The 42,416-nt window shown below is 63.2% G+C and carries 28 protein-coding genes and 1 pseudogene (1 of these 29 only partly in view); 21 read left to right on the forward strand and 8 right to left on the reverse strand.

What is annotated here, in order from left to right:
- On the forward strand, positions 1 to 5,882 hold the 3' portion of the coding sequence (gene uvrA, locus P3T23_RS35830) for an excinuclease ABC subunit UvrA (protein ID WP_429320794.1). It extends 1 nt beyond the left edge of the window; 5,882 of the gene's 5,883 nt are visible here — the last part of the coding sequence; only part of the start codon is in view: it crosses the left edge, with 2 bases visible at positions 1 to 2; its stop codon occupies positions 5,880 to 5,882.
- Positions 5,883 to 5,946: 64 nt separating this feature from the next.
- Here uvrA and P3T23_RS35835 read toward each other — a convergent pair whose 3' ends face one another.
- The 3 genes from P3T23_RS35835 to P3T23_RS35845 form a co-directional block, all read right to left on the reverse strand.
- Complete coding sequence (locus P3T23_RS35835) at positions 5,947 to 7,362, reverse strand: virulence factor family protein (protein WP_429320795.1); 1,416 nt, start codon at positions 7,360 to 7,362, stop codon at positions 5,947 to 5,949.
- Positions 7,359 to 9,953, reverse strand: coding sequence for a bifunctional lysylphosphatidylglycerol flippase/synthetase MprF (mprF, locus tag P3T23_RS35840; RefSeq protein WP_429320796.1), 2,595 nt, complete (start codon positions 9,951 to 9,953; stop codon positions 7,359 to 7,361). Before mprF ends, P3T23_RS35835 begins: the two co-directional genes overlap by 4 nt.
- 181 nt (positions 9,954 to 10,134) lie before the next feature.
- On the reverse strand, positions 10,135 to 10,560 hold the full coding sequence (locus P3T23_RS35845) for a host attachment protein (RefSeq protein ID WP_429320797.1): 426 nt from the start codon (positions 10,558 to 10,560) through the stop codon (positions 10,135 to 10,137).
- A gap of 231 nt (positions 10,561 to 10,791) precedes the next feature.
- On the opposite strand from P3T23_RS35845, the gene P3T23_RS35850 reads away from it, so the two are divergent.
- Entirely contained in the window at positions 10,792 to 11,772 is a 981-nt protein-coding gene (locus tag P3T23_RS35850; RefSeq protein ID WP_429320798.1) for an aldo/keto reductase, read from the forward strand.
- Between the two features lie 52 nt (positions 11,773 to 11,824).
- Here the strand turns inward: P3T23_RS35850 and P3T23_RS35855 are convergent, their stop codons facing one another.
- Positions 11,825 to 13,216 carry a PLP-dependent aminotransferase family protein gene (locus tag P3T23_RS35855; protein WP_429320799.1) on the reverse strand — a complete coding sequence of 464 codons (1,392 nt, stop codon included), beginning with the start codon at positions 13,214 to 13,216 and terminating at the stop codon, positions 11,825 to 11,827.
- Positions 13,217 to 13,591: 375 nt separating this feature from the next.
- On the opposite strand from P3T23_RS35855, the gene P3T23_RS35860 reads away from it, so the two are divergent.
- The 8 genes from P3T23_RS35860 to P3T23_RS35895 all read left to right on the forward strand — a co-directional run bounded on the left by P3T23_RS35860 (position 13,592) and on the right by P3T23_RS35895 (position 20,593).
- Entirely contained in the window at positions 13,592 to 14,074 is a 483-nt protein-coding gene (locus P3T23_RS35860; protein WP_133662595.1) for an MSMEG_0572/Sll0783 family nitrogen starvation response protein, read from the forward strand.
- A gap of 21 nt (positions 14,075 to 14,095) precedes the next feature.
- On the forward strand, positions 14,096 to 15,142 hold the full coding sequence (locus tag P3T23_RS35865) for a Nit6803 family nitrilase (protein WP_429320800.1): 1,047 nt from the start codon (positions 14,096 to 14,098) through the stop codon (positions 15,140 to 15,142).
- Positions 15,135 to 16,205, forward strand: coding sequence for an MSMEG_0568 family radical SAM protein (locus P3T23_RS35870; RefSeq protein ID WP_429320822.1), 1,071 nt, complete (start codon positions 15,135 to 15,137; stop codon positions 16,203 to 16,205). The genes P3T23_RS35865 and P3T23_RS35870 overlap by 8 nt, the downstream gene beginning before the upstream one ends.
- A gap of 2 nt (positions 16,206 to 16,207) precedes the next feature.
- Positions 16,208 to 16,768 (forward strand): MSMEG_0567/Sll0786 family nitrogen starvation N-acetyltransferase, encoded by a 561-nt coding sequence (locus tag P3T23_RS35875; RefSeq protein WP_429320801.1) that lies wholly within the window; start codon positions 16,208 to 16,210, stop codon positions 16,766 to 16,768.
- Entirely contained in the window at positions 16,765 to 17,751 is a 987-nt protein-coding gene (locus P3T23_RS35880; protein ID WP_429320802.1) for a sll0787 family AIR synthase-like protein, read from the forward strand. The genes P3T23_RS35875 and P3T23_RS35880 overlap by 4 nt, the downstream gene beginning before the upstream one ends.
- On the forward strand, positions 17,748 to 18,923 hold the full coding sequence (locus tag P3T23_RS35885) for an MSMEG_0565 family glycosyltransferase (protein WP_429320803.1): 1,176 nt from the start codon (positions 17,748 to 17,750) through the stop codon (positions 18,921 to 18,923). Before P3T23_RS35880 ends, P3T23_RS35885 begins: the two co-directional genes overlap by 4 nt.
- A 9-nt stretch (positions 18,924 to 18,932) precedes the next feature.
- Entirely contained in the window at positions 18,933 to 19,217 is a 285-nt protein-coding gene (locus P3T23_RS35890; RefSeq protein WP_429320804.1) for an MSMEG_0570 family nitrogen starvation response protein, read from the forward strand.
- Between the two features lie 74 nt (positions 19,218 to 19,291).
- Complete coding sequence (locus P3T23_RS35895) at positions 19,292 to 20,593, forward strand: MSMEG_0569 family flavin-dependent oxidoreductase (RefSeq protein WP_429320805.1); 1,302 nt, start codon at positions 19,292 to 19,294, stop codon at positions 20,591 to 20,593.
- 49 nt (positions 20,594 to 20,642) lie between these two features.
- On the opposite strand, the gene P3T23_RS35900 is transcribed toward P3T23_RS35895, so the two are convergent.
- A complete protein-coding gene (locus P3T23_RS35900; RefSeq protein WP_429320806.1) occupies positions 20,643 to 21,329 on the reverse strand; it encodes a TetR/AcrR family transcriptional regulator in 687 nt (228 codons plus the stop codon).
- Positions 21,330 to 21,701: 372 nt separating this feature from the next.
- Between P3T23_RS35900 and P3T23_RS35905 the strand changes: the two genes are divergently transcribed.
- From P3T23_RS35905 to hydA, 5 genes are all read left to right on the forward strand, one after another.
- Positions 21,702 to 22,970: a Zn-dependent hydrolase gene (locus P3T23_RS35905; RefSeq protein ID WP_429320807.1), complete on the forward strand. Its 1,269-nt coding sequence runs from the start codon at positions 21,702 to 21,704 to the stop codon at positions 22,968 to 22,970.
- A gap of 117 nt (positions 22,971 to 23,087) precedes the next feature.
- Positions 23,088 to 24,449 (forward strand): NAD(P)-dependent oxidoreductase, encoded by a 1,362-nt coding sequence (locus P3T23_RS35910; protein WP_429320808.1) that lies wholly within the window; start codon positions 23,088 to 23,090, stop codon positions 24,447 to 24,449.
- Positions 24,450 to 24,566: 117 nt separating this feature from the next.
- Positions 24,567 to 25,922 (forward strand): NAD-dependent dihydropyrimidine dehydrogenase subunit PreA, encoded by a 1,356-nt coding sequence (gene preA, locus P3T23_RS35915; protein WP_429320809.1) that lies wholly within the window; start codon positions 24,567 to 24,569, stop codon positions 25,920 to 25,922.
- 71 nt (positions 25,923 to 25,993) lie between these two features.
- Positions 25,994 to 27,505 (forward strand): NCS1 family nucleobase:cation symporter-1, encoded by a 1,512-nt coding sequence (locus P3T23_RS35920; protein ID WP_429320810.1) that lies wholly within the window; start codon positions 25,994 to 25,996, stop codon positions 27,503 to 27,505.
- Positions 27,506 to 27,595: 90 nt separating this feature from the next.
- On the forward strand, positions 27,596 to 29,047 hold the full coding sequence (gene hydA, locus P3T23_RS35925) for a dihydropyrimidinase (protein WP_429320811.1): 1,452 nt from the start codon (positions 27,596 to 27,598) through the stop codon (positions 29,045 to 29,047).
- A gap of 98 nt (positions 29,048 to 29,145) precedes the next feature.
- Here the strand turns inward: hydA and P3T23_RS35930 are convergent, their stop codons facing one another.
- The gene (locus tag P3T23_RS35930) at positions 29,146 to 29,652 is read right to left on the reverse strand and encodes a GAF domain-containing protein (RefSeq protein ID WP_429320812.1); all 507 of its coding nucleotides are present in this window, start codon (positions 29,650 to 29,652) and stop codon (positions 29,146 to 29,148) included.
- Between the two features lie 430 nt (positions 29,653 to 30,082).
- Between P3T23_RS35930 and P3T23_RS35935 the strand changes: the two genes are divergently transcribed.
- From P3T23_RS35935 to P3T23_RS35945, 3 genes are read left to right on the forward strand one after another with little or no spacing between them, the layout of a single operon-like run.
- On the forward strand, positions 30,083 to 30,862 hold the full coding sequence (locus tag P3T23_RS35935) for an amino acid ABC transporter substrate-binding protein (RefSeq protein WP_429320813.1): 780 nt from the start codon (positions 30,083 to 30,085) through the stop codon (positions 30,860 to 30,862).
- A gap of 26 nt (positions 30,863 to 30,888) precedes the next feature.
- Positions 30,889 to 31,566, forward strand: coding sequence for an amino acid ABC transporter permease (locus P3T23_RS35940; RefSeq protein WP_429320814.1), 678 nt, complete (start codon positions 30,889 to 30,891; stop codon positions 31,564 to 31,566).
- Positions 31,566 to 32,333, forward strand: coding sequence for an amino acid ABC transporter ATP-binding protein (locus P3T23_RS35945; RefSeq protein ID WP_429320815.1), 768 nt, complete (start codon positions 31,566 to 31,568; stop codon positions 32,331 to 32,333). The genes P3T23_RS35940 and P3T23_RS35945 overlap by 1 nt, the downstream gene beginning before the upstream one ends.
- Positions 32,334 to 32,457: 124 nt before the next feature.
- Here the strand turns inward: P3T23_RS35945 and P3T23_RS35950 are convergent, their stop codons facing one another.
- On the reverse strand, positions 32,458 to 33,309 hold the full coding sequence (locus P3T23_RS35950; protein WP_429320816.1) for a class I SAM-dependent methyltransferase: 852 nt from the start codon (positions 33,307 to 33,309) through the stop codon (positions 32,458 to 32,460).
- A 545-nt stretch (positions 33,310 to 33,854) separates the two neighbouring features.
- Between P3T23_RS35950 and P3T23_RS35955 the strand changes: the two genes are divergently transcribed.
- On the forward strand, positions 33,855 to 36,911 hold the full coding sequence (locus P3T23_RS35955; protein ID WP_429320817.1) for an ATP-binding protein: 3,057 nt from the start codon (positions 33,855 to 33,857) through the stop codon (positions 36,909 to 36,911).
- An 884-nt stretch (positions 36,912 to 37,795) separates the two neighbouring features.
- Positions 37,796 to 38,533, forward strand: a complete 738-nt coding sequence (locus P3T23_RS35960; protein WP_429320818.1) for a response regulator — start codon at positions 37,796 to 37,798, stop codon at positions 38,531 to 38,533.
- 446 nt (positions 38,534 to 38,979) lie between these two features.
- Here the strand turns inward: P3T23_RS35960 and P3T23_RS35965 are convergent.
- Positions 38,980 to 39,510, reverse strand: a pseudogene (locus P3T23_RS35965) (IS5/IS1182 family transposase); the annotation flags it as partial.
- 325 nt (positions 39,511 to 39,835) lie between these two features.
- Between P3T23_RS35965 and P3T23_RS35970 the strand changes: the two are divergent.
- Positions 39,836 to 42,416, forward strand: a 2,581-nt coding sequence (locus tag P3T23_RS35970) for an ESPR-type extended signal peptide-containing protein (protein WP_429320819.1), incomplete at its 3' end; no start/stop codon positions are given.

Raw genomic sequence — 42,416 nt, forward strand, 5'->3', positions numbered from 1 at the left:
TGGCTTCCAACAATCTGATCCGCATTCGCGGCGCTCGTCAGCACAATCTCAAGAACCTCGATCTCGACCTGCACACCGGCGAAATGACCGTTGTCACGGGTCCGTCGGGGTCGGGCAAATCGAGCCTCGTGTTCGACACGCTGTATGCCGAAGGGCAGCGGCGCTATGTCGAAACCTTCAGTGCGTACGCGCGTCAGTTTCTCGACCGCATGGACCGGCCGCAGGTCGACCGGGTCGATGGTGTGCCGCCCGCGATCGCGATCGACCAGACCAACCCGGTGCGCAGCTCGCGTTCAACGGTCGGCACGATGACCGAGCTGAACGACCATCTGAAGCTGCTCTACGCGCGCGCGGCCGAACTGTACGACCGCAAGACCGCACAGGCGGTGCGGCACGACACGCCGGAGACGATCTATGCCGACCTGCTGGCGCGCACCGTGGACCAGGATCCGCGGCTCGTCGTCACGTTCCCGGTCGAACTGCCCGAATCCGCGACTGACGCCGAAGTCGAGCAATGGCTCTCGGCGAGCGGCTATACGCGTGTGCAGGCGCAGCGCGAGGTGGAGTCGCCCACCGGGCCGCGCAAGATGCTCGACGTGGTGGCCGACCGTTTTCGCCTGCAGCAGACGGACAAGGTGCGCGCCGTCGAGGCCATCGAGGCGTCGCTCAAGCGCGGCGGCGGCCGGGTGAACGTGTATGTGCTCCAGGTGCCTGGGGAGGCCACCGAGCCTCGGATCTGGCGCTTCTCGACCGGTCTGCACAACCCCGACAGCGACCTGCGCTATGCGGATCCGCAGCCGGCGCTGTTCTCGTTCAACTCGGCGTACGGCGCGTGCGAAACCTGTCGCGGTTTCGGCCGCGTGATCGGGGTCGACCTGGGGCTGGTGATTCCGGACGAGCGCAAGACCCTGCGCGGCGGCGCGATCAAGACGATGCAGACGCCCGCCTGGAAAGAATGCCAGGACGACCTGATGCGCTACGCGGCGAAGGCCGGCATCCCGCGCGATACCGCGTGGGCGGAACTGTCGCAGGAAGAGCGCGACTGGGTCATCAACGGCTCACCGGACTGGAACGGCAAGTGGCAGAGCCAGTGGTACGGCGTGAAGCGCTTCTTCGCGTACCTCGAATCGAAAGCGTACAAGATGCACATCCGCGTGCTGCTGTCGAAGTACCGCAGCTACACGCCGTGCGAAACCTGCGGCGGGGCGCGGCTCAAGACGGAGTCGCTGCTGTGGCGTCTCGGCACGAAGCCGAATGCCGATGCGGTGCTCGAGCCCGCGCAGCGCTTCATGCCGCGCGGCGTGGAGTGGACGCGCGCGCAGCTCGAAGCGTTGCCGGGCCTGACCGTGCACGATCTGATGCTGCTGCCGATCGAGCGCATCCGGCGCTTCTTCGACGGGATCACGCTGCCAAGCGCGCTCCTCGACGATGCATTGAAACTGCTGCTCGCCGAAGTGCGCACGCGGCTGAAATATCTGTGCGACGTGGGGCTCGGCTATCTGACGCTGGACCGGCAGAGCCGCACGCTGTCGGGCGGCGAAGTGCAACGGATCAACCTGACGACGGCGCTTGGCACATCGCTCACCAAAACCCTGTTCGTGCTCGACGAGCCCAGCATCGGGCTGCATCCGCGCGACCTGAACCGGATCGTCGAGGCGATGCATCGGCTGCGCGACGCCGGCAATACGCTCGTGGTGGTGGAGCATGATCCGTCCGTGATGCTCGCGGCGGATCGCCTGATCGATATGGGTCCCGGCCCGGGCGAGCGCGGCGGCACGATCATCTATGACGGCTTGCCTGACGACATCCGCTCGGCCGGCACGCTCACCGGCGAATATCTCAGCGGGCGTCGCCATGTGGCTGACGCGTCGCGCTGGTCGCGCCGTCCGGTCAAGGCGGACACGCCGCGCATCGTGCTGGAAGGCGCGCGCGAGCACAACCTGCAGGACGTGACGGTCGGGATTCCGCTGCAACGGCTCGTCTGCGTGACGGGTGTGTCGGGCTCCGGCAAATCGACGCTGATCCAGGATGTGCTGTACCCGGCGATGGCGCGGCATCTCGGCAAGGCGACGGAGTCACCCGGTGCGTTCCGGCAGCTCATCGGCGCGGAGCAGGTGAGCGACGCGGTGTTTGTCGACCAGTCGCCGATCGGCAAGACGGCGCGCTCGAATCCGGCGAGCTATGTCGGTGCTTTCGATGAGATCCGCAAGCTGTTCGCGAAGGCGCCGCTCGCGCTGCAACGCGGCTATACGGCGGGCATGTTCAGTTTCAACTCGGGCGACGGGCGCTGCCCGACGTGCGGCGGCTCCGGATTCGAACACATCGAGATGCAGTTCCTGAGCGACGTCTATCTGCGCTGCCCGGACTGCGACGGACGACGCTATCGTTCTGAGATTCTCGAAGTGAAGATCGAGCGTGGCGACCGTGCGCTGAACATCGCGGATGTACTGGATCTGACGGTCAGCGAGGCAGCCGCGTATTTCGCCGCCGACGCCGAAGTGCTGCGCGTGCTGCAGCCGATCGTGGATGTCGGTCTGGAGTACGTGAAACTGGGCCAGCCCGTGCCGACGCTTTCGGGCGGCGAGGCGCAGCGTCTGAAGCTCGCCGGCTTTCTCGCGGAAACCGCGCAGGCGCGCACGACGCGCGGCGCGAAGCCGGCCACCGCGGCCACTGCCGGCAAGCTCTTCATGTTCGACGAGCCCACCACCGGTCTGCATTTCGACGACATCGCCAAGCTGATGCAGGCGTTCGGCAAGCTGCTGGCCGGCGGTCATTCGTTGATCGTGATCGAGCACAACCTGGACGTGATCCGCGCAGCCGACTGGCTGATCGATCTCGGTCCGGAAGGCGGCGATGGCGGGGGCCGCGTCCTCTGCGCCGGCACGCCCGATGAAATGAAGCAATGCGAGGAGTCGCACACCGGCCGGGCGCTGATTCACTACGACGAGTCGATGGGCGTCGAAGTCGCGCCCGCGTCGCAGGGCATCCCGCTGCAGACCGCGCTGAGCGCGGCGCGCGCGCGGCGAGCCGTCGAGGGCGAGGATGTCGTGCGTATCGTCAATGCGCGCGAGCACAATCTGAAGTCGCTCGACGTCGATATCCCGCACGGCAAGTTCAACGTGATCACGGGCGTGTCGGGGTCGGGCAAGTCGACGCTCGCATTCGACATCCTGTTCCACGAAGGCCAGCGCCGTTATCTCGAATCGCTGAACGCTTATGCCCGTTCGATCGTCCAGCCGGCAGGGCGGCCCGAAGTCGACGCCGTGTACGGCATTCCGCCGACGGTGGCCATCGAGCAGCGCCTGTCGCGGGGCGGGCGCAAGAGCACGGTGGCGACGACGTCGGAGGTGTGGCATTTCCTGCGGCTGCTTTACGTGAAGCTGGGTCTGCAGCACTGCATCCACGACGGTACGCCGGTCACGTCACAAAGCGTCGAATCGATCGCGGCGCAGCTGCTGCGCGATCACAAGGGCGAACACGTCGGTCTGCTCGCTCCCCTCGTCGTCAACCGCAAGGGCGTCTATACGGACCTTGCCAAATGGGCGAAGGCGCGTGGCAATACCCATCTGCGTGTCGACGGCGAGTTCGTGCCGGTCGATCCGTGGCCGAAGCTCGACCGCTTCCGCGAGCACACGATCGAGCTGCCCGTCGCCGATCTCGTCGTGTCCGCCGATCACGAGGCGCAGTTGCGCCGCGCGCTCGACGATACGCTCGAACTCGGCAAGGGCATCATCCATCTGCTCGCGCCGCTCGACGGTCTGCACGACGCGTTGCACAACAGTCATCCGACCGCGCAGGTTGGCACGACCAAGGTGCTGTCGGTCAAGCGCGCCTGCCCGACTTGCGGGACGAGCTATCCGGAACTGGACCCGCGCATGTTCTCGTACAACAGCAAGCACGGCTGGTGTACGACCTGCGTCGGCACCGGGCTTGCGTTGACGCGCGAACAGCGCGCGGCGTACGACGACACGCTGCTTGTCGAAGACGGCCGCGGCCGTGAGCAGAGTCTGCCGTCGGAAGAGCAGGAACCGGAAGGCGTCGGCGACGAGCCGTGCCCGGACTGTCACGGTACGCGCCTGAATCCGGCGGCGCGCGCGGTGACCTTCGACGAACATCCGATTGTCGACGTCGCGCAGTGGACGGTGTCCGATACCCGCCGCTGGATCGACGGGCTTCAGTTGAAAGGCCGCGATGCGGAGATCGCTCGTGACGTCGTGAGCGAGATCGGCAGCCGCCTGCAATTCCTCGAAGAAGTGGGGCTCGGGTATCTGAGTCTGGATCGTGCGGCGCCCAGTCTTTCCGGTGGCGAAGCACAACGGATCCGCCTCGCGGCGCAACTCGGCAGTAACCTGCAGGGCGTGTGCTATGTGCTCGACGAACCGACCATCGGCCTGCATCCGCGCGACAACCAGATCCTGCTGAGCGCGTTGCGCAAGTTGGGCGAGAAGGGCAACACGCTGGTCGTCGTGGAGCATGACGAGGATACGATCCGACGCGCCGATCACATCATCGATATCGGCCCGGGCGCGGGCAAGCGCGGGGGGAGTCTGGTCGCGCAGGGGGGCGTGGCGGATCTCGCTTCGCATGCCGACTCGCTGACCGGGCAGTTTCTCGCGCAACCGATCACGCATCCGTTGCAGCCGCGCCGGCCGGTCACACCGTCACGCAGGAACGGCGCGGCCGTGCCTGAAAGCTGGCTGACCGTGCAGGGCGGCAAGCTGCATAACCTGCGCGATGTGACGGTCGGCATTCCGCTCGCACGGCTCGTCGCGGTGACGGGTGTGAGCGGCTCGGGCAAGTCGACGCTCGCGCGCGACGTGCTGATGGCGAACATGCTCGACGCGGTTGGCCGATCGGTGCTGTCGTCGCCAGCTACTAAGCGTGCGCGCAAGGCGGCGCAGCAGGATGAGCCGTCCGCGAGCCGCCGCTCGAGCGTACTCGCACGCAGTGCGCCGCGTCCCTCGCTCAATGTCACACATGCCTGGCAGGGTTGCGATTCGGTCACGGGCTGGGAAACCATCGATCGCGTGCTGGAGGTCGACCAGACGCCGATCGGCAAGACGCCGCGCTCGTGTCCGGCCACCTACATCGGCGTGTGGGACACGATCCGCAAGCTCTTTGCCGATACGCTCGAAGCGCGGGCGCGCGGCTATACGGCGTCGCGCTTCTCGTTCAACACGGGCGATGGCCGTTGCCCGGCGTGCGAAGGGCAGGGCGTGCGCACGATCGGCATGAGCTTCCTGCCGGACGTGAAGGTGCCGTGCGACGTCTGTCATGGCCAGCGCTTCAACCCCGAGACGCTGGCGGTGACGTGGCGCGGCAAGAATATAGGCGACGTGCTGACGATGGAAATCGACGAGGCCGTCGAGTTCTTCGCGCCGCTGTCGAACATCGCCCATCCGCTGCAGTTGATGAAGGACGTCGGGCTCGGCTATCTGACGCTCGGTCAGCCTTCGCCGACGCTCTCAGGCGGCGAGGCGCAGCGCATCAAGCTCGTCACCGAACTGAGCAAGGTGCGCGACGACATCACACGCCGGGGGCAAAAGGCGCCGCATACGCTGTACGTGCTCGATGAACCGACGGTCGGATTGCATATGGCGGACGTCGCGAAGCTGATCCGTGTCCTGCATCGGCTGGTGGATGGCGGGCACAGCGTGGTGGTCATCGAACATGACCTCGACGTGATTGCAGAGGCGGACTGGATTATCGACCTCGGGCCGGAAGGCGGCGTGGGTGGCGGCGCGATTGTCGCCGCAACGCATCCGGAAGGGCTCGTGCAGGTCTCGGCGAGTCATACGGGGCGCGCGCTTGCGCCTGTGCTGGCGCGCGAGAAAAGCGAGCTTGCTGCGTCGGAAGAGGCGGGGGCCGTCCGGATGGGATGAGGCCGGAGAGAGGCTCGGGTCCTCGTTCTCGCTGAACGCGGACCCGGCTTGAGCAGGCGGTGGCTTACTTCGTGTTGCAACCCGCGGCCGGAGCGCCGCCAGCCGATGCCTTTGACACATCGCATTCGCGCGAGGCGATCTGCCGCCGCCAGCTATCGAGAAGCGAGTTCGCGAGGCTGCTGTAGTCGCGGCCGAAGTGATGGCCGCCGGCCGTGCGCAGCACCGTCACACCCGACTTCGCGAGCGCCGGGCACAAGGTATCTTCTTCGTCTTCGCCGTACACGCACTGCACGATTCCCGGCGGCACTTTCGACACCTCCGGCAGCGCAGGTAGCGCTTCGTTGCTGGCAGGCATGCCGAGCCAGCCGGTCACGCGAATCTGGAAGTCCGCCGAATGGGCAAACCCCAGCAGCGCCATCTGCGAGACCTTCGCGCGCAAGGCTTCGGGCAAGCGGTTGTACGCGAAAGGCATCACATCAGCGCCGAACGAGTAGCCGATCAGCGCAACCTGGTGCGTGTGCCAGCGCGACCCGTAGGTTTCCAGCACCCGCGCGAGATCATGGCTAGTCTGCTGTGGCGACTTCGTGGCCCAGAAATAGCGCAGGCTGTCCCAGCCAACCACGGACACGCCCTGTTTCTGCAGGGCTTCGGCGATGCTCTTGTCGAGGTCGCGCCAGCCGCCGTCGCCGGATATCACGACTGCAAGCATGTCGGTGGGATGAGCGGCGGGCAGTTCGATCAGAGGCAGATCGGACACATCCTGTTCGCTGGCTTCGTGCGCACGGAGGTGCGAACCGAGCAGCGTGACCATCGCATCGGCGGTCGAGGTGCTGGGCGGCAGGCGTCGCACGGCGACGGGCTTGCCGCCTGCGGGCGTGGGTGTCTTGACGGCGTCGGCCGTCGTCGCGCCGATTTCGACGAACCCGGGCAGGCCGTTGCCCCGGCTGATCGTCGGATCGGGAGGGCAGGGGTTGAAGCGCGCATCCAGTTGCGCGTCAGGATCGATCGATGCCGCGCCCGAGAGCGTGTTCGACGGCGCCTGCGCGAGCATCTGCGTCGCCAGAATGCCGCCCTGGCCCGTGCCCGCGACGATCGGCAGGAAGTAACGGTCCGACTGCACCTCGCGCTGCAACTGGTGGCTCATCGCTTCCGCGTCGCCGACCAGGTTGCGGCAGGTTTCCTTCCGCGTGGCGGGCATCGCGGCGTAGCGCTCCGTATCGACGCCGACCACCATCGCGCCATGGCGCGCGAGCGCGTCGGCGGCCTGCTGGTCGGTCGGGCGCCAGCCGCTGCGTCCGGAGAACAGCACGACAAAGCCGCGCATCTCGCCCGTCGGCCGCGTGACGACCACGTTGCCGTAACGGCCGCCGGAGACGGTGCTGGCAGCCGGATCAGCAGCGGCAGCGTGCGCAAACGACAGCGCCGTAGCGAACAGGCCCGTCGTCAAGCTCAGGGCCAACAATACTTTCAACGATTTCATGAACGCCAGCCTTCGGCGAGAAGTGACAGGTCGGCGAGCGTTAGCACGACGCCCACCGAACCCGATGCGGCCAGATAGCGCGGCTCCCAGTTGGGCTGGAATTTGCTCTTGAAGCCCCGCAGGCCGCGGAAGTTGTAGAAGCGGCCACCGAAACGCCACATCAGGCTGGCGAAACGGTGCCACGGTGAAGCCAGCGGCGTCGGATTCATGCCCGAGAGCGGCGCCATGCCGAGGCTCAGGCTGCGGAAGTTTTCCTGCTTCAGATGCAACGCCAGCTTGGTGAACAGGTATTCCATCGCATAGGACGACGCGCCCGGCACATGGCGCATCACGCCGACAGTCGCGTCGATGTTCAGATCGGTCGTCATGAACGTGACGAACGCCACCGGCGTGCCCTGCTGACGGACCAGCATGACGGACTGTGCCGAGAGATAGTCGTCGGTGAAGGCGGCAACCGAGAAGCTCTTTTCCTTCGCGGAACGGCTTTCCAGCCACGCGTCGGAGATGCCGCGCAGCACCGGCAGCAGTTCGGGGACGAGCGGCGGCTTGAACATTTCGACAGTCAGGCCGTCGCGTTCGCCGCGTTTGAGCGCGTAGCGCAGGTGGGTGCGGTGTGCGCCGGCCAGTTCGAAGTCGCTCAGCACGAGGCGTGCTTCCTCGCCGAGTTTCATCAACGTGAGGCCGGCGTCGAGATAAAGCGGCAGGGCGTCCGCGCGGACCTGGTAGAACGCGGCGCGGCCGCTGTGTGCATGGGCGAGCGCCATGAACTCGCCGATCAGTTCGACCCACTCTTCGCGCGGACCGACCGGGTCGTGCAGGGCGGCCCAGGTACGGCCGTGCTTCGCGTACATCAGGAACGCTTCGCGCGATTTCGAGAACAGGAAGCTCTTGTCGCCCATCAACGCGAGCCCGGCGTCGCTGCGCTCCTGCGAACGGACGATCTTCGCGGCGTCGGCGAGGTCGCCCGCAGGCGGCTCGACAAAGCGGCCCGCAGCCGGCCGCAACAGTTGCCAGAACGCAATCGTGGCCGCGAACAGGCAGGCGCTCAGCGTTGCGCGAAGCGCACGCGGCGCGCGCTCGTCGAAGGCGAAGTTCCACCACAGATCGCGGCTGTACTGCACATCGCGAAACGCGAAGAACAGGATCCATGAAGCGACGATCATCACGATGCCGACCGACACCAGCCAGGTCAGCGTAAAGCGCTCGCTGAAGAGCGATGACGAACGGTTGAAGCGGTGGCGCGTCGTCGCGAGCAGCGTGATCAGCACGCTGAGCACGCCGGCTTCGACAAACGCGAGACCCTTCGTCAGCGACAGCGCAAGGCTCGCGACGGCCAGCAGCATCGTCAGCCACCACGCCGCATCGAGCCGGCGCAGCAGCCCGCGCGCGACGAACAGCAGCAGCACGCCGAGCAGGCTCGCGAGCAGTTGCGAGCTTTCCAGCACCCACAACGGCACGACGGTCTGGAGGATGGCGAGACGGCGTCCGAAGGCCGGCGTCGCGCCGGAAATCACCAGCATGCCGCCGACCGCGAAGGTGACGATGCTGAGAAACAGCGGGACGAGCTGGGTGATGTCACGCGAACCGCGGCCCGCGAAGCGGGCCTTGAGCGCATGCCCTTCGAAGCCCGCCAGCAGCGCCGACGACACCAAGAGCGGCACGCCGAAATAGATCACGCGCCAGGCGAGCAGGGCGGCGACCATGGCCGGCGTCTCCACGCTGCCGCCCAGCGCGAACACCATCGACGCTTCGAACACGCCGAGGCCGCCGGGCGTGTGGCCGATCATGCCGAGCAGCATCGCGGCGCAAAAAATCGCGACGAACTGGGCGAAACCGACGTCGGCATGCGGCAGCAGCGCCCAGAGCGCGACGCTGGCGGCGGCGACATCGAGCGCGGCGAGCCACAACTGATCGAGCAGATCGCGGCGGGCGGGCACTTCGAGCGTGAGCCGGCCGAGGCGGATGGACCGCGAAGCGGGACGGCAGCAGGCAACCAGCAACGCCAGCGCGGCAACGATCGCCACGCCGCCGCCGATCAGCGGCGCGGGCGCGACATGGGTCATGCGGCTTAAGGCCGGCGCGTCGAACAGCATGCCGAGGCCGGCGAGGAGCACGAGCGAAAGCCCGAGGGTCACGCTGGTGAAGAGGGTGAGGCGGCCAACCTGCGCGGGCTTGATGCCGGCCGTGCCGTACACCCGGCAGCGCACTGCGCCTCCGGTCAGTGCGCCGAAGCCGGTGGCGTTGCCGAGCGCGGAACCGACTGTCGCGCCGATCCACAGCGTGGGGCGCGGCACCTTTGCGGCGATCGAGCGCAACCCGACCGCATCGCGGGCGACGAGTACGACGTAACTGAAGGCAGTCGCGAGCAGCGACGTGGCGAGCGCCTGCGGCGTCAACTGACGCAGGCTGTAGACGACGGAGTGGTAATGAATGGTCTGCGAGAGGTGCTGGAAGACTGTCAGCACGATTGCGCAGACCACAAGGGCTAATGCCGGAATTGCCAGGCGCCGCAGCGGCAGCGCCTTGAATCGTTGAATGTTGAAGGCCCAGCCAGGGATCGCCGGGCGCCTTGTCGTACCTTCTTGCACCATGTCGGTGCTGGCCGACCCACCTTTTGAACCATTACCGCGCACTTGCTTACCCCGTTGAAAGCTGTCCGCATTATAACGGCAAGCTTTCCCATTACTTGATCAGCAATTGAACGGATTGGTGCATGAATTGGTTGACATCAGCGTGCTGCGAATTACGGTTTTCTGACAGTGCGCGGCCGGCTCAGTGGGCGCCTTCGCCGTGCAGTTCGAGATGACGCTGGATTGCCCGGGCGTCGAGTTTGGAGATATCCGCGCCGATTTCCTCGTACACCATCTTGCGCGTCTCATCGCTCAGATGGCGGCGCAACAGGCCGAGAAACCTGGGCTCGACCGCGATGCGCAGCCGCTGGTAGCGCTGGTGCATGCGGCCCTGCTCGAGATATTCACAGAGCATGCGGGCGAACCTGTCGCGTGCTGCGTCGTCCGGTGTGGTGGCTGCCGGCATCGCGTCGCGGCCGGAGTCTCCGTTGCGCAATTCGGGGTCACGCGTGCGGGCCTGGGGATCGGCGAAACCTTCGATCTCGCGCAGATCCAGCTTGAGACCGTTGGTTTCAAAGATACGGGCGCGGTTACCGTCGGCGACAACAACCCAGGAAATGCTGGTCATGGCTTTCCTCCTTTGATGCCTGGATTCGAGCGCCACGGCGGAGTGCGCGGAGGCGCTTCTTGAACAATACTCGCCATCAGGCCGGTGTGCCCGTATTTCACCCGAGGTGTCCGCGATCGGGGAGCACGCTGAATGCCCCGCGGCTGAATGGAGCGGTCGCTACAATGCGAGGACCATCTGCCCGCGCCGCGGATCATGGCGCACCCGATTGCTGACTCACGGAGAATCCGCATGGACTATGTAAGGTTGGGGAAAACGGGGCTCGAAGTATCGCGCCTCTGTCTGGGTTGCATGACCTACGGGGCGCCGGAGCGCGGCACGCACCCGTGGACGCTCGACGAAGCCGCCACCCGGCCGCTCATCAAACAGGCGCTCGACCTCGGCGTCAATTTCTTCGATACGGCCAATATCTATTCGGACGGCACGTCGGAGGAGTTTGTCGGGCGTGCGCTGATGGATTTCGTGCCGCGCGATGAAGTCGTCATCGCGACCAAGGTGCATGGGCGCATGCGGCCCGGTCCTAACGGCGCGGGCCTGTCGCGCAAGGCGATTTTCAGCGAGATCGACCATAGCCTGCGCCGGCTCGGCACGGATTACGTCGATCTCTATCAGATCCATCGCTGGGATCCCCTCACGCCTCTCGAAGAAACGCTCGAAGCGCTGCATGACGTCGTGAAGGCCGGAAAGGTGCGCTATATCGGCGCGTCGTCGATGTATGCGTGGCAGTTCGCAAAGGCCCTCTACACGTCGCGCCTTCACGGCTGGAGCGAATTCGTCAGCATGCAGGATCATCTGAACCTGCTTAACCGCGAGGAAGAGCGCGAAATGCTGCCGCTGTGCGCCGATCAGGGCATCGGCGTGTTGCCGTGGAGTCCGCTCGCGCGCGGGCGTCTCACGCGCGAATGGAACGCTACGAGCGAGCGTCAGGAAAGCGATGCATTCGGCGCCACGCTTTATCAGTCGACGCAAGATGCCGACCGCCGCATCGTTGAAGCCGTGGCGGCCGTGGCTGCCCAACGCGGCGTGCCGCGCGCGCAGGTGGCGCTCGCCTGGCTGATCCAGAAGCCCGGCGTGACGGCGCCGATCATCGGGGCATCGAAGCCGCACCATCTGACCGATGCGGTCGCCGCATTGACGCTTGCGCTCGCGCCAGAAGAGATCGCCGCACTCGAAGCGCCATACGTGCCGCATCCGGTGGTGGGGTTCAGCTAAGCAGCGTCCATGCACGTGGCACGCGCATCGATCACGCGTGCCGCGCGTACTTTCACATCACGGCGGAATGCAGATGATGCGGATGGTCGAGCGTCTCGGCGATGAGCCGCAACGCTTCCTCGCACTCGTCGCGGTTCTTCGAGCCGCCGAGGCACACGCGCACCGCATTCGGCGGATTGCCATCGGTTGAAAACGCAGCGCCCGCGACGGCAGCGATGCCCTGATTGCGCAGTTGCAAGGCCAGTTCGGAGGAACTCCAGCCACCTTCGGACGGGATCGGCAGCCACAGATGAAAGCCGTCCTGATGGGCGTCGTAGGGCCACGCGCCCAGTACGCGCGACGCGATCGACTGACGCGCTCTCGACTCGCTGCGAATCGCTTCGAGCATGTCGTGCGCGGTGCCATCGATCAGCCACTGGGTCGCGAGCGACACCGTAAACGGACTTGCCATCACAGTGGTCGCACGCAATGCACCGGCAAGACGTTGCGCCTGGCGCGGCGTCGGCGCATGCAGATACGCGACCCGTAAGCCCGCGCCCAGACTCTTCGAAAGGCCCGTCACATACCAGGTCAACTCGGGCGCGAAGCGGGCCAGCGGGTCAGGTGCCTGTTGCGGCAGCATCGCGTAGGCGTCGTCTTCGATGATCGGCACGTTGTAGCGCAGCGCCACGTCAGCGAGTGCCTCGCGCCGCTTGTGCGTGAGGGTCAGCGTGCTCGGATTCTGCATCGTCGGATTGCAGTAGAAGGCGGCGGGCTTGTCGGTTTTGCAGAGCGCTTCGAAAGCGTGCGCGAGCGGGCCTTCGTCGTCACGGGCGAGCGCCTGCAGGCGTACACCGAGTTGTGCCGCAATCGCCTTGATGCCCGGATAGGCGAGCGTATCGAGGCAGATCATCGCACCGGGCCGCGCCAGCTGCGACACGAGCGCAACCAGCGCGCTATGGATGCCTGGACAGACCAGCACGTTCTCCGGATCGGCGTCGGGCAAACGGCGCTTGAGCCACCCGGTACCGGCGGCCTTGTCGGGGGCGGTGCCGCCGAAATCCTGATAGCGCAGCAGCCGGTAGGGGTCGGTTTCCGCCATCAAACGCGCGGCCGATTCGCGCAGGCGCGCGGCGTAGTCGGCGGGCTCCGGCGGCGTGTTCATCGACATTTCGATGCTGCTGCCGCCAGTAAGCGGCAACGTCGGCGCGCGCCCGCGCACGAACGTGCCGCTGCCGGCCCGCGAATCGAGCAGGCCGCGCTTTCTCGCCTCGGCGTACGCGCGCGCGACGGTCGTGTAGTTCAGATCCAGTTCACTGGCCAGATCGCGCAGGCCCGGAAGGCGGTCGCGCGGGCGCAGCCGCCCGGTGGCCAGATCTTCCTCGATCAGTTCCGGAATCGCCAGATAAGCCGGCTTGCGCATATCGGCCAGTCGTTTGATCCAGTGATGAGTCGCATTACTCATGATTCTGTTTCGGTCTGGTGTGAATTAAATAAAGCGTATCACGCGCACATAATAAAAATAAACATGATTGCATCCGCTGATCGCATTGATCGTATTTCGTGAACGGCTGCACCATGCCGGCACGCATGCACCACGAACAGGGCACGCGTATGGTGCGTCAAGACCGGAGGGCCTGCTCACGCGCCATGCCTGAAGGGTCGTGCAATCTTCGCGCCAGGATTTTTTCGGCTCGCTTTCCGAATGATCGTCTGCTTGATCGGCAATTGATTGCATTTACGAGGGCGATCAGTGGCATGGCAAATGCATTATCTCTATCGCCGCGACAGTAAATCGAAATCCATTGATTTAATCCGCTCAATTTAAAAGGAGAGTGCCATGCCGGCCGTCAATAAACCGAAGCATGAGAAAGGCGATTACCTGGTCGATTACGAGGAGAAAGTCTTCGAGGACGTGAAGGCGGAGCCGGGCGAGAAGGCGCTCGTCACGTTCCACACGGTCGCGTTCGAGGGCTCGATCGGCTTCGTCAACCTGTTGCAGGCGACGCGGCTGCAACGCAAGGGCTTTGAGACGTCGGTGCTGCTGTATGGGCCGGGTGTCACGCTCGGTCTGCAGCGCGGTTTTCCGACGCTCGGCGACGAGGCGTTTCCCGGCCACCTGAACTTCAACAAGCAGCTGATCAAGTTCATGGAAGAGGGCGGCAAGGTCTACGCGTGCCGTTTTGCGCTGCAGGCGCTGTACGGTCACGGCGAGGCATCGCTGATCGAGGGCATCCGTCCGATCAGCCCGCTCGACGTGCTCGACATCCAGCTTCTGCATCGCAAGGACAACGCGCTGATCATCCACACCTGGACGGTCTAGACAAAGGGGCGGGTCTTCACCATGTCTGAGAAACGCATCGTCCGGGCGGCGGCCGTGCAGATTGCACCGGATTTCGAACGCATCGACGGCACGCTGAACAAGGTGTGCGAGGCCATCGACAGGGCGGCGCGCGAAGGCGTGCAGCTGATCGTGTTCCCCGAGACCTTCGTGCCGTACTACCCGTACTTTTCATTCGTGCGGCCGCCGGTGGCATCGGGCGGCGACCACATGAAGCTGTACGACGAGGCGGTGGTGGTGCCCGGTCCTGTCACGCAGGCGGTCGCGGAACGCGCGAGATTGCACCGGATGGTGGTCGTGCTCGGCGTCAACGAGCGCGATCACGGCAGCCTGTACAACACGCAGCTCATCTTCGATGTCGATGGGCAACTGCTGCTCAAGCGCCGCAAGATCACACCGACGTTCCACGAACGGATGATCTGGGGCCAGGGCGACGCGGCCGGTTTGAAGGTGGTGCACACGGCGGTCGCACGGGTCGGCGCGCTCGCCTGCTGGGAGCACTACAACCCGCTCGCGCGCTATGCGTTGATGACGCAGCACGAAGAGATTCACTGCAGCCAGTTCCCCGGTTCGCTGGTGGGGCCGATCTTCGCGGAGCAGATCGAGGTGACGATCCGTCATCACGCGCTGGAGTCGGGCTGCTTCGTCGTCAACGCGACGGGCTGGCTGACTGAAGCGCAGATCGAATCGGTCACCCCCGATCCGAACCTGCAGAAAGCGCTGCGCGGCGGCTGCAACACGGCGATCGTCTCACCGGAAGGGCAGCACCTGGCCGCGCCGCTGCGCGAAGGCGAAGGCATGGTGATCGCCGATCTCGACATGGCCTTGATCACGAAGCGCAAACGGATGATGGATTCGGTCGGTCACTACGCGCGGCCGGAACTGCTGAGCCTCGCGATCAACGACCGGCCGGCGTCGACCGTTTCGCCGATGACGGGTATGCCTGCGGCTGCCGGCATGGCCACCGGCATCGATCTCAACTCAACCCAGGAATGGCGCGATGAACTCCAGCGAGACCCTGCCGGCCGCGAGCCGGCAATTGATGACTGAACTGCAGTCGGTCGGGCTGCGGCTCGCCGATCCTGGTGCGGGCGTCGCCAGCCGGCGCGGCGGCGCGGGCCCGTCCGATCACAAGGCGGTGACAGTCGACGGTGTGACGATCATGGTGCCCGTGCATACGAACACGGCGTGGCACTCTCCCTTCGTCGCGGCAACGCCGGATGCGGGCGGCGCGAGCGCCTTGATGCGCGGCACGATCCCGATTGCGAGCATCAGCTTTCCGAAGGCGCCGCGCTTCTACGCGATGCAGACGCTCGATGGCGTGCCGTACTCGCACATCGCGACGCTGCACAGTGCCGACGTCCTCGCGACCACCGTGCTGCAGACGTGCATCCGCTACGAGAGCCGCCGCAAGTCGTGCAAGTTCTGCGCGATCGGGCAATCGCTCGCAGCCGGCCGCACGATTGCGCGCAAGACGCCAGAGCAGCTTGCTGAAGTCGCGCGCGCGGCGGTCTTGCTCGACGGCGTCAAACATATGGTGCTGACGACCGGAACGCCCGCCACGAGCGATCGCGGCGCGCAGATACTGTGCGAGAGCGCGTTCGCGATCAAGGCCGCCGTCGATCTGCCGATCCAGGCGCAATGCGAACCGCCCGACGACGACCGCTGGTTCGCGCGCATGAAGGCGAGTGGCGTCGATACGCTCGGCATGCACCTCGAAGTGGTGACGCCCGCCTTGCGCGAACGCATCATGCCCGGCAAGGCGAGCGTGCCGCTTTCGCGCTATATGGAAGCGTTCAGGGCTGCGGTGGCCGTGTTCGGCAGAGGGCAGGTCAGCACTTACATACTCGCGGGACTCGGCGATTCAGCCGAAGCCATTCTTGCGATGTCGCGCGAGTTGATCGACCTTGGCGTCTATCCGTTCGTCGTGCCGTTCGTGCCGATCAGCGGCACGCCGCTCGAAGACCATCCCGCGCCTTCTCCTGAATTCATGAAATCGGTGTTGCAGCCGCTTGGCGCGATGCTCGGCGCGGCGCGGTTGCGCTCCAGCGATATCAAGGCGGGCTGCGGCAAATGCGGCGCGTGTTCGTCGCTGTCATCGTACGAGGTGTGATCATGCTGGCCGAAGCGATAGACCTCGACGCGTTGCCGACAGCCTGGACGGCGAGCGAATACCGGATCAAATGGACGACCTTGCCCTGGGAAGCCGAGCAGGCGTTCCGGCTGCGGCGCGCGGTGTTCTGCATCGAGCAGGGAATCTTTGTCGGCGATGACCGCGATGCAACGGACGAGCGCGCGCAGCAACTGGTTGCCGTCAGCTGCATCGCGGGGATGCCGGAGCAGGTGGTCGGCACGGTGCGCATTCATGAAGATGAACCGGGCGTCTGGTTCGGTTCGCGACTGGCGGTGCATGCGGCGTACCGAAGGCACGGTAAGATCGGTGCGACGTTGATCCGGCTTGCAGTCAGCAGCGCGCACGCGCTCGGTTGCGAGACCTTCCTCGCTCACGTGCAGAGCCAGAATGTGCCGCTCTTTCGCGCGCTGCACTGGGACGTGCTGGCAGAAGAGATGCTGCTTGGACGTCCCCATCATTTGATGCAGGCGCAGCTCGATCACTACCCGCCCTGTGCGACGCCGCGCAGTGGTTTCGTGACGCAATCGCGGAGTGCGTCGTGAGCGTGGCCGAACTCGTGGCCGGCCTGCGGGAGAGCCGCGGCTTCATGCACAAGACCGATATCGCCGATGTGCTGTCTTCGCTCGCGCGGGGCTTGCCAGGCGGCGCCGACGATCTGAAACAGGCAGTCGCCGTGGGCGACGACTGCGCGGCCATCGCCGACGGCAACGGCTATCTGCTGTTCGCAATCGAAGGCATGGTCAGCGATTTCGTCAAGGCGATGCCCTGGTTCGCCGGTTATAGCGGCGTGATGGTCAACGTCAGCGATATCTATGCGATGGGTGGTCGGCCGATCGCTGTCGTCGATGCGCTGTGGAGCGACGGCATCGGCGCCGCAGGGCAAATCCTGGCGGGAATGGCGGCTGCATCGGTGGCGTATGGCGTGCCGGTTGTCGGCGGGCACACGAATACGCGCAGCGATCAGGCGCAACTGGCGGTGTCGATACTGGGGCGCGCCAGTGCGTTGCTGTCCAGCTTCAACGCGAAGCCGGGCGATCGTCTGATGATGGCAGTCGACCTGCGTGGCAGGTTCGAGGAACCGTATCCGTTCTGGAATGCGTCGGTGGGTGCACCGGCGACGCGTCTGCGCGCGGATCTGGAGCTACTGCCCGAACTGGCGGAAAGCGGTCTGTGCGATGCCGCCAAGGACATCAGCATGGCCGGTACGCTCGGCACCGCGTTGATGCTGCTCGAATGTTCCCGCGTGGGTGCGCGAATCGATCTCGACTGCATACCAAAGCCGGAAGATGTCGCGCTCGCCCGCTGGGTGACGGCGTTTCCGAGTTTCGGCTATCTACTCTCTGTGCGCGAACACCATGTCGCGCAGGTGCAGGAGCGCTTTGCAGCGCGCTCCCTTGCGTGCGCGGTGATCGGCACGGTCGACGAATCGCGTGAAGTCATCGTGCGTCGAGGAGACGATGCTGCCGTGCTGTGGGATTTTGGGCGTGAGCCCTTTATCCTCGCGCCGGAAGGAGGCAGGCGATGAACCCCTGTTCGCTTCGCATTGCGTTGCTAACGCATTCAGTCAATCCGCGTGGCGGTGTTGTGCATACGCTGGAACTGGCGAACGCGCTGACGGCACAAGGCCACGACGTCACGGTATTCGCGCCCGCTGCAGCCGGAGAGATGTTGTTTCGTGAGCCTTCATGCCGCGTTGTTCTCGCGCGGATTACGGGCTCGCAGGCGAATACGGTCGAGATGGTCGATGCGCGCATTCGGGCCTTGAAGGCAGCGCTGCGCAATGCGTCGTCATTCGATGTGCTGCATGCGCAGGACAGTATCAGCGGCAACGCGCTCGCTGAGCTGAAAGAAGAGGGCGTGATCGAAGGTTTTGTGCGCACCGTTCACCACCTGGATCACTTCGACAATCCGCGTCTGGCCGCATGGCAGGGGCGCGCGTATCGCGATGCGGATAGCGTGCTGTGCGTGAGCGACACGTGGACTGGGGAAATGCAGCGCACGTATGGAATCGATGCGGTGACCGTGCCGAATGGTGTCGATACCGCGCGCTTTTGTCCGGACCTTTCCGGCGATGCAGACGACGCCACGTGCAAGCGCACAGGCATCGATGGTTCGCCGGTCGTTCTGGCAGTGGGCGGCATGGAAGCGCGCAAAAACACGCTTGGGCTGCTAGACGCATTTGCTCTTGTGCACAAGAGACTGCCGCGCGCACAACTCGTGATTGCAGGTGGCGCCAGTCTGCTCGATCACAACGCGTATGCCGAGCGCTTCTTCCAGCGAGCAGAGGAGCATCGGCTTTCGATCGGACCGTGCGAAAGCATCGTCGTGACAGGCCCGCTCAGCGACTTTGCAATACCCGCGCTTTTCAGAAGTGCGGATGTGCTGGCGATGGTGTCCCTGCGCGAAGGCTTCGGGTTGGTCGTGCTGGAAGCGCTTGCGTGCGGCACACCCGTGGTTGTATCGGACACCGCGCCGTTCAACGAATACCTCGACGACAGCACCGCCTGTTGGGCAACGCCGACCGACGCCCATTCGATTGCGTCGGCGCTGATGCGCACGATCGACGGCAGTTTCAAGGCCGATTTCGCTCGCGCCGTGCCTGCGTTGCTCGCGCGTTTCAGCTGGGACGCGAGCGCGCGCCGTCACGTCGACGTCTATCTCAACTATCTGTCGAAACGATCTCTGGCGATTCTTTAAGGAGCTCTCATGCCTGTCATGCACTTCCGGATTCAATGGCCCGATGGCAACGAGGCGAACTGCTATTCGCCGTCGCAAGTCATCAGCGATTTCTTCGTCCCCGGCACGGAGTACCCGCTCAACGATTTCGTCGACCGGTCGCGTCAGGCCTTGGGCATCGCGTCCGAACGCGTGCGGCAGAAGTACGGCTTTGCCTGCTCGGCGGCCATGGACCAGCTGGAGCAGATCGAACGCGATGCCGCGCGGTTCGACGACAGGCCCGACGCGACGGTCAAGGTCATCGAATTCAGTTGAAACGCTAAACCCGGCCCGCCGTGGCGGATGAATCGCACATGCGAGGCGGGCATTCCCGAATGCAAGGATGCATCATGTCAAAGACAAAACACCACCAGGCTTCTCAACCCGCCACCAACGGGCACTACAGCGTGATTGTCGTGGGCGGCGGGCAGGCGGGGCTGTCGGTCAGCTACTACCTGACGCAGCACGGCATCGATCATCTGGTCATCGAGAAGAACACGGTGACGCACACATGGCGCCACCAGCGTTGGGATGCGTTTTGTCTAGTGACACCGAACTGGCAATGCGCGTTGCCAGGCTATCCGTACCGCGGCGACGATCCGCATGGTTTCATGAAGAAGGATGAAATCATCGCGTATCTGGATGGCTTCATCGCAATGGTGAACGCGCCCGTGATCGAGAACACGGAAGTCAAACGCGTGAAGCGTCTGGAAGACGGCCGCTATGCCGTCTCGACGACGCAAGGCGATTTCACCGCCGATCAGGTGGTGGTGGCTTCGGGCGGCTACCACACGCCGATCGTGCCGCGTATGGCCGAGCGCCTGCCGTCGCATATCGTGCAGATGCAGTCGTCGGAATATCGCAATCCCGAGGCATTGCCCGATGGCGTGGTGCTGGTGGTCGGCTCCGGCCAGTCCGGTGCGCAGATCGCCGAGGACCTGCACGTCGCGGGGCGGAAGGTGATGCTCGCCGTTGGCGAAGCGCCGCGCTGTGCGCGCTTTTATCGAGGACGCGATGTGGTCGACTGGCTCGCGGACATGCAGTACTACGACATGCCGGTGGAAAGGCATCCCCTACGCGAAGGTGTGCGTGACAATACCAATCACTATGTCACCGGACGCGACGGCGGACGCGATATCGATCTGCGCAAATTCGCTTCCGAAGGTATGGAACTGTATGGACGCCTTGAAGACCTGCAGCGGGGCGTGCTGCATTTCGCACCGAATCTCGCAATCAATCTTGACGATGCGGACCGCACGTACAACAGTATCAACGCCAGTATCGACGCGTTCATCGAACGAAGCGGTATCGATGCGCCGGCTGGTAGCGCGTATGAAGCGATGTGGCGGCCCGCAGCCGAGCGCACGACGCTCGATATTGCCGCAAGCGGCATCGCCGCGATCATCTGGTGTATCGGCTTTACGCCGGACTTCAGCTGGATCGATGCGCCGGTCTTCAACGGGCGGGGCTATCCGGCGCACGTGCGGGGTGTGACACCGCTTGGCGGTCTCTATTTCGTCGGGCTGCCGTGGCTGCACACCTGGGGATCGGGGCGCTTTTCCGGCATTGCGCGCGATGCCGATCATGTCGTGCAGGCGGTGCTCTCGCATCGAAGCGAGCGGGCGATGTGCGCGGACACGGTCGCTGCCTGAACCGCGCATCGAGTCGTATCAATCGATCGGCAGGGGGTGTGCGTCCTGTTTACGTGCTTGCCGTCTTCGCTCCGCACGCGCGAATGACGAGCGCGACCACTTCTTCGGTCGCCACATCGAAGGCCTTTTTCGACAGCGCCCGCTTGCCCGCGAGCGCTTCGATCTGCGCGTCGAAGTCCGCGTAGTGCTGGGTCAGCGCCCAGATCATGAAGAGGAAAGTGCGGGCGTCGAGCGGGGCTAGCAAGCCTCGCGCAATCCAGTCGTTGATTACGACGACACGCGTTTCCATCCACGGCTTCACGCGTCCCGCCAGGATGTCCTGCATGTGCGTCGCGCCATGGATGATTTCGTTCGCCCATACCTTCGAGCCGAGCGGACGCCGGCGCGACAACTCCATCTTTGCGCGTACGTAGCCGCCGATCGCTTCGACGGGATCGTCGCTGCAATCGAACGTATCGGCGGCGCGATACCACTCCTCGAAGATATCGTCGAGCACGCGCCGGTAAAGATCGAGCTTTGTCGGGAAGTAGTAATGCAGGTTGGCTTTCGGCAAGCCTGCGCGTTCCGCGATCATCGCCGTGCTGGTGCCTTCGAGCCCGCGCTCCGCGAATACTGCCTCGGCGCACGCCAGCAGATGCGCCTCGTTCGTGTTGCGAATGTGGGCCTTGCGCCGCCGCATTGGCTTCGTCGTTTCTTCGTTTGCGCCGGTTACGACCGGCGTATCGTCGTCTTTCATGATCGGCCTCGCCTGGCTCAGGTGCCTTCAGTCGCCGCGTCGCGCCTCATTGTAGTCGTATTGCGGCAGGCAACGCACGGCCTGTCTCATCCACCGAATGCGGCGCACCGCACGCATGTTGCAGTGCAATGGCACGCTTTTCGCTCATACGGAAGTCATTGAAATATCTTTATTAATCGTCTACAACCTGTCCAATCGGACAGGATTGGTGAAGCAGGAAATTGAGCCGTATCGGCGACCGGGCGCCAGCGTAAGTTGTATGCACCGGCCGCGGGCGTTACGCCCCAAAACATGTCGTCCGTGCACCGCGTCTGCGCCAGCTCGTGCTGCGTGTGTGTACGGATAGCCCGATTCGCGTGAGGAGAGAGACTGATGAACGCAGTGACGGACAAAGGACTCGACGTGTCGATCAAGGTGAACGGTCAGCGTCTGTGGGACAGCCTGATGACGATGGCGAAGATCGGCGCGACGCCGAAAGGCGGTGTGTGCAGGCTTGCGCTGACCGATCTCGACCGCGAAGGGCGCGACCTGATCGTGAGCTGGGCGAAGGAAGCAGGGTGCACGGTCAGCGTCGATCAGATGGGCAATGTGTTCATGCGGCGCGCCGGCCGCAATGCGTCGGCGTTGCCGGTGATGACCGGCTCGCACGCCGATTCCCAACCGACGGGTGGCCGCTTCGACGGCATCTACGGCGTGCTGGGCGGGCTCGAAGTGATCCGCAGCCTGAACGATCACGGTATCGAAACCGAGCATCCGGTGGAAGTCGTGATCTGGACCAACGAGGAGGGCTCGCGTTTTGCTCCGGCGATGGTCGCCTCCGGTGTATTCGCAGGTGTGTTTACCCTGGAATATGGTTTGTCGCGCAAGGATGTCGACGGCAAGACGATCGGCGAGGAGTTGAGGCGCATCGGCTATGCGGGCGATGTCCCATGCGGCGGACGACCGATCCACGCGGCGTTCGAGCTGCACATCGAACAGGGGCCGATTCTCGAAGCGGAGCACAAGACGATCGGGGTGGTCACCGATGCGCAGGGTCAGCGCTGGTATGAAATCGTGCTGACGGGCCAGGAGGCTCATGCAGGGCCGACACCGATGCCGCGCCGGCGCGATGCCTTGCTCGGCGCGTCGCGTGTGGTCGATCTCGTCAACCGCATCGGCCTGAATCACGCGCCGTTCGGCTGCGCGACCGTCGGCATGATGCAGGTGCACCCGAACTCACGCAATGTGATTCCGGGGCGCGTGTTCTTCACGGTCGATTTCCGTCATCCGGACGATGCCGTGCTGAAGGAAATGGATGCGGAGTTGCGGGACGGTGTCGCGCGTATTGCAGGCGAAATCGGTCTTGAAACGCAGCTCGAGCAGATCTTTTACTACGCACCGGTCGCCTTCGACGCGGCCTGCGTCAAGTCGGTTCGTGCGGCGGCCGAGCGCTTTGGCTACCCGAGCCGCGACATCGTGTCGGGCGCCGGTCACGACGCCTGTTATCTGTCGCAGGTCGCGCCGACGTCGATGGTGTTCGTGCCATGCGTCGACGGGATCAGTCATAACGAAATCGAGGATGCCACGATCGAATGGATCGAGGCGGGCGCTAATGTCTTGCTGCACGCGATGCTCGAGCGAGCGTGCGAGCCTGCTTCATAGCCCCGGCATGCTGCGTTAAACGCTCTTCTGCAAGCTTTGTTGGACCCGCTGCTCCGGCTTCGCGAGATGCGATGCCGGCTGGATTCGTGCTGTCTCTCTTTTCGTGAAGGAACGCGCATGGCTACGAAAGAAACCGGCGATGTCGCCGCAGGCCGGCTGACGGCCGATCAGCTCGCGTGTCAGTTTGCCGACATCGCGCCGTTGCTCGATCCAGGCGCGGCGGCGGTGGCCGCGAGCCGCTGCCACTACTGCTATGACGCGCCCTGCGTCAAGGCGTGCCCGACGCAGATCGATATTCCGGGCTTCATCCGCAAGATCGGCAACGGCAATCTGAAAGGCGCGGCACACGACATCCTCTCGGCGAATCCGCTGGGCGGCATGTGTGCACGCGTCTGTCCGACCGAAATTCTTTGTGAAGGCGCGTGCGTGCGCAACCATCAGGATGAGAAGCCCGTTGCGATCGGTGCGTTGCAGCGTCATGCGACGGACTGGGCGATGGCGCGCGGCGAGACCCTGTTCAGGCGCGCGGCGGATTCGGGGCGTCATGTGGCTGTCGTCGGCGCGGGGCCGGCGGGGCTCGCGTGTGCGCATCGTCTTGCGCTGATGGGGCATCGGGTGACGCTCTTCGACGCGCATCCCAAGGCTGGCGGCCTCAACGAATACGGCATCGCCGCCTACAAGACCGTCGACGATTTCGCACAGCGCGAAGTGGACTGGCTGCTGTCCGTGGGCGGCATCGCGTTGAAGACAGGCGTCATGCTCGGGCGCGATGTGAGCCTCGACGAACTGCGTCAGCAACACGATGCGGTGTTTCTCGCGATTGGACTGGCCGGCGTGAAGGCGCTGCAGATCGAAGGCGAAGCGCTCGGGAACGTGCACAACGCGGTCGATTTCATCGCGCGCCTGCGCGCGGCGGACGATCTTTCGACGCTGCCTGTCGGGCGCCGCGTGGTGGTGATCGGCGGCGGCAACACCGCAATCGATGCTGCCGTGCAAAGCCGCAAGCTCGGCGCGCAAAGCGTGACGATGGTGTACCGGCGCGGCGTCGATGCGATGAGCGCGACGTGGGCGGAGCGCGAATTTGCGCAGACGCAGGGCGTTTCGATCGTGCTCTACGCGCAACCGCTCAAGCTGAATGGCGATGGCGCGTGCGTCACAGGCGTCGAGTTCGAGCGCACGAAAGAGGAGGCAGGACGTCTTGTCGGCACAGGCGAGCGCTTCACGGTGGAAGCCGACATGGTGCTCAAGGCAATCGGCCAGACACTCGTCGCGACAGGGCTCGATGCCGACATCCTGACGACGGATGGCTCGCGTATCGAGGTCGACGACGAGCGCCGGACGTCGTTGCAAGACGTCTGGGCAGGCGGCGACTGCGCGGCGACCGGCCTTGATCTGACCGTGCAGGCGGTGCAGGACGGCAAGCTTGCGGCGGCGTCGATCGATCGGGTTTTCGCACGTACGGCGGTGCGGGCCGCGTAGTGCGGCCAGGGGCAGCCCGGCGCGTCATGGCGCACCCCGGTACAGCGTCAATCAGGAAGCGCACCGCCCAGGAGCGGTACGCAGAGGTAAAAAAGCGACATTCCCACGGAGCCGATCATGGCCGATCTTCGTTGCACAATCGCCGGCATTACGTCGCCGAATCCTTTCTGGCTGGCGTCGGCGCCGCCTACCGACAAGGCCTACAACGTCAACCGCGCATTTGAAGCAGGCTGGGGCGGCGTCGTCTGGAAGACGCTCGGGCTCGATCCGCACGTCGTCAACGTGAGCTCCCGCTACGGCGCGGTGCAGTGGAACGGGCAGCGGATGGCGGGTCTGAACAACATCGAACTCATCACCGACCGCCCGCTCGACGTCAATCTGCGCGAGATCGCCCAGGTCAAGCGCGACTGGCCGGACCGCGCGATGATCGTGTCGCTGATGGTGCCGTGCAACGAGCGTGACTGGAAATGGATCCTGCCGCTCGTCGAAGACACCGGCGCGGATGCGGTCGAACTGAACTTCGGTTGCCCGCACGGCATGAGCGAGCGGGGCATGGGTTCGGCCGTCGGCCAGGTGCCGGAGTACATCGAGATGGTCACCCGCTGGGTCAAGGAAGGCTCGCGCCTGCCTTGCCTGGTCAAGCTGACACCCAACATCACCGACATCCGGCTCGGTTCGCGTGCCGCTTACAAGGGCGGTGCGGACGGCGTGTCGCTCATCAACACGATCAACTCCATCGTCGCGGTCGATCTCGACGATATGGCGCCCATGCCGACCGTCGATGGCAAGGGCACGCACGGCGGCTACTGCGGCCCGGCGGTCAAGCCGATTGCGCTCAACATGGTCGCGGAAATTGCCCGCGATGTGGAAACACCAGGCCTGCCGATCTCCGGTATCGGCGGCATCACGTCGTGGCGCGACGCCGCGGAGTTCATCGTGCTGGGCGCGGGCAGCGTGCAGGTGTGTACCGCGGCGATGCACTACGGCTTTCGCATCGTGTCCGACATGGCCGATGGCCTGTCGAACTGGATGGACGAAAAGGGCTACGCGACGCTCGACGATATCCGTGGCCGCGCCGTGCCGAACGTCACCGACTGGAAATTCCTGAATCTCAGCTACGACATCAAGGCGCGCATCGATCAGGATAAGTGCATCCAGTGCGGCCTGTGCCACATCGCGTGCGAAGACACGTCGCACCAGGCGATCACGCGCGAGAAGGACGGCGTGCGACATTTCGAAGTGATCGACGGGAGCTGCGTCGGGTGCAATTTATGCATGCACGTGTGCCCGGTCGATCAATGCATCACGATGGAGCGCGTCGATAGAGGCGCCTATTCGAACTGGACGACGCACCCCAACAATCCGATGGCCGCAGCGGCAACCACGGCAACCTCAGCCACGGCAGCACCCTCAACAGCCACTGCCGCCGCAACAGCGGCCGCGGAAACCGACGCACCCGCACGCGCCGCGTGACGGATGCGCATCTGGCACTGGACGCGTTGCGTTGACGACGCGCCAGTTTTTCGACAATGGGAGAATCTTCGATGAATCAGTCTGCGGGAACCAGCGATTCGCTACTGCAACCGGCGGTACAAGGCAGCGCGCTCTACAACGACGATCTTGCGCCGACCGGCAAGTCTCAACGCACGTGGAAGTGGTATCACTTCGCGGCGTTGTGGGTCGGCATGGTGATGAACATCGCGTCGTACATGCTGGCTGCCGGATTGACCGAGCAGGGGATGTCGCCGTGGCAGGCGGTGACGACGGTGCTGCTCGGCAACCTGATCGTGCTCGTGCCGATGCTGCTGATCGGCCACGCTGGCGCCAAACATGGCATTCCGTACGCGGTGCTGGTGCGCTCGTCGTTCGGCACGCAAGGGGCCAAGTTGCCGGCGCTGTTGCGGGCGATCGTCGCGTGCGGCTGGTACGGCATCCAGACATGGCTTGGCGGCAGCGCGATCTATACGCTGCTCAACATCCTCACGGGCAACGCACTGCAAGGCGCGCCGCTGCCGTTCATCGATATTTCGATTGGTCAGGCGGCGTGCTTTCTTGCGTTCTGGGCGCTGCAGATCTACTTCATCGTCAACGGAACGGATTCGATCCGCTGGCTCGAAAGCTGGTCCGCGCCGATCAAGGTGCTGATGTGCATCGTGCTGGTCTGGTGGGCGACATCGAAGGCAGGGGGCGTCGGGAGCATGCTGTCGACGCCGTCGCAGTTCGTCGCCGGTGGCAAGCGGGAGGGACTCTTCTGGGTCACGTTCTGGCCGAGCCTCACGGCAATGGTGGGCTTCTGGGCCACGCTCGCGCTGAACATTCCCGACTTCACGCGCTTTGCCCGAACCCAGCGCGACCAGATGGTCGGTCAGGCGGTCGGCCTGCCGGTGCCGATGGCACTGCTTTCGGTGATCTCGGTGGTGGTGACCTCGGCGACCGTGGTCATCTATGGCCAGGCGATCTGGGATCCGATCGATCTGACGAGCCGCATGACGGGCATCGGCGTGGGCATTGCGCTCATCATCCTGACGCTCGACACGATGTGCTGCAATCTCGCAGCGAACCTCGTCGGTCCGGCCTACGACTTTTCGAGCCTCTGGCCGAAGGGCATCTCATACAAGGCAGGCGGCATGATCACCGCGACCATTGCGATTGTGATGATGCCGTGGAAAATTCTTGCGACCACACACGGTTATATCTTTACGTGGCTCGTCGGCTATTCGGCTTTGCTTGGTCCGGTAGCCGGCATCATGATGGTCGATTACTTCCTGATTCGCGGGACGCGTCTCGATCATCGCGAACTGTTCGACGAGAACGGCGAGTATGCGTACACCGGGGGCTGGAATATCGCCGCGGTGGTCGCGCTCGCCATCGGCGTGCTGCCGAATCTGCCGGGCTTTCTGAATACGGCGTTTCCGGCGGCCTTTCCGAACGTGCCAGATGTGTTCAAGACCTTGTACACCTACGCGTGGTTTGTCGGCCTCGCGCTTGCGGCGGTTGTGTACGGCGTATGGATGAAGCTCGACAAGAGCGCGAGCCCGCGTATCGCGCGTGCCTGAACCGAAGCGGGAACGACAACGACAGCGGTCATCGAACGGCGTTTCGTTCGCACTTCGCGCTGAAATGAAGATTCAACAGAAGGAGGCAGCATGGCAACCCTGATTCGTGGCGGTACGGTGGTCGACGCCAACCAGACCTGGCGAGCCGACGTGTTGTGTCATGACAGCGCGGAAGGCGGCACGATTGCGCAGATCGGCATGGACCTCGAAGCACCGGTTGGCGCAACGGTGATCGATGCAGGCGGGCAATACGTGATGCCGGGCGGCATCGATCCGCATACGCACATGGAACTGCCGTTCATGGGCACGACCGCGAGCGACGACTTTTATAGCGGCACGGCGGCCGGCCTCGCGGGGGGCACGACGAGCATCATCGACTTCGTGATTCCGTCGCCGCGCCAGCCATTGATGGCCGCATTCAACGATTGGCGTGGCTGGGCGGAAAAGGCCGCGGCGGATTACGGTTTCCACGTCGCCGTGACGTGGTGGGACGAGACGGTGCATCGCGACATGGGCACGCTGGTCCATGAACACGGGGTGTCGAGCTTCAAGCACTTCATGGCGTACAAGAACGCGATCATGGCCGACGACGAGATCCTCGTGAACAGCTTTTCGCGCGCGCTCGAACTGGGTGCGTTGCCGACTGTCCACGCGGAAAACGGCGAACTGGTGTTTCAGCTGCAACGTAAGCTGCTGGCGCGCGGCTTCACGGGGCCGGAGGCGCATCCCTTGTCGCGGCCGCCGGAAGTGGAGGGGGAAGCGGCGAATCGCGCGATCCGTATTGCCCAGGTGCTCGGCGTACCCGTCTATATCGTGCACGTCTCGGCGAAGGACGCACTCGATGCCGTCATCCGCGCGCATGGCGAAGGCCAGCGTGTGTTTGCCGAGGTGCTGGCGGGGCACCTGGTGATCGACGAATCGGTGTATCGCGATACCGACTGGGGCCGCGCAGCGGCGCATGTGATGAGCCCGCCGTTCCGCACGAAGGAACACCGGGATGCGCTCTGGCGCGGCTTGCAGGGCGGCCATCTGCATACGACGGCCACCGATCACTGCGTGTTCTGCGCATCGCAGAAAGCGATGGGCCGCGAAGACTTCACGAAAATTCCCAACGGCTGCGGCGGCGTGGAAGACCGGATGTCGATCCTGTGGCATCACGGTGTGAACACAGGAAGGCTGACGCCGAACGAGTTCGTCCGCGTCACATCGACCAATGCCGCACAGATTTTCAACCTCTATCCGCGCAAGGGCGCGGTCGCAGTGGGCGCGGATGCGGATCTGGTGGTCTGGGATCCGCAGGCGTCGCGCACGATCTCCGTGAAGACGCATCATCAGAACGTCGACTTCAACGTGTTCGAAGGGATGACGGTGCAGGGCGTCGCAACGCACACGCTGTCGCGGGGGCATCTTGCGTGGGTCAATGGCGACCTGCGCGCGCAGCGCGGCGCCGGACGCTATCTGAAGCGGCCGCCCAATCCAGCGTATTTCGAAGCCGTGCGTGTCGCCAACCGGTTGAAGGCGGTGGAGCCCGTCGCGCGTTGAGCGTGCGCGGATTGCACGAAACACGGCAGGGGCACGCGGTACGACCGCGCGGCGCTGGCCACCGTGACTCACGATAAACAGGCAACCAGCGGCGGCGATTACGAAACGGTATCGGAAGAAGCGAGCGTCGCGACAAACACGGACGCGATCGCTTCGACGCCGTCGCGGTCTTCTTCGGTGAAGCGGGCGGGCAGCGGGCTATCGAGGTCGAGTACGCCAAGCAGGGTGCCATCGGGCATCAGCAGCGGCACGACCACTTCCGAGCGGGACGCAGCATCGCACGCGATGTGATCGGCAAACGCGTGAACGTCGGGCACGAGCTGGCTGCGGCGCGTCTGCGCGGCCAGGCCGCACACGCCGCGGCCCATTGCGATGCGCACGCAGGCAGGCTTGCCTTGAAACGGGCCGACCACCAGTTCGCCGTCGACGAGGAAATAGAATCCGGCCCAGTTCAGATCCGGCATCGTGTGATACAGCAGCGCCGAGAGATTCGCGGCATTGGCGACGAGATTGGTTTCGCCGGCGAGCAGCGCGCGCGCCTGAGCGGCCAGTTCGTCGTAGAAGTCGCGTTTGGGCAACGCGGTGGAGACAGTTCCCTGGAACATACCTGGACACCCTGCATGGTCATTTCATCGATGGCTCGCGCGAACTGCGTATGGGGCGGCGTCGGGCGCGAGCCCGGGTCGTGATTGTCCCACCTTTGCCGTTATCCTGTGCGCCTCCGGCCAGCTTCCGGGGTTCTGGTCTGACACCCGCCGTCAGGCTTCCTGCAATATTTTCGACAACAGTTGCGCGACGTGCGCCCGGGCAACCCGTTCGGCCCGCTCTTCGTCGCGTGCTTCGAAAAATCGCAAGAAAACGGGCTGTCCTGACAGGGACTTGTGTATGAGGCCCTTTATTACCTTGAGCAATATTCATCATCATCGAAATGCTTTGTAGAAATATAGGGTCTTTGCTACAGTCCGCTGCACTGTTCGGACCGGTAGCATTGCGGAGGCCGGACGCCATACCAAACACCACAACGGGAGCACCGAGATGAAATCGATTCGATCCATGCTGTTGATTGGCCTGCTGCAGGCTGCCTTCGCAACCTCGGCATTCGCCGCTGATGGCCTCGCGCAGATCAAGGCCGCCGGGGCCTTCAAGATCGGCACGGAAGGCACGTACGCGCCGTTCACGTTTCACGACGCATCGAACCAGCTGACCGGCTTCGACGTCGAGATCGGCCGCGAAATCGCGAAGCGTCTGGGCGTGAAGGCCGACTTCATCGAAGGCAAGTGGGACGGCCTGATTGCCGGCCTCGACGCGAACCGCTACGATGCCGTGATCAACGAAGTGGCGGTCACCGACGCACGCAAGGCCAAGTACGATTTCTCGGATCCGTACATCACGTCGCACGCGGCCTTGATCGTGCGTTCGGACAACAGCACGATCAAGGGCTTCGACGACCTGAAGGGCAAGAAATCGGCCAACACGCTGACGAGCAATTTCGGCAAGATCGCTACGGCGCATGGCGCGGAAGTCGTGCCGGTGCAGGGCTTCAACGAATCGATCGATTTGCTGACCTCGGGCCGCGTCGATGCGACGGTCAACGATTCGCTGTCGTTCCTCGATTTCAAGAAGCACAAGCCTGATGCGAAAGTGAAGATCGTCGCGCTTGACACCTCCAGCGACAGCGACAGGTCGGCGGTGCTCATTCGCAAGGGCAATCCGGAGTTGCAGGCTGCCATCAACAAGGCGCTCGCCGACATGAAGGCCGACGGCACCTACGACAAGATCTCGAACAAGTACTTCGGTAAAGACGTTTCGCAGTAAAACAACAAAAGGAGCGAGCCTGAATCATGCCGGCCTGGCTGCATCTGATGGGTGAGTCGCTGGGGCCCCTGCTGTACGCGGGGCTGGTTTTCACCGTCCCGCTCACGATCGTTTCATTCGTGCTGGGTCTCGCGCTGGCGTTCGTCGTCGCGTTGATCCGGCTGTTCGGGCCTGCGTGGTCCGTGGCGATCGTGCGCTTCTATGTCTGGCTGATTCGCGGCTCGCCGCTGCTCGTGCAGCTGTTCGTGATCTTCTATGGCTTGCCGAGTGTCGGGATCGTGCTCGACCCGTTGACGGCGGCCATCATCGGCTTTTCGCTGAACGTCGGCGCCTACAATTCCGAGGTGATCCGCGGCGTGATCGAATCGATCCCGAAGGGGCAGTGGGAAGCCGCCTATTCGATGGGGATGACGCGCGGCCAGGCGCTGCGTCGCGCGATCCTGCCGCAGGCGGCGCGCGTGGCCTTGCCGCCGCTCGCGAATTCGTTCATCGCGCTCGTGAAGGACACGTCGCTTGCCGCCGTGCTGACCGTGCCGGAAATCTTCCAGGCGGCGCAGCGCATCGCCTCGGTGACCTACGAGCCGTTGATCCTGTATACCGAAGCCGCGTTGATCTATCTGGTGTTCAGTTCGGTGCTGTCGTCGGCGCAGGTGCGGCTCGAGAAACGCTTTGGCCGCCACGCACTATTCACGGGCGGAAACTGATGATCAAGCTACAGAAAATCGAAAAGTACTTCGGCGATCATCGCGTGCTCGATTCGATCGATCTGTCGCTCGCGCCGGGCAATGTCACCGCGTTGATCGGTCCGTCGGGCAGCGGCAAGAGTACGCTGCTGCGCTGTGTGAATCTGCTGGAAATTCCCGAGGCGGGCGCACTCGAACTCGGCGACCAGCGGATCGAATTCAGTCGCACTGAAAAGCCCTCGCGCGACGCCGTGCTCGCTATCCGGCGCCGCACCGGGATGGTGTTCCAGAACTTCCAGCTGTTTCCGCATCGCACGGTGATCGAGAACGTGATGGAAGGGCTGATTACCGTGCTGAAGTGGGACCGGGAGCGGGCCCGTCAGCGCGCGCATGAGTTGCTGACCAAGGTCGGCATTGCGCACAAGGCAGACGCCTGGCCTTCGACGCTCTCCGGCGGCCAGCAGCAGCGCGTGGCGATCGCGCGGGCGCTGGCGCCCTCGCCGGAGGTGCTGTTGTGCGACGAGCCCACTTCGGCGCTCGATCCGGGGCTCGCGGCGGAAGTGGTCGATGTCCTGCGGCAACTCGCGAAGGAAGGCATGACGATGCTGATGGCCACGCATGATCTGCGGCTGGCGGCATCGATTGCGCGCGATGTGGTGTTGCTGAACAACGGCGCGGTGCTGGAGGCCGGTTCGGCGCGCGATATTTTCACCCGGCCGAAGCGGCCTGAGACGGCCGCCTTCGTTTCGACGCTCACGCAAACGCTGCCGGACGATTGGGAAGACTAACCGGACACGCACGATGCGCGGAGCGTGCCTGCATGCACCGTTCGTCGTAGTGGGGCGGTCGGGGCTGCATGACCGCTGACATGCCAGCGTCTCGTTTGCTAGTGGACTGACGAAGCCGCGACGCTCAATTCAACGGCTTCACGAACTTCAGCGTCATCCGGTCGGACTCGCCGATCGCGGCATAACGTGCGCGGTCCACGTCGCCGCCGCGGTACGTTGGCGGTAGCGACCAGACGCCGTTCGGGTAATCCTTGCTGTCGCGTGGATTGCTGTTCACCTCGCTGCGTCCAGCGAGCACGAAGCCGGCGGCCTGCACGCGTTCGATCACGTAGGCCTCGGTGACATAGCCGGTTTCGATCATCTTTTGCACCGGCGTGCCCGGCGGCGCGCGATGCTCCTCGACACCCAGCACACCGCCCGGTTTGAGCGCCGCGTAGAAGGCGCGCAGGTTGGCGTCGAGCTGGCCGTCCTTGATCCAGTTGTGGATGTTGCGGAACGTGAGCACGAGGTCGATGTTGCCATTCGACGGAAAGCCGCTGAACTGACCGGCATGCAGCGTGCCGTCGACCACGTTACCGAAGATCGCTGGCGTTGCCGCTAGCTTGCGTTCGAACGCCTCGCGATCGGCCTTTTCTTCTTCCGCGGCCGCCGGCGACGGGCTTTGATATTGCGCTTCGTACAGCGTGCCGTGGTCATGCAGGTAGGGCGCGAGGATGTCCGTGTACCAGCCGCCGCCCGGCGCGATTTCGAGCGCGGTTTGCGAAGGCTCGACTCCGAAAAACTGGAGCGTTTCCTGTGGATGGCGGTAGACGTCGCGCGCTTTCGCCTTGTCGGTTCGTTGGGGGCTCGCCACGGCGGTGGCCAGCGCGTTGATGTCTGGCGTGGGCGAGGCGCACGCGGCGAGCAGAACCGCGGTGCAAAGGGCTGCGATCGTGGACTGCATCGCGCGGAGCATAGGCGTGGAGTAGGTGGTCATGCTGGCTATTATGGAACGGGATCCGTTCGGGACAAAAACGGAAACCGCATAACGATATGTGCATCTCGATATGAAGGCGCATGTCCGGCGCCGCTGCGGGGAAGTGAGCGGCTCCTGAATGGCCGGGGCGGACCACCGTGATTCCGGTCGCATTACGTCGGCAAATATGAGCCCGTTCTCGTCGCCGCCGATACTTTTATCAGGCTGGAGTCCAATACGAAAACGCCTGCTTTTTGACCAGCTCACACGTTTCATAGCGCCAGTCGTTTCGTACATTTAAATGAATTCTGGTTATGCAGTCAGTGTTCGGTGCAGATTGCCGATATCACCGACCTGATCGAAGGCATCTGGCGAGCGAGGTAGCAGCGCGCCACGCGAGCGCTTGCAAGTGGCCTGCAGCAGGCCAGGCAGTCGGGACAGGGCGGATGATGCCGTTCGTCTCAATGCGAGGCCATGACCGCCGAAACCGATACCGCGACAGAACGCTGAGAATAGCCTTATTATGCTGAAAGCCCCTCCTTTTTTCCTCTGGATGCAAGGCAATCATGCCATCGCAGATCAGGAAATCCAATGAGCATGACGGTGCGCGTTGGGCGCCCGCAGGCGAGCCAGGAGATCACGAGCCCAGTGTTCTGAGTCGCTATCAGCGCCAGTTTCTCTACGGCGCTGGCTTTGCGATTTCGTTGATCATAGTGTTGCTTACCGGCGTTATGCTGTATTCGCTGGTCAACGATTACATCGTACACCGCTACACCGACTTCGCCGTCCGGAGGACGCATCTGCAACAGGAGATTCTCGAACGCGAAACCCTGTTGCGGTCCTTTGTTCTGCACGGAGAAGAGAGCTGGGACGTGCGTCCCGGCGCGCCAGACTGGCTTGTCGACAGGTTTGCCGCGCAACAAGGACGTATTGTTCTGCAGCAGAGCCGGAGGTTCGACGCGGTGATGCTATTGGGCGATATTACCCAGCAGCCGCCTGACCCGGAAGTTGCCCGGTATCTGGAGCTTGCGCGCGAGCTGAACTACCGCCTTGGCGCCTTCGCCAAGGTGCAGCCCGTTGGTGCGTCAGGATATGCATATGCACCTGATCATCGCCTCATCGTAATTTTTCCGGCCCCAAAGGTTGGCGACCCGCTCAAATCGAATGGCGTGGAAAATGTCGATGAACTCGTGCGCCGCATCGCGCCCGACATTGGCGATCTGACAGACCCGCTAGTTAAGGCCAGGTTGTTAGCGGATCGTGATCCAGTGTGGTTCCCGCCGGCGGCGGATCCGTTCGGCGGGGAACCCGCGTTCAGACTGGTGATGCCCGCGTTTGCGAAGGGAAGCCTATTTCTCGTCGTCGTTCGCAACGTTCCCGTGAGTTTGCTGCTCGAAGATCTTGCCACGGCACGCCATGACGAAGCCTCAATGATCATCGACTCCGCAGGCAAGGTGATCCTCCTTAACACGGGTCCGACGGGCGGTGGCCGCGGGCTGGCAGACCGGATTCTAAGTTCGGAACTGCCGGCCACGCCATCCACGAGAGTGACTCGCCAGTATCTGAGGGGTCTCTTCATTGCCAGTGGTCCAGTGACGAACTCTGGCTGGAAGCTCGTCTACGCCTTCACTTGGCGCACGATTATGGTCGAACTTTGGCCAGGCCTCGTAGGCTACGCGGCGGCGATGCTGCTCGTGACAGTTTTCTTGTGGACACTCCTGCTCCTGCTCGATCACCGGATATTCACCCCGGGCTATGTGCGCTCGCAGCGGGTTTTCGAAAGCGAGAACCTGAACCGCACCATGGTCGCCGCGGCGCCGTCCGGATTTGCACTGCTATCGTTCGAGCGCGGCGACGTGCTGCTGCAGAACGATTTGATGCGAACCTTCGAGTCGAACACACACCCGAATGAACCGCCATTGCATATCCAGTTGCATGGCCTGTACGACCGCGCCAAAGAGGCACCCGCGTGGCAGTCCGATTTCGAGATGTCTCTCAGACTGAAGGACGATCGCGTCGACGATCTGTTGGTCAGTCTGGTTCGGACGAAATACCAGGGGCGTGACGTGCTGCTATGCAGCTTCTCCGACATCACGTCCCTCAAGAACACCGAACGAAAGCTCAATGAAGCGCGTGCAGCAGCCGATGCGGCCAATCAGGCGAAGTCGGCATTCCTCGCCATGATGAGCCACGAAATACGCACGCCGCTCAATGCGATTCTGGGTAATCTCGAACTGCTTGGCCGTTCGCCGCTATCGTCGTCGCAGAGTGAGCGGTTGCAGGTCATCACGTCGTCGTCTACCGCGCTGCTTGGCATCATTAACGACATTCTCGACTTCTCGAAGGTCGAGTCCGGCCAGATGACCCTCGAGACAATCCGCTTTGATCTCGGTGACACCATCCGTCAGGTCGCTGCGATCTTCGCTCCGATGGCGCGTGAGAAGGGGCTCGAATTCGAGTGCTTCGTTGACGACTCGCTCGCGCCGCACTACCTCGGCGACCCGACGAAAATCAGGCAGATTGCGGTCAACCTGGTTAGCAACGCTATCAAGTTCACAAGCACCGGCGAAGTGCTGCTCGAGGTATACCTCAAAGACGATACTGCCGATGACTCGCCAGTCATGATCGGCGTGATCGACACCGGTATCGGGATGACGCCTGCCCAGCAGGAGACGCTGTTTCATGCGTTCACCCAGGCGGATTCGACGATCACCCGGCGCTATGGCGGAACCGGCCTTGGACTTGCGCTGTGCCGGCGTCTCACGGAGCTGATGGGTGGCACGATTCTGGTCAGGAGCGAGCCCGATGAGGGAAGCACTTTCGTCGTGACGCTGCCGATCCGGGCTGATACAGGCGCGCCGGCTGATCATGCCGACGAAGAGCCTGTCAGGCCGGAGCCTGTGCTGAGCGACGCACAAGCGGTTCGCGTCCTGATCGTCGACGACCAGGCTTCGAACCGCGAACTGATCGTGGCGCAACTCGCTACGCTTGGATACGAAGCAGATATGGCTGACAGCGGAAGCGCGGCGCTGCGGTGCTTTAACGAGCGGCACTATGACGCGGTCATGACCGATCTCAACATGCCAGGGATGGACGGCTACACCCTGGCGCAATGCCTGCGGGCCCAGAAGGCGAATGTGCCGATCATCGCGATTACCGCTCATGCCGCAGCGGAGGAGCGCGCGCGATGTGAGCGCGCTGGGATCGACACGGTCCTGCTCAAGCCGGTTCTGCTCGACACGATCGATCAGACGCTGCGTCGGCTGGTCAACGAGGCTGGCAGGCGTCCCGTTAGCAGCGTGTCGACGAGACAGGACATTGCCCAGGGTCCGTTGCCCGAGCGGGTGTATGTTGCGCTGAACCGCTCGCTCGGGGAATCGCTGGCGACGCTGCACGAGGCCCTCAATTCGGGCGACATGAAAACGATGCTTGATCACCTTCACTCGGTGCGTGGCTCATTCGCCATGATTCACGAGACGGAGATGGCGAGCGCCTGCGAGGAGATGGAGCAGCTCGCCAGAAGCAACGACATCGCCGGGTTGAGTGAGGCGTTGGCCCGCTTCGAACCGCTTGCCTGGATAGCGCTCGCGAGGCGGGCGACCGATGCGCAGATCGATACGTGACTGCGGTACTCGCGGACCGCCGCTGGCTGGTCGAAGACGTGTAGCCAGTCAGCACGGCAACGCCGTCAGGCGCGCTTTTCCTGGACGATTTTTCGTCCACTCTCACTCGAATGAAAACCATTCCTGAAAATAAGGCCTGGCCTATTTTTATAAAAAGAAAAATGAAAATAGGCAGGGTTCCTGACCGAGAAAGATAGGATTAGGCTTATTTGTCAATTTCTTATGATTTTATAGGACTGGGCCTATTATCGGGGGGATGCCGCATGAATAAAGTCTCTCTGGTGTCATCGATACAAGAGAGATACCTCAGGAGTGCGACACGAGAAGGCGTGGGTTTAACCCCATGTTGGCTACGCATTCCGCGAGCGATCGTATCAGGATCTGCCGTGAGGCGCAGCCAAGGCCGGCATTCCCGTCACGTACATCTCGATCATGGTTTCACGTACATGCCGCGCAGTGCGGTTTGAAGCGAGCGATTGCGTCGCATGAGCCGATGGCTCGCGATGCCGTCGGCGGGTACGAAAAGGGGCATCGCGCGGACGTTCGAACGGGACATCTGGTGCGGCCGATGTCGGCTCGGGCAAAAACGTGATCGCGTTTGCGATTCATCTACCTTGTGACTTGCGCCAGCTGTCTGGACGTGCCCCTGGTGATGATGCGTACTGCGGTGAGCTTCCAGTGAGGTGACGGAGGTGCGGCGACCCGTGGCCCTTAGCGCCCTTATCCTGACGCCGACGCACCGTCCGGCGCATGTCCATCCCGGAGCCGGTCGCGCATTTTGAAGGCGACCTTGATGGCTGGAGTGGCCCGCTGTTGATTAATTGGGCTCTCCGAATGATTCCAGCCGCATCCTGTCCAGCTGCATCCTTCAATGGAAATCAACCATGAACTCATTGACGATCCGCGTAGTTCTCGCTGACGATCATCCTGTGATCCTCGAGGGCGTGCGTCATGGCCTGGAGAAGAGTCGCACGATCTCCGTTATCGACGCTGCGAAAAATTCGACAGCGCTTATTGCAACGCTGGACCGGCTCCCGTGCGACGTGCTGGTGTCAGACTATGTGATGCCCGGGGGCGACTATGGTGACGGCCTGGCGCTGTTCTCCCTGATTAGCCAGCGTTATCCGAATCTCAAAATCGTTGTGTTGAGCATGTTGGAGAGTCCAGCGGTCGTGCGCTCGCTATTGGATATGGGGATTCATTGCATTCTGAGCAAAGCTGATTCGGTTGACCATCTGACGACGGCCGTTCATACCGCATACTCGAATGGCCGTTATCTGTCACCGCGGATGGTGGCAATCGCCGCATCGATCAAACCCGGCGTCCGCGGCAGCGCGGCCGGTTCCCCGCTAACGAAGCGGGAACTTGACGTGGTGCGTTTTTTTGTGTCTGGAATGTCGGTTACGGAAATTGCCATGCTATTGCATCGCAGCAAAAAGACAATCAGTACGCAAAAGACCACGGCAATGGTCAAGCTGGGCATCGCGCGGGACGCTGATCTGGTGCGTTACGGGATCGAGAGCGGACTCGTGCCGTCCACTATATCCCCAAATAATTTAACGGTTGTGGAGGGAGACAAAATTGCGCCGCAGCAGTTTCACCGCGGCATTTTGCGTATTTAGGGCCGATGGCAAAAATTCGTGCTAAGGATCGACCATGAATACGGATGACATTGCGAGAATACGCGAACTGTTGATTAAGTTCGGGGCGCTGTCCAAACGCGAGCAAATGCGATTTCTGTCGAATATGAACGACTTCATGTATGCGTCTCCGCAGCGTAGAAAACAGATGTTACGCGAGTGGGAGGGGCATTACCTGCAAAGGAGTAACTGACACGGATATGACCGCCGTTACGGATCATATGCCGCGGTGGATTGCTGTCTTCTGGCCGACGCGCCCGGATTCGCTGCTGAACGTCTGCAGGGACCAAGCGATCATTCGCTTTCGGTCGCATAGCGCGGCCGATCGACTACCCGGTCGACGCGGAGTTTTCCATCGTCCAGGATTTTGCGCGCTGATCATCTTCTTGCTGCGACTAAGTCGTCGGACCTGAACAATTCGTTTCTCGTGTCGTGATCGACACTTTCACCCCGAATTCGCACGGCTCGCGGGCCTTGCCTTTGGCCAGGCACTCGACTTCCGGTGCGTGCAGCGCATAAAGCTTGTTCTTGTCCTTCGGCTTCTGTGCCAGGACGCGCTTCGTGCGGTAGATCAGATCCAGCAGGGCAGCACGGCCTGAGTCTGCCACCTGGGCGACCTGTCGCTCCACGTCGCGCACGCCCCGAAGGAAGTCCCCTTGGGGGATCACCCGTCCAACGCGCGAACGCAGCGTGCGCAATGCCTTCCTCATGCGCTTGTACTGCTTCGCGCGAACGTAGCGACCAATCTGCAGCCCCAGACGCGGCGCCTCGCGGTTGTAGTTCTGCCGCAGCTTCAGGCCATTGCGGGCCGCAGCCTTCACCAGATGTTCGCGACACCGCTCAGGCAAGCACGAATCGGTCGGATGGGCGATCGCTTTTTCCATCACCGTTGTGTCGACGATCACCCGCTTCACGCTCGCGGCCTTGATCACACCAGCACGTTTCGCTGCTTCGATGGACTTAATGAATATTCAAAAAACGTCAATTCCGGACCAGTCCGACGCAAATATAGGACGCGGACTACATTGCAATGAGATTGCAAGCATCAGAATTCGTTTACGTCCTAAGCGCCGATTAGCGCATAAATCACCAGCAACGTTCAGAGTTATAGCAACCGTTTCAGGCCAAATCGTTTCGAATATGGGAATGTGCTCCCGATGCGACCCTGTAAATGCGTCGAGAGAAATATATGAACTGACCTGGTATTGCTAAATGCATTTGTGAAATGGCAGGACGATTTCTTAGCGTTTTTACTCAACATAATTTACTGGGTTGGAAAGAGTCATGAACAAGATATTCAGGGTGGTCTGGAGCCGAGCAAGGTCCGCATACGTTGTCGTGGGAGAGGATGCGCAGTGCTCGCGCGGCGGCATGCGTTCGGAAAAAGTAGAGGCGAGGGAGGAGTCTCCCACATTCCGCCTGCGTGGCGGACGTTTGGCTCTCGAGTGCGGGCTGGCCTTCGCGCTTATCGGCGGAGGGGTGTCCTCGGCCATGGCCGCCGCGACGTATGTGGGGGGTATTTTTGTTACCACTGGAGAGGGGTCCGGAACTGGCACCGCGAAATGCACTGATCTAGGCTATGGAGTTTACAATGGCGCGAGTTCACTCACCGTGGGCTACGCGACCGACAAGGATGGCACGAATAATGACGCCAACTTTTTCAATCAGAGTAAAGGCAATAGCGACCCTGGCCCGATTTGTGGAGTCTCGGATGTGGCAACTCAGACGAACCGGATCCTCGCCTGGGCTAACGACGACAAGTCGAATGCTACAAACATGTCGATTGGCGGAGACCTCTATGTAAATGGCGAGACATATCTTAACCACGTCACGATCAATGACCTGACGATCACCGGAACGATCGAGACGGCACCCGGTGCGGTGGACGAAAAGAGCAATGACGCGGTGAACGGTTCGCAGATGTTCGGTCTGGCGCAGAGCGTGGCGGACAGCCTGGGTGGCGGTTCGACGGTCAACACGGATGGCACGATCACGGCACCGAGCTATTCGCTGGCAGGTGGCAGCACGACGGTGAACAACGTCGGCGATGCGGTCGCCAACATCGATGGCCGCGTGACGCAGAACGCTGGCGACATCAGCGACCTGAAGGACTCGCTGACGAACGGTGGCGTGATTGACCCGACGACCGGTCAGTCGCTGGCTGTGGTTTATGACAGCGCAGCGAAGAACACGGTCACGCTGGGTGGCACGGGTGCGAAGGCTCCGGTAACGCTCTCCAACGTGGCAGCCGGTGCGTTGAACGCATCGAGCACGGACGCGGTGAACGGTTCGCAGCTGTTCGCAACGAACCAGAACGTCTCGGACCTGAAGGACTCGCTGCAGAACGGTGGCTTGATTGACCCGACCACGGGCGCATCGCTGGCGGTGGTGTACGACGGCGCGGCGAAGAACAAGGTGACGCTGGGCGGCACGGGTGCGAGCTCGCCGGTGACGCTGAGCAATGTGGCGACGGGTACGGCAGGCACGGATGCGGTCAACGTGGACCAGCTGAACAAGGCAGTGGCCAATGCGGGCGGCGGCAGCAATCCGTATATCGGCGGTTTTGGTTCGGGTGCGGCGGCGAGCGCGACGGCGCTCAACTCGGTGGCAATCGGCCTTGGCTCGGTGGCGAACCAGGCTGGCACCGTGTCGGTGGGTAATGCCGGCCTGCAGCGCCGGATCACGAACGTCGCCGACGGCACGGCAGCTAGCGACGCCGCAACATTGGGCCAGGTGCAAACGATGGTTGGTGGCGCCTCGGCGAGCACGATGTCGGCTCTTAGCAGCATCGGCGACCAGGTGTCGGCGCTGAGCACGCGAATGGCTGCTCAGCCTCTCCAGGCTGCTCAACCTCTCGACAGCATTGGTCTCGAGTCGGTGGCAGGCAATGACCCGTACGTTCAAGTGGATGGCGCTGGCGACGGCAGCGACAACGCGTCGGTCCAGTCGGGCAATTACGGCATTGCCATTGGTGCGATGTCAAAATCAAGTGGCTTCGCCGCTACGGCGATTGGTGCGCAGTCAACCGCAGACGGCAGCGGCGCCATGGCGATCGGTATGGGCGCATCGGCGATTGGTCAGAACGCGCAGGCGGTCGGCAGCAACTCATCGGCAACTCAAACCAATGCGCTGGCTGTGGGTAACGGTTCGAACGCCACTGGCGCATCATCAACCGCACTGGGCTTCACTGCGCAGGCGACCGCCAGCAACGCGATTGCTATCGGCAATGGCGCGGGCGCTAAAGTTGCAGACGCTATCAGCGTGGGTACGCTCACCAGCGTCGCGACGCAGAATTCTGTAGCGATCGGCCGTTTGGCGAGTGTCGGTGCACTGGCGACGAACTCGGTGGCTTTGGGCGCAAATTCGACAACGAATCGTGCGAACACCGTGTCGGTCGGCGCAGTCGGGTCTGAGCGTCAGATCATCAACGTCGCAGCCGGTACGGGACTTACTGACGCGGTGAACGTAAGCCAACTGACGGATGTGACGACGGCACTGGGCGGTGGCGCAAGCGTTGGCGCGGATGGTTCGATCGTCGCGCCGTCGTATACGGTGAACGGCGAGACGTACCAGAACGTGGGTGACGCGATCGCGGCAGCGGCGTCCGGTAGCGGCGGTGGCACGGACCAGAACGCGGTGCAGTACGACACGTCGGCACACGACAGCGTGACGCTGGGCAACGCGGGTACGCCGGTGGCGATCCACAACGTGGCAGCCGGTGCGGTGAACGCCTCCAGCGTGGATGCGGTGAACGGCTCGCAGCTGTTCGACGTGAGCAGCTCGGTGGCTGATGCCCTGGGCGGTGGTTCGACGGTGAACGCGGACGGTACGGTCTCGGCGCCGAGCTACGTGGTGGGCGGCACGA

This window comes from Paraburkholderia sp. GAS448, assembly GCF_050435685.1.
Taxonomy (GTDB): Bacteria; Pseudomonadota; Gammaproteobacteria; order Burkholderiales; family Burkholderiaceae; genus Paraburkholderia.

Excerpts from the sequence above, each read along its gene's own strand:
- P3T23_RS35920 (WP_429320810.1), top strand. The coding sequence starts at position 25,994 with ATGAATCAGTCTGCGGGAACCAGCGATTCGCTACTGCAACCGGCGGTA.
- P3T23_RS35930 (WP_429320812.1), bottom strand. The coding sequence starts at position 29,652 with ATGTTCCAGGGAACTGTCTCCACCGCGTTGCCCAAACGCGACTTCTAC.
- P3T23_RS35835 (WP_429320795.1), bottom strand. The coding sequence starts at position 7,362 with ATGAAATCGTTGAAAGTATTGTTGGCCCTGAGCTTGACGACGGGCCTG.
- P3T23_RS35860 (WP_133662595.1), top strand. The coding sequence starts at position 13,592 with ATGCCGGCCGTCAATAAACCGAAGCATGAGAAAGGCGATTACCTGGTC.
- P3T23_RS35950 (WP_429320816.1), bottom strand. The coding sequence starts at position 33,309 with ATGACCACCTACTCCACGCCTATGCTCCGCGCGATGCAGTCCACGATC.
- hydA (WP_429320811.1), top strand. The coding sequence starts at position 27,596 with ATGGCAACCCTGATTCGTGGCGGTACGGTGGTCGACGCCAACCAGACC.
- P3T23_RS35865 (WP_429320800.1), top strand. The coding sequence starts at position 14,096 with ATGTCTGAGAAACGCATCGTCCGGGCGGCGGCCGTGCAGATTGCACCG.
- P3T23_RS35870 (WP_429320822.1), top strand. The coding sequence starts at position 15,135 with ATGACTGAACTGCAGTCGGTCGGGCTGCGGCTCGCCGATCCTGGTGCG.
- mprF (WP_429320796.1), bottom strand. The coding sequence starts at position 9,953 with ATGGTGCAAGAAGGTACGACAAGGCGCCCGGCGATCCCTGGCTGGGCC.
- P3T23_RS35875 (WP_429320801.1), top strand. The coding sequence starts at position 16,208 with ATGCTGGCCGAAGCGATAGACCTCGACGCGTTGCCGACAGCCTGGACG.
- preA (WP_429320809.1), top strand. The coding sequence starts at position 24,567 with ATGGCCGATCTTCGTTGCACAATCGCCGGCATTACGTCGCCGAATCCT.
- P3T23_RS35850 (WP_429320798.1), top strand. The coding sequence starts at position 10,792 with ATGGACTATGTAAGGTTGGGGAAAACGGGGCTCGAAGTATCGCGCCTC.
- P3T23_RS35940 (WP_429320814.1), top strand. The coding sequence starts at position 30,889 with ATGCCGGCCTGGCTGCATCTGATGGGTGAGTCGCTGGGGCCCCTGCTG.
- P3T23_RS35890 (WP_429320804.1), top strand. The coding sequence starts at position 18,933 with ATGCCTGTCATGCACTTCCGGATTCAATGGCCCGATGGCAACGAGGCG.
- P3T23_RS35885 (WP_429320803.1), top strand. The coding sequence starts at position 17,748 with ATGAACCCCTGTTCGCTTCGCATTGCGTTGCTAACGCATTCAGTCAAT.
- P3T23_RS35845 (WP_429320797.1), bottom strand. The coding sequence starts at position 10,560 with ATGACCAGCATTTCCTGGGTTGTTGTCGCCGACGGTAACCGCGCCCGT.
- P3T23_RS35855 (WP_429320799.1), bottom strand. The coding sequence starts at position 13,216 with ATGAGTAATGCGACTCATCACTGGATCAAACGACTGGCCGATATGCGC.
- P3T23_RS35955 (WP_429320817.1), top strand. The coding sequence starts at position 33,855 with ATGCCATCGCAGATCAGGAAATCCAATGAGCATGACGGTGCGCGTTGG.
- P3T23_RS35900 (WP_429320806.1), bottom strand. The coding sequence starts at position 21,329 with ATGAAAGACGACGATACGCCGGTCGTAACCGGCGCAAACGAAGAAACG.
- P3T23_RS35895 (WP_429320805.1), top strand. The coding sequence starts at position 19,292 with ATGTCAAAGACAAAACACCACCAGGCTTCTCAACCCGCCACCAACGGG.
- P3T23_RS35945 (WP_429320815.1), top strand. The coding sequence starts at position 31,566 with ATGATCAAGCTACAGAAAATCGAAAAGTACTTCGGCGATCATCGCGTG.
- P3T23_RS35935 (WP_429320813.1), top strand. The coding sequence starts at position 30,083 with ATGAAATCGATTCGATCCATGCTGTTGATTGGCCTGCTGCAGGCTGCC.
- P3T23_RS35960 (WP_429320818.1), top strand. The coding sequence starts at position 37,796 with ATGAACTCATTGACGATCCGCGTAGTTCTCGCTGACGATCATCCTGTG.
- P3T23_RS35910 (WP_429320808.1), top strand. The coding sequence starts at position 23,088 with ATGGCTACGAAAGAAACCGGCGATGTCGCCGCAGGCCGGCTGACGGCC.
- P3T23_RS35905 (WP_429320807.1), top strand. The coding sequence starts at position 21,702 with ATGAACGCAGTGACGGACAAAGGACTCGACGTGTCGATCAAGGTGAAC.